Annotated in this window: 46 protein-coding genes and 1 pseudogene (1 of these 47 only partly in view); 8 read left to right on the top strand and 39 right to left on the bottom strand. The window is 41.1% G+C overall.

Features of this window, described 5'->3' with window-relative positions:
- The 15 genes from eutL to AAEO50_RS06690 form a co-directional block, all read right to left on the bottom strand.
- Nucleotides 1–618 carry the 5' portion of an ethanolamine utilization microcompartment protein EutL gene (eutL, locus tag AAEO50_RS06620; RefSeq protein ID WP_341981743.1) on the bottom strand. It extends 36 nt beyond the left edge of the window, so only the first 618 of its 654 coding nucleotides appear in the window; it begins with the start codon at nt 616–618; its stop codon lies off the left edge, out of view.
- 12 nt (nt 619–630) lie between these two features.
- A complete protein-coding gene (gene eutC / locus AAEO50_RS06625) occupies nt 631–1629 on the bottom strand; it encodes an ethanolamine ammonia-lyase subunit EutC (protein ID WP_341981746.1) in 999 nt (332 codons plus the stop codon).
- 12 nt (nt 1630–1641) lie between these two features.
- Complete coding sequence (locus tag AAEO50_RS06630) at nt 1642–3006, bottom strand: ethanolamine ammonia-lyase subunit EutB (RefSeq protein ID WP_341981748.1); 1365 nt, start codon at nt 3004–3006, stop codon at nt 1642–1644.
- Between the two features lie 17 nt (nt 3007–3023).
- Nucleotides 3024–4469: an ethanolamine ammonia-lyase reactivating factor EutA gene (locus tag AAEO50_RS06635; RefSeq protein ID WP_341981750.1), complete on the bottom strand. Its 1446-nt coding sequence runs from the start codon at nt 4467–4469 to the stop codon at nt 3024–3026.
- Between the two features lie 154 nt (nt 4470–4623).
- On the bottom strand, nt 4624–5121 hold the full coding sequence (locus AAEO50_RS06640; protein WP_341981752.1) for a EutP/PduV family microcompartment system protein: 498 nt from the start codon (nt 5119–5121) through the stop codon (nt 4624–4626).
- 12 nt (nt 5122–5133) lie between these two features.
- The gene (locus AAEO50_RS06645) at nt 5134–5472 is read right to left on the bottom strand and encodes a BMC domain-containing protein (RefSeq protein ID WP_341981754.1); all 339 of its coding nucleotides are present in this window, start codon (nt 5470–5472) and stop codon (nt 5134–5136) included.
- A gap of 37 nt (nt 5473–5509) precedes the next feature.
- Nucleotides 5510–6772 (bottom strand): ethanolamine utilization protein EutH, encoded by a 1263-nt coding sequence (gene eutH / locus AAEO50_RS06650; RefSeq protein WP_341981756.1) that lies wholly within the window; start codon nt 6770–6772, stop codon nt 5510–5512.
- 153 nt (nt 6773–6925) lie between these two features.
- Complete coding sequence (locus tag AAEO50_RS06655) at nt 6926–7498, bottom strand: ANTAR domain-containing response regulator (protein ID WP_341981758.1); 573 nt, start codon at nt 7496–7498, stop codon at nt 6926–6928.
- Nucleotides 7495–8925 carry a sensor histidine kinase gene (locus AAEO50_RS06660; protein WP_341981760.1) on the bottom strand — a complete coding sequence of 477 codons (1431 nt, stop codon included), beginning with the start codon at nt 8923–8925 and terminating at the stop codon, nt 7495–7497. The genes AAEO50_RS06655 and AAEO50_RS06660 overlap by 4 nt, the downstream gene beginning before the upstream one ends.
- A 138-nt stretch (nt 8926–9063) precedes the next feature.
- Complete coding sequence (gene eutC / locus AAEO50_RS06665) at nt 9064–9918, bottom strand: ethanolamine ammonia-lyase subunit EutC (RefSeq protein WP_341981762.1); 855 nt, start codon at nt 9916–9918, stop codon at nt 9064–9066.
- A 17-nt stretch (nt 9919–9935) separates the two neighbouring features.
- The gene (locus AAEO50_RS06670) at nt 9936–11294 is read right to left on the bottom strand and encodes an ethanolamine ammonia-lyase subunit EutB (protein ID WP_341981764.1); all 1359 of its coding nucleotides are present in this window, start codon (nt 11292–11294) and stop codon (nt 9936–9938) included.
- A gap of 325 nt (nt 11295–11619) precedes the next feature.
- Nucleotides 11620–12489, bottom strand: a complete 870-nt coding sequence (locus AAEO50_RS06675; RefSeq protein ID WP_341981766.1) for an STAS domain-containing protein — start codon at nt 12487–12489, stop codon at nt 11620–11622.
- A 236-nt stretch (nt 12490–12725) separates the two neighbouring features.
- Nucleotides 12726–12881 (bottom strand): hypothetical protein, encoded by a 156-nt coding sequence (locus tag AAEO50_RS06680; protein WP_341981831.1) that lies wholly within the window; start codon nt 12879–12881, stop codon nt 12726–12728.
- 15 nt (nt 12882–12896) lie between these two features.
- A complete protein-coding gene (gene abc-f / locus AAEO50_RS06685) occupies nt 12897–14381 on the bottom strand; it encodes a ribosomal protection-like ABC-F family protein (protein WP_341981768.1) in 1485 nt (494 codons plus the stop codon).
- Nucleotides 14357–14641 carry an ATP-binding cassette domain-containing protein gene (locus AAEO50_RS06690; RefSeq protein ID WP_341981770.1) on the bottom strand — a complete coding sequence of 95 codons (285 nt, stop codon included), beginning with the start codon at nt 14639–14641 and terminating at the stop codon, nt 14357–14359. The genes abc-f and AAEO50_RS06690 overlap by 25 nt, the downstream gene beginning before the upstream one ends.
- 708 nt (nt 14642–15349) lie before the next feature.
- On the opposite strand from AAEO50_RS06690, the gene AAEO50_RS06695 reads away from it, so the two are divergent.
- On the top strand, nt 15350–16459 hold the full coding sequence (locus tag AAEO50_RS06695) for a YibE/F family protein (protein ID WP_341981833.1): 1110 nt from the start codon (nt 15350–15352) through the stop codon (nt 16457–16459).
- Nucleotides 16456–17211, top strand: coding sequence for a YibE/F family protein (locus tag AAEO50_RS06700; protein WP_341981772.1), 756 nt, complete (start codon nt 16456–16458; stop codon nt 17209–17211). The genes AAEO50_RS06695 and AAEO50_RS06700 overlap by 4 nt, the downstream gene beginning before the upstream one ends.
- Nucleotides 17212–17423: 212 nt before the next feature.
- Here AAEO50_RS06700 and AAEO50_RS06705 read toward each other — a convergent pair whose 3' ends face one another.
- The 8 genes from AAEO50_RS06705 to AAEO50_RS06740 form a co-directional block, all read right to left on the bottom strand.
- Nucleotides 17424–18281, bottom strand: coding sequence for a cupin domain-containing protein (locus AAEO50_RS06705; RefSeq protein ID WP_341981774.1), 858 nt, complete (start codon nt 18279–18281; stop codon nt 17424–17426).
- A gap of 160 nt (nt 18282–18441) precedes the next feature.
- On the bottom strand, nt 18442–19731 hold the full coding sequence (locus tag AAEO50_RS06710) for an ATP-binding protein (RefSeq protein WP_341981778.1): 1290 nt from the start codon (nt 19729–19731) through the stop codon (nt 18442–18444).
- Nucleotides 19732–20430: 699 nt separating this feature from the next.
- A complete protein-coding gene (locus AAEO50_RS06715; protein ID WP_341981780.1) occupies nt 20431–20835 on the bottom strand; it encodes a nuclear transport factor 2 family protein in 405 nt (134 codons plus the stop codon).
- 352 nt (nt 20836–21187) lie between these two features.
- On the bottom strand, nt 21188–21631 hold the full coding sequence (locus AAEO50_RS06720; RefSeq protein ID WP_341981835.1) for a cell wall hydrolase: 444 nt from the start codon (nt 21629–21631) through the stop codon (nt 21188–21190).
- Between the two features lie 126 nt (nt 21632–21757).
- Nucleotides 21758–22171 carry a flavoprotein gene (locus AAEO50_RS06725; protein WP_341981782.1) on the bottom strand — a complete coding sequence of 138 codons (414 nt, stop codon included), beginning with the start codon at nt 22169–22171 and terminating at the stop codon, nt 21758–21760.
- Nucleotides 22172–22386: 215 nt separating this feature from the next.
- Nucleotides 22387–23244 (bottom strand): CvfB family protein, encoded by an 858-nt coding sequence (locus AAEO50_RS06730; RefSeq protein WP_341981784.1) that lies wholly within the window; start codon nt 23242–23244, stop codon nt 22387–22389.
- Between the two features lie 531 nt (nt 23245–23775).
- Nucleotides 23776–24984, bottom strand: a complete 1209-nt coding sequence (locus AAEO50_RS06735) for an MFS transporter (RefSeq protein WP_341981837.1) — start codon at nt 24982–24984, stop codon at nt 23776–23778.
- 155 nt (nt 24985–25139) lie between these two features.
- Nucleotides 25140–25676, bottom strand: a complete 537-nt coding sequence (locus tag AAEO50_RS06740; protein WP_341981786.1) for a YhcN/YlaJ family sporulation lipoprotein — start codon at nt 25674–25676, stop codon at nt 25140–25142.
- Between the two features lie 164 nt (nt 25677–25840).
- Here AAEO50_RS06740 and AAEO50_RS06745 point away from each other — a divergent pair, with 164 nt between their 5' ends.
- The gene (locus AAEO50_RS06745; protein WP_341981787.1) at nt 25841–26566 is read left to right on the top strand and encodes a ZIP family metal transporter; all 726 of its coding nucleotides are present in this window, start codon (nt 25841–25843) and stop codon (nt 26564–26566) included.
- Nucleotides 26567–26645: 79 nt separating this feature from the next.
- Here AAEO50_RS06745 and AAEO50_RS06750 read toward each other — a convergent pair whose 3' ends face one another.
- Nucleotides 26646–27080, bottom strand: a complete 435-nt coding sequence (locus AAEO50_RS06750; protein ID WP_341981790.1) for a DUF4395 domain-containing protein — start codon at nt 27078–27080, stop codon at nt 26646–26648.
- Nucleotides 27081–27262: 182 nt separating this feature from the next.
- On the opposite strand from AAEO50_RS06750, the gene AAEO50_RS06755 reads away from it, so the two are divergent.
- The gene (locus tag AAEO50_RS06755) at nt 27263–28864 is read left to right on the top strand and encodes an ABC-F family ATP-binding cassette domain-containing protein (protein ID WP_341981791.1); all 1602 of its coding nucleotides are present in this window, start codon (nt 27263–27265) and stop codon (nt 28862–28864) included.
- Between the two features lie 79 nt (nt 28865–28943).
- On the opposite strand, the gene recQ is transcribed toward AAEO50_RS06755, so the two are convergent.
- The 5 genes from recQ to AAEO50_RS06780 form a co-directional block, all read right to left on the bottom strand.
- Nucleotides 28944–31085 (bottom strand): DNA helicase RecQ, encoded by a 2142-nt coding sequence (recQ, locus tag AAEO50_RS06760; RefSeq protein WP_341981793.1) that lies wholly within the window; start codon nt 31083–31085, stop codon nt 28944–28946.
- 173 nt (nt 31086–31258) lie between these two features.
- Nucleotides 31259–31408 carry a hypothetical protein gene (locus tag AAEO50_RS06765; protein WP_341981795.1) on the bottom strand — a complete coding sequence of 50 codons (150 nt, stop codon included), beginning with the start codon at nt 31406–31408 and terminating at the stop codon, nt 31259–31261.
- Nucleotides 31409–31576: 168 nt separating this feature from the next.
- On the bottom strand, nt 31577–31936 hold the full coding sequence (locus AAEO50_RS06770) for a cold-shock protein (protein ID WP_341981797.1): 360 nt from the start codon (nt 31934–31936) through the stop codon (nt 31577–31579).
- Nucleotides 31937–32005: 69 nt separating this feature from the next.
- Nucleotides 32006–32137, bottom strand: a complete 132-nt coding sequence (locus tag AAEO50_RS06775) for a YuzL family protein (protein ID WP_341981799.1) — start codon at nt 32135–32137, stop codon at nt 32006–32008.
- A 171-nt stretch (nt 32138–32308) separates the two neighbouring features.
- Complete coding sequence (locus AAEO50_RS06780; protein ID WP_341981801.1) at nt 32309–32668, bottom strand: DUF1033 family protein; 360 nt, start codon at nt 32666–32668, stop codon at nt 32309–32311.
- Nucleotides 32669–32833: 165 nt separating this feature from the next.
- Between AAEO50_RS06780 and AAEO50_RS06785 the strand changes: the two genes are divergently transcribed.
- Nucleotides 32834–33286 carry a cupredoxin domain-containing protein gene (locus AAEO50_RS06785; protein WP_341981803.1) on the top strand — a complete coding sequence of 151 codons (453 nt, stop codon included), beginning with the start codon at nt 32834–32836 and terminating at the stop codon, nt 33284–33286.
- A gap of 56 nt (nt 33287–33342) precedes the next feature.
- On the opposite strand, the gene AAEO50_RS06790 is transcribed toward AAEO50_RS06785, so the two are convergent.
- Nucleotides 33343–34530: a D-alanyl-D-alanine carboxypeptidase family protein gene (locus AAEO50_RS06790; RefSeq protein WP_341981805.1), complete on the bottom strand. Its 1188-nt coding sequence runs from the start codon at nt 34528–34530 to the stop codon at nt 33343–33345.
- Between the two features lie 249 nt (nt 34531–34779).
- Here AAEO50_RS06790 and AAEO50_RS06795 point away from each other — a divergent pair, with 249 nt between their 5' ends.
- Both AAEO50_RS06795 and AAEO50_RS06800 read left to right on the top strand, forming a co-directional pair.
- Nucleotides 34780–35409 carry a 5-bromo-4-chloroindolyl phosphate hydrolysis family protein gene (locus AAEO50_RS06795; RefSeq protein WP_341981806.1) on the top strand — a complete coding sequence of 210 codons (630 nt, stop codon included), beginning with the start codon at nt 34780–34782 and terminating at the stop codon, nt 35407–35409.
- A 17-nt stretch (nt 35410–35426) separates the two neighbouring features.
- The gene (locus AAEO50_RS06800; RefSeq protein WP_425383163.1) at nt 35427–36560 is read left to right on the top strand and encodes a toxic anion resistance protein; all 1134 of its coding nucleotides are present in this window, start codon (nt 35427–35429) and stop codon (nt 36558–36560) included.
- A 138-nt stretch (nt 36561–36698) separates the two neighbouring features.
- Here AAEO50_RS06800 and AAEO50_RS06805 read toward each other — a convergent pair whose 3' ends face one another.
- From AAEO50_RS06805 to AAEO50_RS06830, 6 genes and pseudogenes are all read right to left on the bottom strand, one after another.
- Nucleotides 36699–38273, bottom strand: a complete 1575-nt coding sequence (locus AAEO50_RS06805) for a sodium:proton antiporter (protein ID WP_341981808.1) — start codon at nt 38271–38273, stop codon at nt 36699–36701.
- A 453-nt stretch (nt 38274–38726) separates the two neighbouring features.
- Nucleotides 38727–40649 carry a hypothetical protein gene (locus tag AAEO50_RS06810; RefSeq protein WP_341981810.1) on the bottom strand — a complete coding sequence of 641 codons (1923 nt, stop codon included), beginning with the start codon at nt 40647–40649 and terminating at the stop codon, nt 38727–38729.
- A gap of 10 nt (nt 40650–40659) precedes the next feature.
- Nucleotides 40660–41541 carry an ATP-binding protein gene (locus AAEO50_RS06815; RefSeq protein ID WP_425383164.1) on the bottom strand — a complete coding sequence of 294 codons (882 nt, stop codon included), beginning with the start codon at nt 41539–41541 and terminating at the stop codon, nt 40660–40662.
- A 35-nt stretch (nt 41542–41576) separates the two neighbouring features.
- Nucleotides 41577–41764, bottom strand: a pseudogene (locus AAEO50_RS06820) (hypothetical protein).
- 144 nt (nt 41765–41908) lie between these two features.
- Nucleotides 41909–42820, bottom strand: coding sequence for a GNAT family N-acetyltransferase (locus tag AAEO50_RS06825; RefSeq protein ID WP_341981814.1), 912 nt, complete (start codon nt 42818–42820; stop codon nt 41909–41911).
- Between the two features lie 71 nt (nt 42821–42891).
- Complete coding sequence (locus AAEO50_RS06830) at nt 42892–43098, bottom strand: DUF6501 family protein (RefSeq protein ID WP_341981816.1); 207 nt, start codon at nt 43096–43098, stop codon at nt 42892–42894.
- A gap of 248 nt (nt 43099–43346) precedes the next feature.
- On the opposite strand from AAEO50_RS06830, the gene AAEO50_RS06835 reads away from it, so the two are divergent.
- Nucleotides 43347–43616: a hypothetical protein gene (locus tag AAEO50_RS06835; protein ID WP_341981818.1), complete on the top strand. Its 270-nt coding sequence runs from the start codon at nt 43347–43349 to the stop codon at nt 43614–43616.
- A 44-nt stretch (nt 43617–43660) separates the two neighbouring features.
- Here AAEO50_RS06835 and AAEO50_RS06840 read toward each other — a convergent pair whose 3' ends face one another.
- The 3 genes from AAEO50_RS06840 to AAEO50_RS06850 all read right to left on the bottom strand — a co-directional run bounded on the left by AAEO50_RS06840 (nt 43661) and on the right by AAEO50_RS06850 (nt 47129).
- Nucleotides 43661–44287 carry a DedA family protein gene (locus tag AAEO50_RS06840; RefSeq protein ID WP_341981820.1) on the bottom strand — a complete coding sequence of 209 codons (627 nt, stop codon included), beginning with the start codon at nt 44285–44287 and terminating at the stop codon, nt 43661–43663.
- A 171-nt stretch (nt 44288–44458) separates the two neighbouring features.
- Complete coding sequence (locus tag AAEO50_RS06845) at nt 44459–45343, bottom strand: gamma-glutamylcyclotransferase (protein ID WP_341981822.1); 885 nt, start codon at nt 45341–45343, stop codon at nt 44459–44461.
- A 151-nt stretch (nt 45344–45494) separates the two neighbouring features.
- The gene (locus tag AAEO50_RS06850; RefSeq protein ID WP_341981841.1) at nt 45495–47129 is read right to left on the bottom strand and encodes an AMP-binding protein; all 1635 of its coding nucleotides are present in this window, start codon (nt 47127–47129) and stop codon (nt 45495–45497) included.
- Between the last annotated feature and the right edge of the window lie 354 nt (nt 47130–47483).

Raw genomic sequence — 47483 nt, forward strand, 5'->3', positions numbered from 1 at the left:
GGCTTCACGGAAAGCATCCGCTGCCGCCTGGCAGGCTGATTGGGAACCTGTCAGTAGTCCGCCGCCGAAGTTCGTTTCTGAGGGAGGACCGAAAAATTTAACAAGTTCGACATCAGCGGCCTTCAGGGCAGCGTCCAGGCCATAGACCGCTTCAAGCGGCGGTGCAATCAGATAGGCAAGGGGTTCTCCCTGATTGATTCCTGCTTCTTTCGAAAGATATGTGCCTGTCCTCGACACAACATGCGCATAGATTGCATGGCTCTTTTCAGCGTCCAGGGCTTCAAAGAAAGCACCCGTTTCCGCCGTGTGGAGCACCGCTTCCATCCCGCTTTTCACTTCATCGGGAGAAGGTCCGGCCATCACCCCGATCATCTCCCCTGATAAAGGACCAGAAGCGTGACCGGCGCCTGCGTAGAAAGAACGGGCATACACCACTTCCACTTCTGCCCGTTTTGTTGCTTCATCAAGAGCCGTGTATCCAATGTCATCTACTGTCGAGGTGAAGATCCCCAGACTCCTGTGATGGGGGTTAAGATTGAAATGTTTCGCTAATCCGCTGTCTACATTGGGAATGACCCGAATGGCCAGGATGTCTGCATGAATTCGTTCCAATGCCATTTTCGTCCCCTCCTATTCTTCTTTCTTCACTAGCGATACACCGCTGGCTTCATATTTCAAAACCTTCTGGATGACCGTCCCGAGATACGCCCCCGCTTCAACAGGGGGAATGCCGCCTTTATGGATATTCGAGATTACCATCCGGTCGGCTTCGATCGTTCCCTTTCTTGGTTCGTAGCAAAGGTAGGCACTCAGCGACTCCGCACTGACAAGACCCGGTCGTTCACCGATCAACAAGACCACCACTTTGGGCTTCAAGAGTTCCCCGACATCATCCATCACTGCCACTCTTCCTTTTTCGATATAAAAGGGGGTCCCCATGTCGAGATCCAAACTTGTGAGTGACTGTTTCAATGAGAAAAAGACATCTTCCACGTTTTCTTCAATTGCACTTGAACTCAGGCCGTTTGATACGACAATCTGTACGGTCGGGGATGTTTTGCAGCGCACCGATATGGTCTTCTTCGCTTCTTCTGAAAGCTTCCTTCCGTAATCAGGCCGGCGGATGTAAACCTCTTTATCCTCAACCAGGGTGTTTACTTTAAATAAGTCGAGCCTCGATAATAATGAATCATTTACATCCCCATAAACGGCATCGACAGCGGCAGCATGATCAAAACGGAATTTCAGCCACGTATTCGTTTTTGGCCTCACCCCTGCCCTTCCAACTCCAATCCTTGCCGGAGTCTTATCCTGCAGATCTTTAAGCTCTTCAGAGACAGAAGACGCTTCCCGATGCTGGCTGCTCTCCACTGCGTTTCCTTCTGTTTTCTGCCTGCTTGTTGTGGCAGCGCCCGTGTAGCTTTTGAACTTAATGAGCTTTCCATCTCTTTCAGTTTGAGACTGATCTTGTGTACGCTGGTAATCGCTTTTATTTTCAGAAGCCGATGTATGATCCCAAAATTTAACCGTTGAAGCTTTCTCAGTACCGTGTTCTTCTGTTGACTGTTGCTGGCTTTGGATTTTTTCTATTACCATTTTTGTTACTTGTTCGATAAGCTCTGGGTTCATTCGTTTCAACTCCTATTGTGAAAAAATGGTCGCGTCTCCGGCGAGCTTGCTTAGCTTGCCGTTTTCGTAGATCCCCATTTTCTCAAGCCACTCTTCAAAAACAGGGGATGGACGCTTCTTCATGGTTTGCCTGAGGGCAGCGACATCATGATAGCTGAGAGATTGATAGTTCAGCATACAATCATCCCCCATTGGTGTTGCGATGACGAAATTAACTCCAGAAGCTGTCAAGAGTACCCCGAGGTCTTCAATGTCATTCTGATCGGCTTTGATATGGTTGGTGTAGCAAACATCCACTCCCATCGGGATGCCGTGCATTTTCCCCATAAAATGATCCTCGAGCCCTGCACGGATGACCTGCTTGTTGTTGTATAGGTATTCAGGACCGATGAAACCTACAACCGTGTTCACAATGAACGGATCGTAGCAGGCAGCGAATCCATAGTTTCTTGCTTCAAGCGTCATTTGATCTATGTCAAAATGTGCTTCAGCTGAAAGTTCAGAACCCTGTCCTGTCTCAAAATATAAGCGCTGCGGTCCGGTTCCCGTCCCAAGCGTCCTCGCCAAGTCATTCGCTTCATCCAATAAAGATGCGTTAATGCCAAACGAACGGTTCGCGGCTTCCGTACCTGCTATACTTTGAAAGATCATATCGGCCGGGGCTCCTTGTTCAATCGCCTTCATCTGGGCCGTTACATGGGCAAGCACACAGTTTTGAGTGGGAATCTCCCAGTCCTTGATAAAGCCGTGGGTCGCGTGAAGCAGCCGTTTGACACTTTCGACTGAATCGTCGACAGGGTTGATTCCGATGACTGCGTCTCCCATCCCATAGGCTAATCCTTCCTTTAAAGATGCAATCATCCCATCGACATTATCTGTGGGATGGTTCGGCTGCAGCCTGGAAGCGAGTGTCCCTTGATAACCGATTGTAATATTGCATTTTGATAAAACCTCAATCTTATTTGCTGCGTGAACGAGGTCAAGATTCGACATGAGCTTTGCAGCTGCCGCGATCATTTCGCTGTTCAAGCCTCTGGCCAGCCTCTTTAAATCATCTCCCGAGGTGGTGTCATCCAGGATGTATTCCCGCAGCTCAGCCACTGACCAGTTTTTGATTGATTCATAGACCGGTTTATTCACCTGATTTTCAATCATCCGGGATACTTCATCTTCTTCGGGAGAAAGCAGCGGATGCTCCCTGATATCGGAAAGTGTCAGTTGACTCAACACTTCCTTCGCCGCAATCCGTTCCTGCACGGTTTCCGCTGCAATTCCCGCGAGGCGGTCCCCTGACTTATCTTCATTTGCCTTTGCGAATAATTCTTTTAAAGATGAAAATTGATATACAGTTCCTAAATAAGTTGTTTTAAGGTTCACAACCCGCGCCTCCTTTCTCAATGTTGGAAGGTTAATGTTTTAATGACGACTGGGACCACACTGGTTTGAAGCAAGTTCCCAATGTCGATATAGTCCCCATGCTCTACATTGATCTGGTCGATGCAAATGACCGTCTGAGAGGGATTCAGCGTCTTAAGCGTCTGACCGAGAACCTTTGCATGGTCGCTTTCAAGGACGATGACTAAGGGCTGGTCTGTTTTCGGTTTTGTTTTGACGGCGTCAATCAGGGCTTGTGCCAGCGTCTGAACATCCCGGAATCCGAGATAAGGGATTTCCGTGAGGTAGAGAGCGAAATTGATTCCTTCCCGCTGTGAATCATAGACATCCACGGCTTCTTCTACCGCTTGGGATATCCGAGCAGGGCCCTCTTCCAGTTGATGGCCGAACGGAATTTGATAGACTGGCAGATTCCGCAGGGGGAGATCCCTGCTATCGACATGAATGGTCGCACCACTGATTTCGGTTGTCTGTGTTCCCGCTCCAAGAACGGTAGCCCTGACTGTTTCAACAGGCGTCACCCACTCCCATTTCAATAACGCTTTACATTCTTTCAGAGAGGCTGCCAACATTTGTCCGATGTCGTCATATTGAGTTTGTGAAGCAGCATGCTCTTCATATTCATAGAGGCATTCACTGATTCCGCCCGAAAACATGATGGCGTCGATGTCTTCCAGCCAATTTGGCTTATGCCCCAGAAGAAGGGAGAGGTCGGTTTCGGATAGGCTTCGATTCAGCATCCTTGCGATCATTTCTGCCATGAAATCTGTCATTCTTTTGATTTCTGATTCCTCTCTTTTGTCCCCTTCCCTGAGAGACATGCCCATGTATTCCAAGAGTTTTTGAACGGGAGGGGAGATACTTTGGATGTTACCGCCGTTAAACTCAATCAGCCTTCCGCCAATATGAAGTGTACAGGTCCCGCAAAGCCTGCCGGACTTATAGACCGCCACATTCGCGGTGCCGCCGCCAATGTCGATATTTGCGATGGTTTTCCCCATCTTCTTCGAGTACTCATAAGCACCCGAACCTTTGGCTGCGATGATTCCTTCCAGGTCAGGCCCGGCGGTTGCGACAAGGAAATCACCTGCATGGTCGGATAATTGGTGAACCATTTGCCTTGCGTTCTCTTTCGTAGCAGTTTCGCCTGTGATGATCACCGCCCCCGTCTTAATATCACTTGGGTTGACTCCTGCATGTTTATATTCTTGTTTCACGAGTTTTTCCACTGCTTCGATATCAATTGAAGTTCTGGATTGAAGAGGCGTTCTGAATATGGGACTTCTATAAAGAATCTCTTTATCTATGATTTCAATGCGGGGCATGTGGGTGCCGCCCGCCATGTTCATAAGAGAGAATTTGCTGATGACGACTTTGGTGGTGCTCGTTCCAATATCAATACCTGCGCTCAGAATCTCCTCTTTTTGAGGATCATAACGTTTCAAAGGTTTCACCCCCCTGCTACCGGAGTTAAAAATAGATAAAAAGGCGCCCAATACGAACCGTCATCCTTTTTCATGACGGTTGTACTGAGCGCCTTTGCTCGAATATCTTTTTATAATTTGAATATAGTCTATTTTTTGAATTTTGTAAAGGCTTTCAAGAAAAGAAGATGTTCCCATCCGTTTGGGTTGATACATACTCTTTCATTTCTATAAGGGAATTGCATTTTACAAGATTTCGAATTTCCTGTATTCCTCTTCCCGTAATCGAGGACGTAATCACGATGGGTCCCGAAGGAATCACTCTTTTCAATTGCCTCACTGCTTCCTCTACATCGGCTTTGTCACTATCGCTCTTTGTTACAACCCCGATCGGAAGTTTATTGATTCCAGTACTGAAATTAGGCGGGAAAATCATTTTTTTTCTGGTGGCATCCTGCAAATACATCACATGGGAAACTTCTAGTGAGGTCGCCATGATATTTTTATAATAAAAAGGATTCTCCGTATACTCCCCCGGCGTATCCACAATCCAATCAGAATAATTTAGGGATTGTGTTTTGACCGCTTTTTCATTTCTTTCCAAAAGGGCATTTGTCAGCGTCGATTTCCCTGCACCGATCGAACCGATCAGCATCGCGCGATTTTTCCTCATTCTTCTTCCCCCTTATGATTTTGTGATTTTTGAAGGGGTATACTGCAGTGTCTCTGATAAAAAACGATTGATTTCCTCCATGGCCATTTCTACGGAGGAAACACTTCCGACGATAACCAGACTTCCGGTAAAACGGTCAAGGAATCCTAAATCCACATCGGCAGCCTTTGTGGCTAGATCGCCTGCGATGATGACCGTTTCACTCGGTGTCAACGTTAGAATCCCCAATGCCCCCGCCTGCTGAATCCCCAAGTTTTCAAACATGCCTGGATCCGGATTAGCAATCACATGACTCAGTGTGACTTGTTTTCCAGGTACGAACTCCTGTATAAATCGTTTCTTCTCATCCATGAATATTTCGCACTCCCTTAGTTGCAGCGCAGTCACCTTAAACTGCTTTTGCTTTATCCTCTTCAGTTTTATTTAAATATTCATCTTCACCTATGATCCCGGCTGCACGATCCTTCTTTTCCAGCTCCAGCGCTTTCGGTACAGAGAGCCAATAAGCCAGGCCGATTCCGATCACACCTGCAGAAATCTTCCCTACAATTATCGGAAGAATCAATGTGGGCTGGAAGTTGGCAGTAAAGGACAAGTGATCTCCAAGTAAGAATGCCGCACAAACGGCAAAAGAGATATTGATGACCTTATCTTTAGGAGGCATCGTCCTAACCAGCTTGAACATGGCCAAGATATTAGCGATCGTAGCAACGATTCCTGCACTTCCTTCTTTAGTGAGTCCTACTTTTCTTCCCATTGCTTCAAGCGGGCCGCCGGCATATTTCTGAAGTAAATAAACCATTGGAAAAGCCCCGGCTAGCATGATCCCGATATATCCGGCAGTCTCAAGGGCACGGAATTGATCTGCTTCATCCGCCATGATCGGATGGAATCCCCACCCTCCGAATACCGTTGAAAAGAGACCGGTGAAAATTTCAACGATTGAAAATACGAGAACCAGCTTAATCGCAGCATCAAGTATCCGCCCAAACCACATGAATCCATTAATCATCAGGTCTGGAAGGAAATATAGCCCTACTGCGATGAGTACAACGAAAATCAAAAGCGGGCTCAAGTTCAACAGAATTTGCCCATATCCTAAAGCAAATTGAAACTTGGCTTCTCCTGAAGTTGAAATGAAATCACGTACATTTGAATTCGAGAAGGCTATGATCGTACTTGATATAAGCGCACCAATCGGAATCGTCAATACTCCTGACATCACTCCGAGCGCCATATATTTATGGTCACGCTTATCAAGCATCGCAAGACCCATTGGAATGGAGAATACGATGGTCGCCCCGGCCATAAACCCGACGATCATCGCCATGATCCATCCTTCCTGTGTTTCCTTTAGTACTTCGGCTAGTTGATAGCCTCCCATATCCGTCGCTAAAATGGATGTCGCTGCGATTGCCGGATCTGCCCCAATCGCTGCGAAAAATGGACCGCAGACCTTGTCAATAAACCATGACAGGTAAGGAATCGAAGCCATGATCCCCGCCGCAGGCACAAAAATGTGACCGACAGCATGCAGACCTTCCATAAACTGTTTCCCAAGCCCGTCATCACTATTGCGGATGGCGGCAAACGCCCCCAGTACAGCACACGCCATGATGATGTAAATCACAACATTCCCTATCATTTCCATAACATTTCCCCCTTGTTTAATAGAAATTTATGAATAACCCTTGGTGATGTTTTCATGAATATATCTAAAAAAAAGCAAAAAGGTGCCTTACGGTTTCATGGACCAAAAACCGCATTAGCACCATCGCTTTTTTTTATTCACTTGTTAAAATGCTTAACTCTTATATTTATGGAGGACCTTCTTTGCGACCATTTCCATGGTTACCTGCTTATCCATGCTGATTTTTCGCATCTTGTTGTAGGCTGTATTTTCAGGAACATGGAACTTTTCCATGATCAGCCCTTTTGCCTTTTCAATCATTTTCCTCCCCGACAGCTCTTCTTTCATATCTTCTACCTTCCGCCGGAAGGCATTGGCATTCTCTGCTTGCTGCAAGGCGATTTCAACAGCCGGTATCAGGCTGGATTCTTTCACCGGCTTTACAAGATAGCCCATGATATTCGCCTGCTTTGCTTTATCAATGTATTCCCGCTGGCTGTATGCAGTGAGAAGCAAGATTGGAATACTCGTACGTTTTGAAATGATTTCACTAGCCTTCAAGCCATTTAATTTCGGCATTTTGATATCCATGATAATCAAATCAGGATGTAATGAAAAAGCTTTTTCAATAGCAGTTTCACCATCTCCAACCTGGGCGATGACTTCATAGCCGGCATCCTCAAGCATCATGGAAACGTCAAGCCGAACGATCGACTCATCTTCAACGATCATGATTCGTTTACTCATACAAGAGCCTCCTCCCTTTCTAACGGAAATTTGACTAAGGCCGCTGTTCCGGAAGTCTGGGTTCGTTCAATTTGGAATTGCCCTGACAAGTCATGCTCGATCATCATTTGTACAATATCCAGGCCGAGTGAAGACTTGTAGTCCGGAGAAAGACCTGAACCGTTATCAATGACCTGAACCTCCAAATTCTCCGCTTTTCGCTGGAAGACCACATCAATCTCACCTTCATTCATGATTTTGAAGGCATGCTTCATGCAATTTTGAATCAATTCATTTAATATTAAGGCCACCGACACAGCTTTATTCGATTTAATCAGTAATTGCGGGCCGGAATACGAGATTGAGATCTTCTTTTGCTCCTCTGTTTCTGACACCAGCATATTCCCGATCTTCTCAATCAAACTATAAAGATCAACATCGTCCACACTCGAATTTGCCAAAATAATTTCATATACGGATGCAATGCTTGAAATACGATTCAGGCTTTCGACAAAATGTACTTTACTTTCTTCTGGGAGGCCTCTTCTCATTTGTAATCTCAGCAGGCTTGCGACTGTTTGCAGATTGTTTTTGACACGATGATGAATTTCCCGGATTGCAACTGATTTTACTATCAATTCTCTTTCTTTCTCTCTTAGCTCTGTAATGTTCTTAAAGATGATAAATGTTCCGTTCGGTCGATCAGACTGTCCGAGCTGTATTTTCTTAACCTTAAAGACATTGCTGTAGAATTTAATTTCTTTTACGAGTAATTCTTCAGATGAATGCAGGATTTCCTTTATCTCCGGAAAATATTGAACCAAGTAATCACCTGCGATACATTCCCCCATCCCGAGCTCCTGAATCATATTGGAAGCAGCAGAATTGCTGTACAATATTTTGCTATCCTTCTCAATAAAGAATAGGGATTCTTCAATTACTTCAGGAATGATCGGATGACTCTCACTCGCACTTATGAGAATTTCACTCAATGCTTCCGTAGCCTCTGATAACGCTTCCAATTTTCGCTGACGCTGAAGCTGTTCGCTTATATCCTTTTCCATAATCAGGGTACCAATGACGTTATCATTTATTCCTCTAATCGGGACGACACTTTGTTCAACCGTTTTCCCTTCCTGTGTGATCGCCCGGTTATGAAACACGGGCTGACCCGTTCTTAACGTATATAAGACGGAAGGCTCAAATGGTTCATAGACGAACTTTCCTGCAACGGTATTTTTATAAATCGATCTCGATGTTGTTGGTGCAGCTTCTGCTACTACAATTGCATGCATTCCTTCTTTTGTAAGGCAATCCACAAATACATGTGCTTTATTCAAGTCAGCCATTAACGGAAGGTTTGCTGCTATTTCCTGGATTTTTCTTATATCAACCTTGGATAGATCCGTATGCATACCGCATAAATATTCCAGTGAATTGTTTGCCATGTATAAAACCCCTGTCCATACAGAAAATTCTGAATATAGAACATTATATTTCTCTTTTTTTAGGGTTGTCAATGGAAAGAAATAATAAAATAGGTCAACAGATACTAGATTAGTAACTTTTTTCTATCAATTATTTACTCATTTAAGCTTTGCATATTTCACTCCACTTGCCTCATTTTGCAATACATCTTCCAGCAAATCAGCCAGGTAAGCACCTGCTTCCACAGGGGGGATCCCCCCTTCATGTATATTAGAAATGACCGTCCGATCTGCCTCGACCGTATCTTCACCGGGACGATAAATAAGATATGCACTGATACTCTTCGAGGTAGCAAGACCAGGTCTCTCACCAATCAATGAAATCACCACATCGCAATTGGTGACGGAGGCAATTTCATCCTGTATCCACACACGGCTCATTTTTATAAAGACCGTTTCTCCAAGCGTAATATTTTTCCCTTTCAAACCCTGAACCAGTGCAGGAAGTAAATCCGGGATATTCTCTTCTATCCCCGACGAGCTGAGTCCATCGGAAACGATGATTTGCACTTGCTTATTTTTTGAAAGGTTTTCCTCTGCCCATTTTCTTGAGCTCTCATCAAGCTGGCGTCCGCTGTCCAAATTCATTAAATATTCATCCATCGATTCAGATTTGGACTGAAGGACAGGCAGCTTCATTTCTTTCAGGAATTCTTCCTTAACTCCTTTAAATACCGCATCCTGTGCCGCGGCATGGTCAATGCGGAAGTCTAGGTACTCCTTCGTCTTCATCCTGGTCCCTGTCCGTCCGATCCCAATTCTCGCGGGAGTAATGGCCCGGGCTTTCTCAACCACCTCATGATCTGAAGGATTATCTACCCTTACCAACTTTTGTTTTTCATACATGTAGTCCTTGCCGACTTGTTTATCAACACTCGCTTGAGACGGCGTCTTCTTTTGTTCAGCTTTCTCCAATTCTTCGAGTACCTGTTTTACAATCGTTTGGATATCCATATTCATTCCCCTCCTTTCTATTTAAATATAGATAGATCTCCTGCACGCTCTGTCAATCTGCCATTTTCCATGATACCCATCTTCTCAAGCCAGACTTCGAATTCAGCCAATGGACGAAGACCCAGCATTTCCCGCAGGCTTGCATCATCGTGGTAACTTGTATCCTGATAGCTTAGCATGACATCGTCTCCTCCAGGCACCCCCATGTAAAAGTTAGCCCCGGCAAGTGCTGTCAGCATCCCGCCGATTTCCTGATCGTTTTGATCCATTTGCATATGATTCGTGTAGGTAGGAGCAATCCCCATCGGCAATCCGTGTAATTTACCCATGAAAAGATCCTCAAGGTCAGCGCGAATCACTTGCCTTCCGTCATAAAGTGTTTCAGGCCCGATAAATCCTGATACATTATTCACCATGAATGGCTTCCAGTGCCGGGCATACCCGTAAGTCCGTGCCTCCAGTGTCTGCATGTCGATTCCCGAATGGGCATCAAGAGACACTTCAGACCCTTGCCCCGTTTCGAAATAAAGCTGATTGGGTCCTGTAGAAGTACCGTATTTAGCCATCATCTCAAAGGCTTCGTCCAGAATTTCCTTCGATACTCCGAAATCATCATTTGCTTCTTGAGTACCTGCAAGACTTTGGAACATCAGCGCAATCGGAGCTCCCCTCTCCAGTGACTTCATTTGGGTGGTAATATGGGCAAGTACACAGTTTTGGGTTGGAATCTTCCACTTTTGCATAAAATCATGCGTCATGTGTAAAATCTTCGAAACCGATTCAACTGAATCGTTATTAGGGTTCACACCAATCACTGCATCTCCCGATCCATAGGACAGCCCTTCTTTCATAGAGGCCAGGATTCCCTCTGGATTATCCGTTGGATGATTCGGCTGACAGCGAAATGCCAGGCGGCCTGCTTCTCCGATGGTCGTATTGCAGTGTGCAGCCGGTCTGATCTTCTGCGAGGCCATCACCAAATCGATGCTTGACATCAGTTTCGCCACCGCGGAAATCATCTCACTAGTCAACCCTTTACTTAGCCGGAATAAATCAGGGGTACCTGTATTATGAGCTAGGATGTAATCGCGAAGCTCACCGACGGTCCACGCCGAAATTTCTTTATAAATGAAGTGGTTTATATCATCATAAATGATCCTCGTAATCTCATCTTTTTCATATGGAATTACCGGATTTTCATAAATGTCTTTCAGCTGCATCTCACTCAAGACGACTTTTGCTGCCATCCTTTCCAGATAAGACTCAGCGGCGATTTTTGCCATAGTATCTCCCGACTTCTCCTCACTCGCTTTTGCCAAAACCTCGCTAACAGAACGAAATTGAAATCGTACATTCTTGACTGAACATGTATACATATGTGTTCCTCCCACCTTTCGTTAGTAAGATCCATTTTCAAAACTTCTATAAGAAAGCGTTTACAACAAAGGACTAATGAAAACAAAAAAAGCCCCATAATAAATCAACCAAGCTGGTTCATCTATTATGGCGCCTTCACCAATCATTTTTCACTTGTATGAACATTATAGCAATTAGTTTTCAGAAAAAAAAGATATTTTTAAAAGGAATTTACTGGATTCTACTCTACTTCTGTCCCTCTTGTTTTCGCACACTGAAATTTCTTGTTTTTCTAATTACAATGTTTTAACCAACTATAAATTCATATATTAATCAAACATGCGATTATTTGATGTCATATGAACTTTCAAAAATCCCCTTAATATCTTCAATCGCTCTTTCCAAATTAGAGTAAATGGCAATCTTTGAAAAATCGAGTCCCAGCTGGGTAGCTGTCTGTGCAACTTCCGGTCTCATACCGGTAATGATGCTTTTCACGCCGATTAAATCTAAAGAAGAAACCAGCAAGAAGATTTGATTTGCTACCATGGTATCAACAATCGCCACACCAGAAATATCGATCACCAGGCACTCAATGCCTTTCTTCTGGCATTGTTCCAGACTTGATTCTATCAATGATTTTGCTCTATGAGTATCGATATTGCCGATCAAAGGCAGGACAGCGATCGAATGAGTCAATTTGATGACAGGTGAGCTCAGTTCCATGATCACTTCTTTTTGTGCTGCAACAGTGGCTTGATGGAAATCTGTATAGGTTATGACAAATTCCTCGATCACGGAATCAAAAGCAAAATTGAACTGATTCGACCATTCTAACAGGTGGGCCGGAGATATACCTGAAGGATCCGTTTGAGTGAATCCATTGATTTTATTCCAGTAAATTTGTCTGAACAATTTAAATTGATGGATTATTTCACTTAGAGGAGTATTCGTTAAGACTCGGTCTCTGGCCACCTCATTTGCCCATTGTTTAATCGCTTCATACTTTTTTTCATCATCACGATGATTAAATATTTGTGCGATCGACATGATGAATTTTTTGTTCTGTGCACGAAGCTTCTCTTCAATGGTAATTGGTACACTTTCTGAATAGATACTGCCGATTGAAGCTTTTTTAGATTTAAACCAAGTGTTGGTCAGATCATCCGTGTTTTGCAAGATAAATTCATATAATTCATCGTTTTTAGTATTCATCCGCGATCCTCTCGTTTCATTTAGAATTTTTTGGTTATTTCTATCATAACGTATATAGCTCATGAGTGGTCGCGTTGAATATCACAATTTTGGAAACTTTGTCCTTTTTCCGTACAGTTCTGTTAGTGTGAAAGATGCAGCATTGTCTTTCAACTGCTAAAAGTCCGGTCCCCATATCACTTTTTTCCTCTGTGGACAGGGAAGGACAGAAACGATGTCCCGTCTTCCCTTGACATTCACTCAGCAAACTTCAGCCAAACCTCCATGGTTGACTCAAGTTCTTCACTCAACTCCCGCTTCCTTCTATACAGCTTGTCGAGTTCCTCATGTTCCATCCCACCACCGCCCATTGCTTCTTCCAGTTGAATGATATCATTCTCAAGCGCTTCCACCTTCGCCAAGACTTTTTATTCTTCCTTCTTAGGATCAACAACCTTTTTTTGCGGCTTCATAACCTTTTCAACAGGCTTTTTGATTAACGGCCTATTCTTTGTTTTCTCGACTTCCTCTCGATAATCATCGTAATTTCCAGTGTAGCTTTTAAAGCCATGATTCTCAATCGCTACTACCCTCTCACTCATCTTATTGATAAAATAACGATCGTGGGAGATGAAGAGAATCGTTCCTTTGAATTCCTCGAGTGCTTCTTCCAAAGTTTCAATTGATTCAATATCCAGGTGGTTCGTAGGCTCATCAAGAATCAATAAATTGATATCCTGAAACATAAGCATGGCAAGCTTTAGCCTTATTCGTTCCCCACCTGACAGATGTTTCACTTTTTTAAAGACACTGCCTTTATAAAACATGAATTTCGCCAAGTACTCACGTGCTTTTCCTTCTAAAATCGAGATACCTTCCCTAAAAGCTTCTAGCACGGTCAACTCTTCATTAATAAAATTAAGCTTTTGTGGCAGATAAGCGTGTTTCACATTGGCACCTCTTTCAACGACTCCCTGATCTGCCTGCTCTTCTCCAAGAAGCATCTTCAGGAATGTCGTCTTTCCGCTTCCATTGGATCCGATCATCCCGACTCTTTCACTGAAATGAATCATTAGGTCGGCACCTTCAAAAATCACTTTGTTATGATAACTCTTCGACAATCTTACAGCATTGATCGTTTTATTTCCGGACCGCTCGGCATCGTTAAAATTAAGCCTCATATTCTTTCTCTCAAATACCGGTTTGTCAATCCGTTCCAATTTATCAATCTTCTTCTGAATGCTGGCAGCTCTTCTAAAAAATTTATTATTATCGGCTCGAAGCGCCCAGTCCCTTAGATTGTTGACCTGCTTTTCCATGCTGCCGATCTTTTTTTGCTGCTCGCGGAAGTGCTCGAATTGAATCCGCATATTTTCTTCTTTTTGCCTGACAAAGGAGGAATAGTTCCCTTTGTAGGTCTTTGATTCCATGTCCTCGATTTCGACGATTTTCATGACAACATGATCGAGAAAGTAGCGGTCATGGGAGACTATGAGGACGGTTCCTTTATAACTCTTCAGGTAGCCCTCGAGCCATTCGATCGATTCCATATCGAGGTGATTGGTCGGCTCATCCAGCAGCAAAAGATCCGGACCATGAATCAGGAGCTTCCCGAGCATGACGGTCGTTTTTTCTCCGCCGCTCAAGTAATCGAAATCCCTGTTCAAAAATCCTTCATCAAACTTCAGCCCGGTACAGATCCTGCCTAATTTCTCTTCAATCTCATAGCCACCCTTTACTTCATACAACTGAACTAGATCACTGTATTTTAGGAGTGTCTTTTCAAGAGCATCACCATGGAGCTTTTTCATCATTTCCTCTATTTCACGCATCTGATTCTCTATGTGGTGAACTTCTTCAAAAGCCAGATTCAAGACATCGATGACTTTCAGACCTGGCAGGAACTGGGGCATTTGTTCAAGAAACGAGACCCAGCGTCTTTCGGCACATTCACAAACCCTTCGTCATATCCATAGCTGGAAGTTTGGGGGTAGCCTGGATAATAATTCATTGGCTCGATCCCCGCAATCAATTTCAGGATGGTACTTTTCCCGCTCCCATTGACACCTACGATCCCGACCTTTTCCCCTGTAAATACCTCAAATGTGATATTCTCCAAAACCAATGTGGCATCCATATATTTTTTTACACCATTTAATGATAATTCAACCATACTAATTCCTTCTTTCATCCATATTATGCGTTACGCTTTTATGGACAGCATCAGAAGAACTTCTTACCTATTCAAATTAAATAAAAAAGACCATAAGAAAATCACCCTTCTTACAGTCTTGTATACTCGATTATTGAATCATTGAATAAAAGTAGCAAAAAGAAACTCCGCATTGCGTTCGTCTGATGCAAGGCCGCGTTAATAAAATTGCTTCTTTATCTTATTCATGATCTACCTGAGCAAAGTAAGTAAGTACCTTCTAAATTGCCTGATTCCATAAAGAACATAACAAATAAACCTATCAGCAGTAGGCATTGTCGTTCTAAATAAAATCCAATTAATTTAAAAATAAATTAATAATTAGCAATTAGTTGGTTCCATAAACTTACTTTCCCCCTTTGTCATTTTCTTGATTATCTCACTTTTTCATTAATTTGTAAATTGGGTGTTTGAATTATCTTCCCTCTACTTAATTACGTGAAACCGACCAACTATTATTGATCAGAATCTACTGAACGACTAATCCAAACACTCCCTAACTTTCTTTTGATTCTTCCCCCCTTCTATGGAATAATGAATAAATATTATTCAGCACACCTCTGCTCTAAGTCCCATTTATGATACGGAATGATTTTGTGATTATTAACCACTACATATACAGTACGCTGGAGGTATGTTTTGTTAGCTAAATTAACCGAATTCAAAAAGATGAATTATAAACAATCACTTCTATTTATCCTTCTGGCATTATGTGTTTCAGCTTCATTTTATTTCGTTTTTCACAACCATGGATTCTATGATCGGCCGATTGCAGAAGTGATCAATACGAAGGTTGAGGAGACGACGGACATGGAGGATATGAACGGAAATAAGGATCGGCTGCACTCTCAGCATATCACTGCCAAGCTGAAAAATGGGGAGCAGGAAGGATCCATTATCCGTTTGACTAATGAATATTCTATTTCCGGTGCTTATGATCAGGCATATAAACCAGGGGACGAATTGTTCGTTTCAATTGATAATAAAAATGAAGGAAAAGAAGCGTTGAGCGGCCACATAGAAGACGTCAAACGCGATAAACACCTGATGATCATCGCATGGGTATTTATTCTTCTCTTATTGATTGTCGGTAAAAAGCAAGGATTGTTTTCCCTTATCACCCTTGGGGTCAATGCTGTTATCCTTTCTTATGCACTGGACGTTTATCTGAAATCCGATGAGCTGAGCCTGTTGGTTGTAAGCAGTATCGGCGTTATATTATTTACCGCCATCTCCCTGTTACTTGTCAATGGCTTTAATGAAAAGACGTACGCTGCTGTGGTGGCCACACTCATTGGAACATTCACGACGCTGTTGATCAGCTCGATTGTTGTAGGGGCTACCTCCGGGAATGGTCTTCGATATGAGGAGATGCAATTCCTGACCCGTCCGTATGAAATAGTGTTCATGGCGGGGATCCTGGTAGGATGCCTGGGAGCTGTAATGGATGTAGCTATCACATTATCGTCGTCTATCTTCGGGTTATATGAAAAGGATCCCGCTATTTCCATCAAAGCACTGACAAAATCGGGATTTGATATCGGCAAGGATATTATGGGAACGATGACTAACATTTTATTTTTTGTTTATATCAGCGGTGCCATCCCAATGCTCATTTTATTCTTCAAAAATGCTTCTCCATTGGGATTCACGCTTTCCATGAATCTTTCACTGGAGACGGCCAGGGCCCTGACAGGCGGAATCGGTATTGTACTGACCATCCCGATCGCCATCTATACTTCCATCTTTTTTGTGAACCGAAAGAGGGGTAGACAATGACTGTACAATTATGGCTGGCAGCCGTTCTTTTCATCTTAATGATAGGAATCGGAGGAAAGAAAGGTGCCAGGTCCTTTGCTGCCTTATTTCTTAACTTCGGGGTCCTCCTTTTTGCCATCATCCTCATGAATGACCCGAATATGAATCCGATTATCCTGACGCTGATCGCATGTATCCTTATCAGCTGCATCTCTTTATTTTTTATCAGTGAAATTAACATCAAGACGGTAACAGCTTTCATCTCGACGATTATAACAACCGGCTGCCTGCTCTTCTTCATCTTGATGTTAACCGACAAGGCTATGATACAGGGGTTCAGCGAAGAAGAAATTGAGGAAATCGGAGCATTCTCCCTTTTTGTAGGAGTGGATTTTGTGAAAATAGGGGCCTCTATGATTATCATGAGCACAATCGGAGCCATCATTGATTTATCGATTTCGATTTCCTCCCCCATGCGTGAAATCGCATATCACAATCCATCGATCAGCCGAAAATCTCTTTTCGCCTCTGGATTAAGCATAGGGCGGGATATCCTCGGAACCAGTACCAATACGCTGTTCTTTGCCTTCTTCGGAGGTTATATGGCCCTTCTTATCTGGTTTAAGGACCTGTCTTATTCCATCGGGGAAATCGTCAATTCAAAAGTATTCAGTTCTGAAATGATCTTCATTGGTTCTGCCGGAATCGGGGTGGCCCTGGCAATCCCGGTCACTTCGTGGATCACTGCTTATTACTTGGTGAAAAAACGATAAGAAACGACGTACAGAGCGGCCGGCTTTGTAACTCTGAGAGTGCAAAATCACTTCCGAAAGAATGTCATTCTACTCATATTCTTGAAGAATTTTCACCTCAAAGGCAAAGGGTATAATTAATGCCCAAAAAGAGAAGGTTCTCTTGCTTGATATCAGCAGAAAACCTTCTCTTTTTATATCTTTTATCACCAACAAACGCTTGAATGCCTCGACTATTTTTCCGCTTCCTCAGCAGCCATCGCATCCGCCTTCGTCTCATGGACGGTGCCCTTCGGGTGCTGCGGCGGCGCATAGATGGAGTAAAGCCTCAGCGGCTCACTGCCCGTATTGGTCAGGTTATGCCACGTACCGGCAGGGATCAGGATCGCAAAGTCTTCCTTCACGTTTCGCTGGAAAGTCAAGTTATTCGGGTCATTCCCCATCTGTACAACACCCTGCCCCTGCTCGATGCGGAGGAATTGATCAAGATCAGGATGGTTTTCCAGTCCGATATCCTCCCCGACATCGATGCTCATCAACGTAACCTGCAGATGTTCCCCTGTCCAGACGGCGGTGCGGAATGTATTATTGTTGACTGTCGCCTCGTCTATATTAAAAGTGAACGGCTGCGGGCCATAATCCATACGCTCAGCGCCTTCGTTACCAAGAAAACTCAAACGGTTCGCATGCTCCCATTCCCCCTTGCAGGCATTCAAGAACACTTCATATATTGAAGGATCCTGCGTAATCAAAGTCCCTATCCTGTAGTGTTCATAACTCTCCAATTCTGCTTCATACCCTTTTATCAGACCTTCCTGATAGCTATAAAATGGAATCTGTTCGATTTGGTACATCGGCTGAACGCCAGTCAACGAGGTATACAGATTAGTCAACTGCGCCCACTGTGCTCTTTCTTCTTCGGTAATTTGAACAAGATGGCTTTTGTGCTCTTCATCTGGTGCTGCATTCGCCAGCCGGCTGTAGAAATCAACCGCCGAAGCTTTTCCTGCGATCCCATTCAGTAAAACATCCAATTCCTGCTGGTGGTTTTCTTGTTCTCTCGTCATAACATCCGGGTGATGTGGATTCATATAATTAAGATTATGAAATGGATAATACACCTTCACTCATTCCCTTCAAATTTTCACCACGATATCTTATGCCTGAAAGGAGCAAATGTGCATCTACCCATAAACAAGGCCCGTCCCTCGATGCGTTAATACATTAATGCATCGAGGGACGGGCCTCTAATTAGATAACTCCTATCTCCCTGTCATAATCTTCGACCGATACAGGAAAGGACAATATGATGGAGGTTCCTTTATTTTTCTTGCTAAAGACTTTCACGGTCCCATTCATGCCAGAGACCAATTGAAAGACTGTCATCATCCCCAGCCCGGTGCCATTCTTTCCTTTCAATGAAAAATATGGTTCGCCGAGGCGCGTGACTTGTTCTTTAGTCATACCGATTCCAGTGTCTTTGATTACAATGAAGAGCTGGCCGCCTTTTTCATAACTGTAAATATCCAAGACTCCCCCAGATTCCATCGCTTCAATGCCGTTTTTCATCAAATTGATCAGCACTTGCTGCAGTTTATTGGGGTCACCTTTGATCAAGTGGTTATGTAATAGCTCTGTCTCCATCATGATTCCTTTTTTGGTCGCAAGGGGCATGATGATTTCCTTGGAACGTTTGATTTCACCGGTAACATTCACATCGATATCCATTTCAGGATGAGGTTTGGCAAAGTTCAGATATTGATTGATGACCTCTGTTGCCCGGTCGATTTCACTGACGGCTATTTTTGAAAGTTCTGAATTGACCCGAATATCTGATGGATTCTCATTTATCAATTGTAGAAATCCCTTTACAGTCGTCAACGGGTTTCTTACCTCGTGACTCATGCTCGCAGCCAGATGACTGACCACTTGCATCTTTTCATATTTAATAGATTCTAATTGTAGAATATAGGTGGTCCGGATCATTTCACACAAGTAAAAGACAAAGAATGTCGAGCCTGTCAATGTAAGTGAATAAATGATAAACGAAGAGTAATCACTGAAACCAAAAATCAAATAGGGCAGCAAGAAAGCAAGAATAGAGTAACAGAATGAGAAGCAAGTGAACCAACACACTCTCGTCACCCATGGTTTTTCAGATAGTTTAGGATTCAGATAGAAGATGGCGATGCTTGAAAGGATGGTCAGTACAGCTGCCAATACGATCCCCTGTCCCATGAAAGTGAAACGGATCGCGATCATAGTCACTGCTAACCAGGGCAGCACCTTTCTACCTCCGTAAACCCCTCCCAATAAAAAAGGGATGAATCGCAAATCATATATTAATCCCTCTTTTAGCGGGACGGATAACATCACACTAAGAAATATTAAAATTGTGCTGATGATAAATACCGAAAAAGATTTGAGGTGAATCTTATACACTTTTTGTTTCGATAGATAATAGAAGTTTACCAATAGGATAATAATCAGAATGACAAGGAGGTTAATTAGCAAACCGTTGAATAACTCAGAATGGTCCATTGGGAATGCCTCCGTTATGTTAAGTCGAAATAATTAACAGAAAATAGATACTATTTACTAATATTATACCGAAAATTAATTAGATTAGTAGAATTAGTTTCATTATATTTCTCCCTGGCTTTAACTATTATCAATGCGTTCTTCTCTCTTCAATGCCTATAAGGGTAATGAGGAGAATTGAGCAGCGTAGAATATCGGAGGTGCAGGACTTAAAGAATATACTTGATGTATCACATTTTCGAAGTTTTAAAAAAAGTAATGCAGGGAATATGGAGGCTATCCATACTATTTAAGAATAACTGGGAGGAATATTAATGCTTGGAACAACAGGATTTTCTTTATATCTCATTCTTCCTCTGATCATTATTTTAATCCTGATTGGAGTAACCATAAAGTTTTTTAGGAATAAATCGAAAAAGGATCAAGATTTTTAAGGGAATTTATTACGATAACAAGGTCAATCACACATTATTAAGCTTGGAGTGTAATCTCTAAGCTTTTTTTGTTAATGATCATTTATTATCTTTCTAATGGTCCCTTTTCTTTTACTTATTTGGACGAGAAATCAGAAGGTCCCTTAGCAATTAATCACATTTAAAGAACGATCCCCCTACATGCCACATGCAAGCAAAAGAACCGTCCTTATACAATTCAGCGAGAGTCTTGCACCTGAATTCCATTCATATGCCAAAAAAACCCTTAAAAAACACCATTCTCATTAGGGGAATCTACCGGAATGAGCTGACCTACATCCCACGCTTCCACAATCCGGTCCTCCTGGAATCGAAAGATATGCACAACAACTGCTCCTAGATCTCCTTGATGTTGTTTCACATGAGAGTGAACAGAAACAATATCTCCCTCTTCAATTGCATGTTTGACCTCGAAAATCTTGTCCGGATTCTCTGCAGCATTCTCTTCCATCGCTTCCATTAGTGATGCTGCATCCCCTCTGAAATAGGGATTGTGGTGGTAAAAGTCTGGACTTGCGTGAATCTTGAATGCTTCCCGGACGTCGCCTGAGGCTACCTGTTGAAGAAATGACACTGCTCTCTCTTTTCTTGATATTCCATTAGTGGTATGTAGTTCTTTCATTTCCATCATCCTTCCTTATATATGAATGATACAATATATTTTAATTGTTAAAAAGTTTTATTCAGTGTTTTCATAAAGCAGGGTATAAAATATCTCATCTCCACTATAAAGAAAAAATGCCCATTCCCACCGAGTGGGTTCGGTATTTTCACATTGGGTGGCATATGTGCATCGGCTTCATTATCGGGTCCGTCCACTTCATATCTCCAACCTACTGTTTTGATTTGATGGACAGTTTCTGTTCAAAGAAGGCAAAGCCACTTCATTTCATGAAAAAATTCACAAAATAAAAAGGAGAACACCAGGATGCTCCCCTTTTTATTTTGTGAGTCAAAACTTGTGAGTGAAATAATGAGTAAGCTTAGCCTCCGATATAAACACTGTCACAAGATCCAGCTGCCGGTTCATAATAACAATGATTTTTAAATTGACCAGAAAAAGGTTGATTGTACCATGTAGGAGGACATGGGGCATATGGATTAAAATACCAAAGTGCATATTTCGCCGGATGTTGACTCCAATAATCCAAATTCTTTTTTGCTAGTCTTTTTTCAACAGACCTTGCCCGGTTATAAAATAAATTCCCTTTTTGAACAGCTTCAAAAGAATAATTTCCTCCTTGAACATGAAAAATGACTTGTCTTATGGTTCTTACATCTCTAAAGTCAAGACAATCCGCTTTAGCACGATTAACGATGACATTTCCAACGTATAACATCCCTTGTTTTCCTTCGCCTTCAGCTTCCGCTCGCATCATCCTTGCCATTAAGGCAACATCTGCATCTGTGTATTTGACTCTGGGCATTTTTTTCACCTCAAAAATAGTGTATGAAAAAAGCCTGCAATGATGTCATCTTATATAAATTAAGAGTTCTTCGTTTTAAAGTTTTTAATTAATAAACCAGATAATAATGTCACACTCCCTATATCCTTAGCTATATTTTTTCACATTCTCCACCGGAACGCCCGCTTCTATGTAGCTCCTCATCAACATCCAATCACTCCCATTCAGTTTTTTATAAGTATTAAAAAAAAGATTCACTGTGTCCATTGTTTTTCCTTCCACGATAATGGTAGCTGATAAGGTGGCGAGGATTTCATTCTCCCTTAGAGGGATGATTGAGATTTCGTTTACTTCCCATTGTGCTCGGTTATCCTTTACGAAGGCAAATCCTTGTCTCCAGCCATTTATGGATTCTTCATAGCCAAAGTCAACAATTTCTCCATCTGTGATTTCCCTGGCCTGATAGTCTTTAGATATCAACTTTTCCAGCTCTCTTATGGATGAGTGTTTCCAAGCATCTAAAAAATCTTCAAGAAACGTTCTAAATGTATGGTCCGTCATTACAGCTTCCCCCTGATTTCCGTATATACCCCTATCTCCACCCGTTCGATAAACAATAATCTTTAAAATAGTTATTCTTTAAAACTTAACTCTAACAACTACCTTGATCATTATCCTTATTTTACCACAACCAACTTTATGGTCTAGTTCAAGTGCTCTAAGATCTGTAATCAAAAAAAAAGGAGGCAGAATAATTCCGCACTCCCCAACACTTTCTATTTTTTCAAATACGTCCAGCCTTCTTCTTGGTAAACTTGATTTTCTTTCATAAGCTTTCCTAGAGCACGTTTAAATGAAGCTTTACTCATATTGAAACGCTCTTTTATTTCCTCTGGCTGACTCTTGTCCCAAAACGGAATCGCTCCATTTCGTTGCTGAAGATACTCCAGTATCACTCCTGCGTCATCATGCATTTTATCCTGTTTCAGCGGAAGGAAGGAGCAATTAAGATTTCCATCATCTTTTACATCAATGACTCTTCCTTCTACAAGTTCTCCCAGACGGGGCTCTTGTTTACGCTCGTTCTCATGAACAAAGCATCGGTAACCCTGTTCAGATAAAAAGAACGTACCTACACGCAGCAACCGATAGACTCTACCTTGAACCTTTGCATTCAACATCTCCTTAGATGCCCTTCTTGCCACTTGCTCAATAATATTTTCAGTAGCAAGCCTTCCATATAATCGATCCTGCTTGTCCCGGTTCAATGTTAAGAATAATTGATCACCGGGCTCAGGCCACAATGATAGGAATTTTGGAAGATCATCAGAAGAAACGAGAATATCCTTTGGCAAACCGATATTAACAAACACTCCCAAATCTTCACGCTTATCCACTACTTCGGCCCATCCGTAAACCCCCACTTGTATCTTCGGTATACGCATAGTTGCTGTAAGCCTAACCTCTTTATCGTGATAGAGAAATACTTTAACGGAATCCCCCTCTTGTATTTCATCTGTAATTTCAGAATGATGAAGCAGCACGCGATCAACATCATTTGTTAAAAAGAAGCCATATGGGACTTCCTGATCAACGAATAATTCTTCTACCGTTCCGGGTTTCAACGAAGACATTAACAAATTCCTCCAGTTCAATGGTAATAGCTTTTTTCCACTCATTACTCATAGTGTATATTGAATTAATATATCTTTTTTTATTCTATATGTATAGTGCCTATTTTTCACTGAAAATAGTCATTCAATTTCGAATATAATAAATTCAATTCACAATCTTTTATAAGATGCATTTATTCTCATTTAATTATAACAAACAGCTTTTACAAATGTGAATGGAGGCTGAGACGAAAGTAAAAAATAAGCACATAAAAACGAACAATTTCAGGTTAGTCTCTTAATACCGCTAATGATTTCCGTGCAAGACTTCGCTTTCCGCAGGAGTCTTCGTCTTGCACTCCAATCAACCGCTAGAGAGAGCTAAATCTAAATATCGATTTGAACAAATTAAAACCCGAACTAATTTGCCTCATAGAATGCTAATTAGATCGGGATTTACTTAGACTAAAACACTTTTGTCCCAGCCTCTTATTAATAAATAAAGTGCCTGATCCTGATGAATTCATTCATCAGAACCAAGCACTCTTTGTATTAAACCTTATTATATTTTCTCACTGCTTCATCTGTGGGAAGTAAGAATGTCAGCATTCCCAATAGCGGTAGAAAACTGCATAATATCATGACAAAACGAATCGAATATAAATCCGCCAATCCTCCGAATAGAACGGCGCCGACTGCTCCCATTCCAAATGCAAGGCCGACAGTCAGCCCTGAAACCATCCCTATCTTCTTCGGTAATAGTTCTTGCGCGTATACAACGATTACACTAAAGCTTGAAGAAATGATAAATCCGATACAGAAAATGACCGGGAACACATAAAATAAAGGAAGGTACGGCAATGCCAAGGTCAATGGCGCTGCTCCAAGCATTGATAAGAAAATAATATTCCTTTTTCCAAATCGATCTGCCAGAGGTCCGCCAAAAAAAGTACCCAGAACCCCGGCAAACATAAAAGCAAAAATATAAGCCTGTGCCTTCTGGATTGAAAGCCCATAATCTTCTATTAAATAGAATTGATAGTAATTCGATAATCCTGCCCCATACCAGGATCTGGCGAATACCAGGAATACGACCAAAACCACCGCCCATTTAATTTTATTATGGATAGGTGGAGTCTTCCCTTTTATTCTGGATCTTGAATTTATATTTTCTTTCGTCTGTAATTGGTTTGAATACCATTTGGATACGTTTAACAAAACCAAGATTCCCGCAATGGCAACTACTGAAAACCAAAGCGCTCCCTTTTGGCCGAATGGAACGAAGACAAAGGCAGTGATCAATGGTGCTAATGATTGCCCGGTATTCCCCCCCACTTGATAGATGGATTGAGCCAAGCCCCTTCGCTGCCCCGCTGCCATATATGCGACCCTCGAGCCTTCGGGGTGGAAAATGGCTGATCCGAAACCGATGAATAAAACCGATATAATCACCCAAAAAAAATGGCCTGATAAAGCAAAACCGATAAGGCCCATCAAACTTGACAGCATTCCCAGCGGAAGTAAATATGGCTTTGATTTTATATCTGCATAGTATCCGAACACGGGCTGTAATAAAGATGATGTCATGTTCAATGCAAATGCAATCCAGCCAATTTGTGTATAACTTAATTGAAGAGATCTTTCTATAATAGGAAACATTGCAGGAACCACAGACTGCAATGTATCATTGATAAAATGCCCTGAACTGATTGCAAAAAGGATGCCGTAAATCGTGGCATTTTGTTTATGTACGGATTTCACCGCGGCTTGAGCCAAAAGACTACCCCCTTTTATTTATTTCGATATGCTAAATATTATACTTAAACTCGATCTATTTTTGAATCGTTTTGGAAAATTGAACTCAAAAAAAGCCGTTGAGCATATAAACGCTCAACGGCTTATTCATTGATTCTACCCTATCTTCTATCGGGAAACACTCTTTGCAGGGCATCGGTTAACTCTTCGCCAAACCCTTCAACCGGCTTCCCGCCCTCTGCTTTGTCGGCATAATTTCTCATGCGATCGACAAAATCAGGATTTGTCGTTACGTAAACATCTTTAATTCCTGCATCAACTTTTCTTATCTGTTTTGCAATTTTATCTTTCATTTCATTACTTACTTGCCCATTCTCACCATTTTCAAAGACTGCTGCAACGTACGCACTTCTTTCAGTTGTTAAGACGTATGCGCTACTCACTTCATTCAGATCTGCAACTCTATCAGCAGCTTCATTGGAAATGGAGTAATTTTCCCTCACCGTATCACGTGTACCCGGATCGTTTATGTCCATGGTATCCCTCGGTTTCTCCTGGTCATACCCTACCCGTTCCAGGTCGTTATCGATGCCTGTATTCATTCCTTGTTCATTCATGTCATCATTGTTCATGCCACAACCTGCAGCCATCCCTGAAAAAAGAAGACCGATTATGGAAATCAAGATAAATTTTTTCATGTTTTACCCTCCTGTTAATGTATTATTCGATTTTACTATCTCCGTAAAGTTGGAAATCTATTCAAAAGAATGAGTGATACTAAAAAATCCATATATCGAGGAATGATTCTCATGAATGGTGACTTCAGTTAGTTCCATACTAATAACATAAAGGAGGGAGTTCCTTGTATCAGGCAGCACTTTGGGGTGGAATTGCAAGTTTATCTTTGTTTCTAGGCGCTTTAGCTGGCATTTTATTTACCATACCAAAAAGAATTACAGCTTTTATCATGGCATTTGGAACTGGACTCATCACTGGTTCTGCCACCTTTGATTTACTTAGCGAAGCCAAGGGGAATGCAGACCTTTTGTCGATTACTTTTATGTTTTTGGCAGGCGCTGCCATTTTTACTGTATTTGAATTATGGATATCCCGCAAAGGTGGCAGTCAGCGGAAGCGCTCAAATAAGAATCCAAATAACCACTCCGGTTTGGCCATTTATATCGGAACCCTTATGGATGCCATACCGGAATCTATCATCATCGGGATTAGTTTTCTGGGCGGCCAGTCCATTCAGTGGGTTTTCATTATCGCGATTTTCATTAGCAATTTTCCAGAAGCTTTATCAAGCAGTATTGGTCTGAAGCTTGATCAATATAGCACTAGAAAAATTTTGATCCTATGGGGAAGTGTCGTGGTCGTATCGTCCCTGAGTTCTCTCTTAGGTTACACATTTTTACAAAACGCCCCCGAAAGTACAGAGTATTTAATAGGAGCTTTCGGTGCAGGAGGACTGCTGGCCATGGTTTCATCTACCATGCTTCCGGAAGCATTTGAAGAAGGTGGCCCTGTTGTGGGCTTTATTTCTTCTTTGGGAATTATTCTTTCTTACATTTTCACTAATCTATAAAGGAAAAAGTTAAACATAGAAAAGGACGTGCCTCGGATTTAATGAGGTACGTCCTTTTTGATAGGCGGCTACAGTGGGCTCAATCTTTAATGAATTTATATTTATATTTATATTGCAGCCTGTGCCACTGAAAGCGGATAAAACACCCAATACAGAACCCTGCGAGTGCTATCGATGCGGCCAGGAAGACCATACCCGAAAAGAAAAAATATCCTGCAGTCCATTGGAAAAATCCGCTGATCAAGGAAGCCCCGAGGCAAAAGGCAGCGATACCTGAGTTAAATCTCTGCTGGCCCGCATCTTCCGGCTGATAAGCAGAAGCTTCTTTCCCTAAAAATTTCTTACCCAGTTTCATTATGGGGTTATAGTTGAACAAGAAGCCAGAAAGAATCGCAAGAAATGGTATATATAGCAGCCATTGAAGCTGCAGTATCCAAGATAGGATGACACTACTCACAATGAACCACTGATTTAAGTCTACTAAAGGTTTTGGTATCGAATGTTGAAACGCCATTTAAATTCATACCTTTCTTATAGGAATTAACGTAATTATAGTGTACTCCAATTAACAGCATTAATCAAAATAAAAAAACGAAAGCCACATATTCACTTCGAAGCTTGATTCTTCTAAACGCTATCTTTTTAACCCTTTCACATGTTATAATCTTTTAGATTGAGTATTGGGAGGTATTATTTATGATTCAAGTATCAGATGTAAGCTTACGTTTCGGTGACCGAAAGTTATTCGAAGACGTGAATATAAAATTTACTCCTGGAAATTGTTACGGTCTAATTGGAGCGAACGGAGCAGGAAAATCTACATTTCTTAAAATCCTTTCAGGTGATATTGAAGCACAAACTGGAAATGTTTCCATGTCCCCAGGTGAGCGCCTTGCTGTGTTGAAGCAGGATCACTTCGAATATGAAGAGTTTGAAGTATTGAAAGTCGTCATCATGGGACATACCCGCTTATACGAAGTAATGCAGGAAAAGGATGCCATATATATGAAGGAAGACTTCTCTGATGAAGATGGCATGAAAGCGGCTGAACTAGAAGGTGAGTTTGCTGAGTTAAATGGCTGGGAAGCCGAATCTGAAGCGGCTATTCTATTAAAAGGTCTTGGAGTAAGTGAAGACCTTCATTCCAAGCAAATGTCGGAGCTTACTGGTGGCGAAAAGGTAAAAGTCCTTCTTGCTCAGGCACTTTTCGGAAAGCCCGATGTTCTATTACTGGATGAGCCTACCAACCACCTGGATATCCAGGCAATTCAATGGCTTGAGGAATTTCTTATTAACTTTGAAAATACGGTTATTGTGGTATCCCATGACCGTCATTTCTTAAATAAAGTATGTACCCACATTGCCGACCTTGATTTTGGAAAGATTCAAGTCTATGTAGGTAACTACGATTTCTGGTACGAGTCCAGTCAGCTGGCACTCAAAATGGCTCAGGATCAGAATAAAAAGAAAGAAGAAAAAATCAAGGAGCTTCAGGCTTTCGTTGCAAGATTTTCTGCTAACGCATCAAAGTCAAAGCAAGCGACGTCACGTAAAAAACTATTGGAGAAAATCTCGCTGGACGATATTAAGCCAAGCTCCCGCCGTTACCCTTATGTTCAGTTCAAGCCTGAACGTGAAATCGGGAACGATGTATTAAGAGTCGAAGGCCTGACGAAAACTATCGATGGAGTAAAGGTGCTGGACAACGTCAACTTTATCATGAATAAAGAAGATAAAATCGCTCTTGTCGGGGCGGATGAAATTGCTAAAACGACTTTATTCAAAATCCTGGCAGGTGAAATGGAGCCGGACAGCGGTTCTTATAAGTGGGGAGTCACTACTTCTCAAGCTTATTTCCCTAAAGATAACTCTGAGTACTTTGAGGGCTCGGAGCCGACACTTGTCGACTGGCTGCGTCAATATTCCCCAGAAGACGAGAGTGAAACATTCCTTCGCGGCTTCTTAGGACGCATGCTGTTCTCAGGTGAAGAAGTGCTGAAGAAACCAAGTGTACTTTCAGGGGGAGAAAAAGTCCGCTGTATGTTATCCAAGATGATGTTAAGCGGCTCAAATGTACTTTTATTGGATGAGCCCACAAACCACTTGGATCTTGAGTCCATCACGGCATTGAATAATGGATTGATCGCATATAAAGGAGCAATGATTTTCGCTTCCCATGACCATCAGTTCATTCAAACAGTTGCAAACCGTATCATCGAAATCACAGATGGAGGAATCATCGATAAGGAGACTTCTTATGATGAATTCCTTGAAATGAAAGGTACTCAGAAGGCATAAGTACTGAATCGCTACATGTCTTTAAATGGAGCAGCACATCAAAAAACCAATCAGTGTAACAACTGATTGGTTTTTCTTTTTAAATCGACATTCTTCTTTTGGCTAAATACCCTTTGATTTGAAAATATGAAATTTCTTCAGGAAGTTCCTCTTTGATCGGCTTCAATGGTTTTTCGCCAACCTTGCGAACAGCCTCTTCAATCATGGCTTCCTCTTCATCCGTAAAGAAAACCTTCCAATCTTTGCCCATTCCTTCTTCATAGGAACGGATAATATGATTTTCTATGGTAGTGGTACTCATTTCTCTTTCTGCTGCAATGTCTTTTATACTTTTATTCTCTCGAAACAACTGATACGTAAACTTATGAGACGGCTCATCGGTTTTTGCTCTTGTATGCGTCGAGGATGGGGTTGATTCTTTCTGTTCAACCTTACGAGTATAGTCCTCATTTTTCTTTAAGAAAGCGTTCATTTCATTAATAAATAGACTTCCATATCGTTCTAGTTTACTTTCACCGACTCCGCTCACATTCAGAAACTCCGTATCATTTGCCGGCTGTTTTAAGCACATATCATGTAATGTTTTATCTGAGAAAATAACAAATGGCGGTACACCCTCTTCGTCCGCAATGGACTTTCGCAGCTTCCGGAGTACATGAAATAATTCATCGTCATCAGATAGTACCGGAGCAGGATTTACCTGTTTCTTTCTTGAAACCTTCCTCTCCCCAAGTAAGACTTCTTTTCCTTTACTGGAAACCTTCAATATTGGAAAGCTGCCGCCTTCTACATCAATTATTCCTTCAGCAATCAAGTAATCAATGAATAATCCGACTTCCTTCTGTGATTCACCTTTCAACAATCCATATGTCGTCAATTTATCAAAGCCGAAATCGACTATTTTCTTCCCTTTCGAACCAGTCAGAACTCCGCTTATAAGGGAAGTGCCGAAACGCTCATTCATCCGGATCATGCATGACAGTACCATTTGGGCTTTAACGGTTACATCTTCTGTCTCCCTGTCGTCGAGACAATTGCTGCAGTGACCGCATTCAGCATCTGCCTCTTCCCCAAAATAAGACAGAATGTAATTTTGGAGGCACGACTCTGTATGGACAAAATCCACCATGTCCCGCAATTTTTGCAATTCATTGCGATGTAAATCAGGGTTCATCACGTTCTGTTCGATGATATAGCGTTGAGTCTGGATATCCTGTGGTGAAAAGAGCAAGATGCATTCACTTTCCATCCCGTCCCTCCCGGCTCTTCCTGCTTCTTGGTAGTAAGCTTCCATATTTTTAGGGATCTGATAATGGAGGACATAGCGCACATTTGATTTATTAATCCCCATCCCGAAAGCATTCGTAGCAACCATCACCATGACCGAATCACTCAAGAAAGCTTCCTGCTGTTGGAGTCTTAATGAATCAGAGAGGCCGCCATGATATTTTCCGGCAGACATTCCTTTTTTCACTAAATAACCATGGACATTTTCTACTTCTTTCCGGGTTGCACAATAAATGATTCCTGATTGCTGGCTGTTTCTCTGAACATACTGACCGACCCAATGTTTTCTGTCCTCACCTTTTAAGACATTAAAGAATAGATTAGTTCTTTGAAAACCAGTCAATACTTTGTTTTCCGCAGGAATATGTAAGTGATTGAGGATATCAATTTGAACTTGTGGAGTTGCTGTAGCAGTCAAAGCTAAAATAACTGGGTAAGAGGAAAGTTGATTCACTGCATCATTAATTCTTAAATAGCTCGGCCTGAAATCATGTCCCCATTGGGATAAACAATGTGCTTCGTCTACAGCGACCAACGGTATGTTCAATGAGTCTAGGAATTTGATAAAATACGAAGATTCAAGCCGTTCAGGAGCTATGTAAAGCAGTTTGTATTCTCCCAGTGCCAGTTCTTCCATTCGTTCTTCCACCTCGGATGCACTAAGGGTACTGTTTATGTATGTGGCCGGTATCCCTTGAAAGATCAGTGAATCGACTTGATCCTTCATGAGTGAAATTAATGGAGAAATGACAAGAGTGACTCCATCTAATAGCATTGCAGGAACCTGGTAACAGATTGATTTCCCTCCGCCTGTCGGCATGATGCCGGCTGTATTCCTGCCGGATAGAACGTTGGAGATGATCTCACCCTGTCCATCTCTGAATTCATCGTATCCGAAATATTGCTTTAGTACATCTTGAGCGTCTTTAAACAAATTATAACCTCCCAGCACTTTTCTTTTCTTTATTGTAATCTACATTCATGCAAGTGCCAACTCAAAAGAAAATACAATAAAAAAACATTCATATAAGGTTCCCATTCCAATTGAAAAGTTTCAATTAAAGCAAAAACTGCAGAGAGCATATTTCCCTCTGCAGTTCTAAAAGATCAGAACCATTTGAAAGTAGTTTCTTCTTTCTTCGTTTCTGTCACTTCAGGTCTCGTAAGTTTCCAAAAGCTGTCCCAAATTGTATTTTCATTCTTTTCGGGTATTGTCGGAACTTCTTTTTCTTTATCTTTTTTGGTTTTGTTGGACATGGTGCTCCCTCCTTTTACGCCTGCATACACTACATACTATTCAGGAATGAAAAAAGCGTTTAAGGATTTATGAACAAATTTATTTTCATTGGGAGTTGGAGACTGTTTCATACTGGTATTGTGTTAAATAAAAAAGAACCAATCAGAGGATTGATTCTTTCACTATATTCAGGACGATTTCATTGTTGGATGAGGATTATCCACTACTTGCAGTACTTTCGTTGATTTTTGCATGTCAGTGTTGCAAAGCGGGCATTTAGGAGTTTCTTCGCTCTTGAAGTTATCCCTCATCCACCCTTTACAATCATCAGAAGAACAAGCCCAAATTTCTGTTTCCTCAGTTTTTATTTCTTCTTCTACTTGATTTCGACGACCAAAAGCCATTGAATGTCCTCCTTTAAGATAAGCAGGATTTCCATGCCAGGCACGAAAAAACTGATTGTGGTAATGTTGCTCAGCAGATATATAAGTGGTTATATAATGAAAAACTGGGTGTAGTGTAGGTGATTTTTCTGCGATTAATACCATTATACCATACTTGCTTCCATAATTATATACACAGCCGCCCTGTTAATAATCAATGAGCGGATTCTGAGATTACTTTTTCTTCTTTGATCTTGAAGAATCAGCTTTTGTACCTCGGGATAATTCATGATTTGTCGTCCCTTGTCCTTCTACCTGGGAAGAACCTAACATCGCCTTAGAAGGATCCTCTTTCTTTTTGCTCATTTCTCATCACCTCCACTGTTATCGTAACCAATTCACACCAAATTTATGTGCTTATCCTTCTGCTGATAAACGTCCCCAATTATGAGTAAGAATCTCAAGCTGGGAAAGCTGGAGTTACCGATTAGTGCTTATACAAAAAGGAATGTGAGCAGCAGCCACATTCCTTTTTCATTAATTTCTTTTGTTGATTAATGTTTGTATTTCTTCCTTAAGTTTTTCTTGTCGATCATCCATCTCCATTGGTTCTTCATTTTCGAATAGTATAATGCCATGATATACCTGAAGGTCATCATCGCATCCCTCACAAAAAACCAGTTCATTTTCGTTCCAAAATGCGATGGAATTGTATTTCTTCGTCTTCATTCTTGGGTAAATCATACTTAACCTTTTACTTTCGTCCAGGTACTTATTAATTGCTTCGTTTTTATCAGTATACTTCCATTCATTCACTATGTCCCGATTCCAATCGTCAAAAAACCACCATGGTTCGGCATCGCTTTTAGTCAGGATCACTCTCCACGTGTTTTCCAATGCTCCACCCTCCTTGCTCTCTCTCTCTCAAATTTTACATAATTACGGTTCGAAATCAAATTGATTTGATTATGTACACCTCATTTAGTAGACAAGTTCCTACTCTGCTTTGCATAACAATGAAATAAGTTCAGTGCAATCATTTCTTTAAGAGGAGGAGAACACTTGAGATTTCTTGTTCTGAAAAAATCATCGCTTATTGCCATCTTTTTTACGATTCTGATTATCAGTATCGGATCTTTATGGGCTTATAAAACCCAACATTCGTACCCCACTGTTTCCTTAGGAAACTCACCTAATGTACAGGTAATTGAATTGGTGACGGGCGAATTCAAGACACAAAGCAGTGATGGAAAAGAGATTGAAGTGTATCGCTGGGACCCCGGCACCATCATAGTCGAAAAAGATAATGAGGTACAGCTTCGAATACATGGAGTGAATGGAGATGCACATCCATTCTATATCGAAGGCACAAGCATAAAAGGAACTGTAAAGAAAGGAAAAGAAACCATCGTTAATGTAACCTTTTCCAAAGAAGGGACGTACCGCTTAATATGTGAGACCCATAAAACAATGGAAAACAACGGTCCCATGATTGGATACATCATCGTGGATTAATTTCAAACAGGCTGCTCCTCCATCTAGAAGGACCAGCCTGTGAATTTCCTCATTCATTACAACCGCTTTTCAAGAGAATCATTTTGCTCCCTCTTTCTTATCATCCTGATTCCAATCATTACAAGAATGATCAAATAAAGAAATACAGGGTAAAAAAGTTCAGAATCAGTTCGTTCACTTTCTTTTTCACTGCTGGCAGCTAAAACTTCTTGCTCGCTTTGTTCAGCACTCCGGACGCTATGAAGTTTCGTTGAAGCGATCTTTTGGTTATCCTCATTGTAAATCGTCAGCATACCCTTTTCATCTACAACCTCATTTACTGCTTCGTTGATAGGCTTTGTGTAGTGAAAATCCGCTTTTAGTTCATAGAAGCTGTGATCTGTCTGAAATCCACTATCCTTGGCTATATAACTGTGTGTGAATTGATTCAATCCATAGTCGAGTAAAGAAATGGTATCGGCATAAATCGCTCGTTTGCTTTGAGCGTTTAAGGTTACGGCGACAACTGATAATCCCTCATTTTCAGCCGAAGTAACAAGCGTATGATTGGCTTCTGATATAAAACCGTTCTTTCCGCCCGTGACTTCTGGATACGGCAGTTCACCCTTCACTAATTTATGATGGTTGTAAAGAGTCGTATCCCAGCCTTCAGAGCTCCAGTCAAACGAATCGATTCCAAATAGCATTTGAAAATCATTGTTTTTCAAAGCATAGCTTGTGATTTTGGCCATATCATAAGCTGTCGTATAATGATTTTCTCCGTAAAGACCATGCGGGTTTTCAAAGTGGGTGTTCTTTACACCCACTTCATCTTCAAGAAATCCATTCAGCTTTTTCATGAAAGAATGAACTGATCCTTCCGTGTGCTCTGCAATTGCCACCGCTGCATCATTACCCGAATTCACCATCATACCACGCATCAACTGCTCTAAAGAAATTTTTTCCCCTGGAAGCAAATATACTGTCGATCCTTCGATATTTGCTGCGTTATCACTTACAGTAGCGATATCTTCCAAATTGCCATGCTCAAGAGCATAAATGGCTGTAGCAATTTTCGTAATGCTCGCCGGGTTCATTTTCTTATGGGCGTTCTTCGAATAAAGAACACTCCCTGTTCCGGAATCTATTATGACAGCCGACTTACTGAAAAGAGTATCCGGCTTTTTTATCACCTGTTCATTTGCTGATGCCATGGATGAAGTTAATCCAAACAGAAGCATCATGAGTATGATCGTTTTTTTCATCTGTCCACACACCTGTCTCGTCATTCTACTAAATCATTCTATCAAAAAAGATTATTCTTTAATCATGAATTGGTTAAATGTTATAAAATTGAAAGAATGCAGTTAATTCCTTACAGAAACAGGACGGTTTTAGCTCCTGGAAAAGTATAATCAAACCCTATATTCTGTTACAATAAGAATAACTATCTTGAAACTTTTTCACGTTTTTGAACGTATTAAAGGAAAGCATTCTTTTAAGGGGTAGATGAGATGAATACGTTTATGCATTTTATGATAAGAAGTGTGCTAGCCGTTTCAATCGGTACTGCCAGCTTCATTGTTTATTTACTGTCATTAGATTTTGGATTTCCCCTAACCTTGTTATTCAGTACTGCCACTGGGATAGTATCCTTTCTTTCAATAAAAGGAATACAGAGAAACCTGTGGCTGAATAAAAAAGGCCTTACTAGAAAGGAATATCGGTATATCAGCAAGAATTTGAAAGAAGCGAAAGAAAAAATCAAAAGGCTGCAGAAACAACAATTAAAAGTCCGATCATTAGGTGCGTTTAAACAGATCCTTGAAATAAACCGCTTATCAAGAAGGATCTTTCAATTAGTAAATAAAGAGCCTAAACGGTATTACTCAGCTGAATCTTTCTTCTACTATCATCTGGATTCTGTAGTTGAACTTACGGAGAAATATACCTTCTTGGCATCGCAGCCAGGCAAAAGCCAAGAAACGTTCTTATCCCTCCAGCAGACCCGGTCCACTCTGGATGAATTAATCGATTCATTAGAAAAGGATCTGCAAGTGGTATTAACTGATGATATGGAGAACTTGAAAATAGAATTGAACTTCGCAAACCAGCACCTTTCACATAAAAAAGACTTAAAATAGATGATGGAGGTTTTATCATGGAACAACGTCAGGAGATTAATGAGTTAGATCAACTGCTATCCAACCCTTTTTCCAATGAGATGGAGGGTAATGGAAATTCCCCTTCCGTTTTATTGGATCGGCTGCCAAAAGAACAGCAGGCAAAAGCGAAACAGCTGGCAGAGCAAATTGATTATAAAGACTATGAAGCTATCCTAAAATACGGGACTGCTGCACAAAACCAGTTATCGAGCTTCTCCCACTCAATGCTTGAGCATGTCCAGAAAAGAGATATCGGCCCGATCGGGGACGTTTTAAGCGACCTAATGAAAAAGCTGGAACAAATGAATCCTGAAGAATTGAATTCAAAGCAGCAGGGCATTTTCAAAAAACTGTTCAGAAAAGTATCTTCTTCCTTACAGGAGGTCCTGTCCAAATATCAAAAGATAGGTTCTCAGATCGATCGTATTTCCGTAAGGCTGGAACATTCCCAGAAAACATTGTTGGATGACAATAGACTATTAGAAACACTGTATGAAAAAAATAAGGACTACTTCCAAGCTCTGAATATTTACATTGTTGCAGCCGAACTGAAACGGGATGAAATTCAGCACACTCTCCTTCCATCTATAAGAAGAAAAGCAGAAGAATCAGGTGACGAACTTCTTTTTCAAGAGGTCAATGATACAATGCAGTTCCTGGACCGGCTCGAAAAGCGGATTCACGATCTTAAATTGAGCAGACAAATGACCATACAATCTGCTCCGCAAATTCGCTTGATTCAAAATACCAACCAGGCGCTGGCGGAAAAAATACAAGCATCCATCCTTACTGCAATACCGCTGTGGAAAAACCAGATTGCAATAGCCCTTACCCTTCTAAATCAGCAAAAAGCAGTTACAGCACAAAAACAGGTTTCCCGCACCACGAATGAACTTCTCTTGAAAAACTCAGAAATGCTAAAAACAAACAGCATTGAGACTGCCAAAGAAAACGAGCGGGGGATCATTGACGTTGAAACCCTCAAGAAAACACAAGAAAATTTGATTGCTACCATCGAAGAAACCTTGACCATCCAAGCCGAGGGGCGTCAAAAACGTCAGCAGGCCGAACAAGAAATGACAGTCATGGAACAGGAATTAAAACAAAAATTGATCGAAATGAAAAAATAATTGGCTGGGATGAAAGTGTTTTTCAAAAGTAAAACCCGGACTGATTTGCGTTCTAGCTGGCAAATCAGTCCGGGTTTTTAGTTTAAATTGCAATTTAGGTGTTATTCTTTCATAGCAGTGATTAAATACTTCAGCCTCTTATTTTTCCTCATTATTCACTATCGCATCAGTGATTGCATCATACTGCTTTTCTGCAAGGGTACTTGAAATGATTTCTTCCTTTTCGAGTTTCATAATGGCGTCGTACTCAGCGTATAAAGCATGTTTCTTTAACGTTGTAAGCTGATTATTCTTTAACTCAGGATATTTTTCATAAAGCTCATTCAATTGTGCCTTTATCATATCAATTCGTTTCTTATACATATCCATTATCTCTTCAGACACAGTATCGGTAATGTATAGCTTCTGCTTGACTCGATGGATTTCAGAAATTGCGGTTTCATAGCGGTGTACCTGAGAAAGCAGTTCCTGAAATTCCTGATGCTCCCCTTCTTTGGCCTTTACCCCAAATAAAGAAATTAACGGTTTAATCGTTAACCCTTGAACTACCAAGCTGAAGAGTACAACACTGAATCCCAGAATCAATATATCCTCTCTCGCTGGAAAATCCCTCGGAAGGCTTAACACCAGAGCCACAGAAAGTGAACCCTTTAAACCTCCCCAATTCAAAATATGCTTCCATTTATGAGGAAAATTACTGATCAAAGACAGACTCGTGTAAACTGCAATACTTCTGGCGATCAGTACGATAGGAATGGCAGCAAAGATCAACGGCCATTTTTCCATCAAATCGATCCTTGTTATTTCAAGCCCGACCATTAAGAACACAAGTGAATTAGCAAGTAAAGCTGCTACGTCCCAAAAGCTGTTGATGTTCAGCTTTGTCGTAGGACTCATACCGATCTTCCCGCCAAAATTCCCGAATATGAGAGCTGCAATAACTACTGCGATAACCCCGGATGCATGGACACTTTCAGCAAGCAGGAACGATCCATAGAATAATATTATACTAAAAATGATTTCCAACGGATAATCATCAAAGTACTTTGTGAGAAGGGAAAAGACATATCCAAGTGAGCCTCCTATAATGACCCCTAATGATACAACACGTATGAACTCCCACAGCCCGCTCCCCAGGCCAGCCCATCCAGCGTCTATGTATGATAATAAATAGAATGCAGAAATATTGAATAATACAACCGCCAAACCATCGTTGAATAAACTCTCCCCTTCGATCACGACAGCAAGTCTCTTCTTTACTCCTACGCTTTTGAAAATGGATAGGACACTCACAGGGTCTGTTGCACTCATTAACGCCCCAAACACAAATGCTGCAGGAATTGGAAAGTCAAAGAAATAAAAAGCAGAGAACCCAATGATTATAAAGGATAGGAACGTTCCCCCGAAAGCCAGGGCCAATACAGGTTCTTTGTTTGAATTTAACTGGGAAAAAGGGAGTTTTAAAGCTGCCTCTCCCAACAGTGCAGGCAGGAACAGAGTAATGATGACGAAATTGAAGACCTCTCCCTCGGTAATAAACTCCTTAAGAGGTTCTAGAATGGGAATGTTAAATAACCCAATCAATGCTCCTACTATGACTAGTGCAATCGGATAAGGCTGCTTTAATTTTTTCGCAATTGCAGTGATCCCCGCTGCAATCATCACTAATATAAGTCCGAGCTCAAAAATATGATGGAAATCTATTTCTTCCACAATACAACCTCCCTTATCGAACAACCTTCAGCTTATGATTACATTAATAACCCATCTCATGTCCCCTAAACCTTAAACTTACCAACTAATACAATATTATGAAAAGAATCATTTTCCATACAAAAAATGAGGCTGGGACAAACCTATAAAACAACTATCTAAAGACGAACATTCTAGAGTAGTCTCTAAACACCGCTAATGATTTCCGTGCAAGACTTCGCTTTCCGCGGGTAGCCCGTGAGCCTCCTCGGTCGTACCTCCCTGCGGGGTCTCACATTGGCCACTTCTCCCGCAGGAGTCTTCGTCTTGCACTCCAATCAACCGCTGGAAAGAGCAAATATCTAAATGTACATTTAAACTAAAAACCCGAACTAATTTGCCAGTTAGATGGCGAATTAGTTCGGGTTTTACTTGAGCTAAACACTTTTGTCCAGTCCCCTCAGTCTATTCATTTTAAATGCTTTTATAGAGAAGTTTACGAAGCAATGGAAATAATACTTCAGGAAGTTCTTCTATATCAGAAACTAAGATGCTGTAATTCCCATATATATTTTGAATCGTATTTCGTTGACCTTCATCAATTTGTCCATTGGAAAGGAACACATTGATCACTTCAATTCCTTGTTTTCTTGCATCAAGTACAGCTTCATGAGTATCGACGATTCCGTTTTGATCATAATCCATCGCTGCTGGTTCACCGTCTGAAAAAACAAGCAGAAACTTTTGCTTTTCATTTCTTCTTAAAATTCTCTGAGTCATTAATCGTATGGCAAATCCATCTCTGTTATCTTCTTCAGGTTCTAATTGTAGAATCTCTGCTCCTGAAGTTGGCTTCAAAGAGACGGAAAAATCTAACACTGGCTTTAGATAATTGGGCTGGCTGGTCTTGCTTGCCTGATTGGTATCTTCCCAGAATCCCACAACCTCGTGAGGTACCCGAACGGATTTTAATGACTCATGAAACAAGGTAATCCCAAGTTTTGTTTGATCCATTTTATCAAACATAGAACCTGAACAATCAACCAAGAGTGAAAAAACAGCATCAATTTCAGAAGATGGATTTTGTTTTTTATAAAAAAGTCTCGGATTATCATCTGTGATAAAACGAAGCAGCTTGTTGTTTAAGCGTCCAAAATGCAGGTCTGAACGTGGCTGAATTCTTTTATGCTCCAGAGTTTTCTCAATCATTTTTTGAAGTTTCTTTTGAAAAGGGGCGATTTCCGCTTTATAAGTGTAATAGAGCTGCTGATCTTCAGAACTCGGATTGGAAGGTGAAAGAAAATAAGGAACTGCATATCGATTATCTTTTCCGTATTTACTTTCCCCGCCTCCTTTTAGTTCTTCATGTTCTTTCTCAGCTGCTTTCACATTCTCATAATGTTCCTTGTCAGTTTCCTGAGCGGATCCTTGGACCATTGCGAGGGCCTGATCTCCATCGTCCCCTTCCCGGACGCCTTCCCCCATTAAATCAGATTGCGACCCCTGATCCAGGTCGAATTGTAAAAATGATTCTCCTTTATCCTCTGTTTCTCTATGCCATGTACGGAATTCTTCCTCCATCACTTCTTCATCGCCGGTGCTTTCTTCCTCCAGGACGTCCTGATTAGCCAGGGGATCCTTTCTTTTTAGGTCTTCAAAGGTTTCTCCAGCAAGCTCAGTCTGTTCGTATGCGTCTTCCGGTAAATGAAAGTACTCATTGAGCATATCTTTATTTACAATCTCATCGACAACATCAATGATTTCCAAGCAAATTTTCACTACCTCTGCAGTTGATATCGTATCATAGAAGCGGGTAATCTGAGTTTGTAAGAAGGGCATGGCTAAGTCGAGCTCTTCGTTGATGGAAGGAGGCTCTTCCAGTGGCGACTGGGCATTCAACATAATAAATAAAGCGTTGAACAATGAATCGGTGAACACGCTTTTCGTTAAATTCACTTTCAATTGAGCCTTAAAATACTGACGGTACAACTCTCTTCTTGTCGCAAATGCCTGCTTCGTCCCTGGTCTCTTTACCTTGCATATCTCCTCAAGCCGCAAGTCTTCGCCCATCATAAATAACTGTTTAGAAAATCTGGGGATGGACGTCTTTTTGACTTTCTTAATATAGTCTTTTACTTCTTCCTTATTCGTTTCTGAAAGGTTTCCGACCGTTCGGAGGTAAATATCGCTTTTTAATCCATTTACCTCATCCGTTCTATTCCTGTGATCCCAAAAATGGCTGACATACACCGTTTGTTCTTTATAATCTATATAAGAATAAGGACCATATTTCAATTCCATCTCACCATTCCTGGCGAGTGTTTTTGCTAAATCCGCCATCTCCATAAATAAAAATGAATCAATGGTTTCATCGTTAAATTGTATAAACCTTTCCATAATCAATCCCTCATTCAAATAAGGTTTCTGCAATATTTTTTATGGCCGCTTTCTCCCGCTCATCTTCCAGCTTATCAATGATTCCTCGCTGTATGGCCCGCTTGGCCGGTAAGTATACGGCAAGGTCGCAGGCATCCAAGAGTGCCCGGATCGAAGCAGCTTCCTCTGAAACCTGACCGTTTTTCACCTGGACCAATAAATCTGAAGACAGATCCACAAACTTTTTAATTAGTTTCTCATCGTTCAACTGGCTCTGGCTTTTAATGACAGAGTTCAAAACTTCTCCTTCGATATATGGGACATCCACAACCACGAATCTGTTTTTCAGCGCTTCATTTAAAGGCACAGTCCCTACGTACCCTTCATTGATGGCCGCGATCACACCAAATGTCGGGGAAGCTTTGATCACTTCACCTGTAAAGGGGTTTGTTATGCTTCTCCGGTAATCGAGTACACCGTTTAGAATCGGCAATGTTTCAGGCTTGGCCATGTTGATTTCATCGATATATAAAAGGTGTCCTTTTTTCATCGCCTGGATAACAGGACCTTCAATGAATTCAATCGAGTTTTTGCCGTCTTTATCAGTAATCGTCTTATATCCCAGCAAAGCTTCTGCATCAAGGTCGACAGAACAGTTAATACTGTGCATCGGCTGCGTGAAGATGGAAGACAAGGTTTCGGATAATTTCGTTTTACCTGAACCGGTCGGCCCTTTCAGAAGTAGGTTTTTCCCCATTGATAAGGATATGATACTATCTTCAATTATGTTTTGATCACTCGAGGAGTATCCTCCCTCCCCCACTAAATAACCATAATGTGATTTACTGAAAAGATCTTTTCTTTGGTTAATGATATGGGTAACCGTTTCCGGTAAAGCAGTTTCGTAATTCATCCATGACATCCTTTCCAATTCGTCTACTAGAAACATCATACATGTAAGAGCGCTTTCACTGCAAAAAAAGAGCTTTTGATTGGGCACTTATACACCGCTATTGATTTCCGTGCAAGACTTCGCTTTCCGCGGGCGGTCGGTGAGCCTCCTCGTCGCTCTGCTCCTGCGGGGTCTCACCTGTCTCGCTTTTCCCGCAGGAGTCTTCGTCTTGCACTCCAATCAACCGCTGGAACCGGTTATTAAGAAAATATCCTTTAAACAGACATCCAAAATAAATGACATTCAACAAAAGAATACACAATGATTACAGTTTTTTAACCAAGAGTCTTTCATTAAAAAAACATCCTTAACGGATGTTTTACAAGCTTCATACAGTTAGATCGTAGCGGGTGAAGTTTCTATTTACGTGCATTCCTGCTTTCTGATATACGACCGGTGCGTCGGTAAGGGAATCACTATCTACTGAAAGAGCGGCAGATGTCATTCCTTTTTGTTTCAGGATAGAGAATGCATGGTGCAGCATTAAACCGCCAAAACCTTTTTTCCTCCAATTTCTCTGCACACCTAAATGAGTGATTTCACCGATTTTCGTCTCTTCACTGATACTGCACAAAATAAAGCCAATTACATCATTTTCTTTCCTTAGCAAGAACCACAGTTCAGGGTCGAACGACTCCTTCTCGAACTTCTTTTTAAACTCTTCAAGACTTGAAGGATGGTAATCAAAATGATCGGAGAAGACTTCTTCAAATAATTCATACAATACTTCAGTGTCTCGCATATTGAAGGACGATAGAGTGACCTGAGAACCTTTCTGGGGAATATCTGCCCTATAATTGTTCAGGTCTAATTTCATTTGAAACCAATGACGGACGGGATTGAATCCATAGGCTGCAAGAGTATCTCTTTCAATATCAAGATTTGCGGATAAAACAATAATCTTTTCTTCCTTGTTATCCTTCTTCTTTCTCACAGCTGATTTAGCCAGCTCATCCAGCAATCTGTCCATATATAGATTCATAGTTTTATCAGGAGAAGTTAATAAAAGAGAAGGAAGACGATGATCTTTCACTGTCAGAATAGAGAAACCCTTCAATTCACCATTTTCCCAAAGTCCTTTACGGTCATGTTCTTCAATCGATATTATAATTTCACGAATTTCATTTTCGCTCGTTTGAGTTTCTCCATATACTTTTGTTTCATATTCTTTAAATAATTGAGAAATGAAAGACAAGTCTTCAAGTTTCGCTGTCCTGACAGTATATGAATGATGCTGCAATTGCATCTCCCCCTTTTTGCTCTAAAAAAGCTGATTTCAACTCAAAAGAAGAAACCAGCTGTCTGATACCATTATTTTATTTCTTCAAAGTATTCTTTATAAAAACCGCCCATTTTTCCGCTTTCATCAATAACAAAGTAATAGTCTTCAGATTCATTCTTCACTTCGTATTCTTTGCCGATTTCAAGCACGTTTTCCACTGTGTATTTTTTGGCATCGGTATGTACACATTTAACTAACTTTACTGCTTTGTTTTCTGTCCAAGTATGATGTATCATCTTAATCCTCCTAATACAATTGTATGTAATCAGTATATTCTTCCCAGGTCATTTGTTCAACTGTCAACTTCATTGATTTATTTTATAGGATGATTGCTTCTTGAGTAATATTTTCTTCTACAAACAACCCTGTCATTCTTTCAAATGATATGGTATATTATAGGAGAATATAATCCGAAGGGCGTTACTCAATGAAAAAAATCACCTTACAGATTCTTTTTATCTCACTAATTTTTCTAACGTATTATATGACTACTCACAGACCGTCAGAAGAACAGTTTTATACATGGCTTGAGGAAGAATACCAGATTGACTGCAAAGAGAAGGTCTCCTGCACAAAAAAAGCTGAAGAAAACTCTGTATATACCGTTATTGAGACAGGTTCAAATATTAAGAGTGAATATTTGTTATTTAATACTGTGGGAAAAATATACGAGAACCAAAACGGCGATCGTACTATCATTAAAGCAATTGGCGTATTCGGCAGTTATTTCACGATTATCAATGATGAAACTTAACCGCAAAGTTAAACCGATTTAACGATTCCCGTTAAATCGGTTATTTATTTTCGGTACCTTACCCTTTTCCTGATTAGTGAAGGATACTTCCTTTTCAAAAATTGAAAGAAGAAGTACATTAGTATTGCCGAAGCGATTAAACCAGCTGTCAAACCTGCTTTTAAACTGATTTCTTCCACCATTGATTGAAAACTCAATGGAAAGTATCTTCCTATTTGAAAGTAAACCATGGCCCAAATGCCCGCAGAAGGCGCGGCATACAACATAAATTTTAACAATGTAATGCCCTTTCCAGTGCCCGCAATATAAGGCATCACAAGACGGACCCCAGGTATAAAATAGCTGATTGAAATAGCGAATAATCCATATTTATCAATCCAAGTCTCACTTTTCCTGATGAGTCCTTGTGTCTTACTGCTTTTAAACAAACGAAGCAGCAGTCTCGTTCCAAATCGATTCCCGATCAGGAATCCGAAAATGCCATAGCTTAATAATCCGCTATACATGAATAGAAACGAGGTGTATGGATTGAAATGCCTCCATTCAGAAAGATATCCTGCGAATGCAGCTGCCAGCTCATTAGGGACAGGCAATCCTAAAAATACGATCCAGCTAAAAAGAAACATAGCAATATAGCCATATTGGTCTACCAGTTCAAGCAAGGTCTCCATGAAGCACCCCGTTTCCATAAAAAGACTCGTTCCAAACAATGCTCATATTAAGGTTCTTTACCCTGTAACAACTTGCGGGAAACTAGAATATTAGTCTGAAAAAGGAGATGATTGATACCAACATGCCTGTCATGTTGTTTTACCTAATTGTTTAATGAGTAACCATCTATATTATGAAGACTCCCGCTCTTTTAGTAGGCTTTTCACTTGTTCTTCGACCATCCCGAGATCGATAAGCTGCTGCTGTAATTTGGAATGATAAGCTGCGCTTACATGAGGCAGGCTTCCCCTTAAAATTTCCTGTGCATAATGCTCTGGGGGGAGTACTTCGTCGAACTTGGTTTTAACTATAAAAGTAAGCACATCTTGATAAACATCCCCTCCGATCGTAACATCAACAAAAGCTGCCCTGTACCAGCCAGGCGCCACTCCTTCTCTTGTAAACAGATATTCTACGGCTGCCTGGGGAACATCATAGACCACACCTTCCATATTACCGCCATCTTCTATGATATCCCCTCTTCCTCCGTCATCCACTTTAAACAGGTATCGCATAGAATATCCATTCAACGTTCCGGCACCCATACATGCTTTAAAGTGATGCTCTACTTTAGCCAATTTGAAACGTGCATCGTCCATACAGGAACCATAAGCAAAATATAATATCCGCTGAGGCTTTTCATGAATGAATCGATGCACTTTCCAATCCCCCGATGATATTTCAGACTGAAACATTTTTTCCTCAAGTCCATAGTAAACAAATGCTTCAATCGGACCCTGATCTGTATTAACTTTTTGAAATTGACGATTATAAAGATTTCCTTCCCTTCCTTCAATATAATCCTCGATTTCATCGAGTTTAACGAGAAGCTCCTCATTTATTTTATATACTTCGCCATATACTGTACCTTCACCTTCTTTAAGTGCTGGGTAACCCTTGTTTGTATCATAAAGTTTTCCTTCTATCCACGCTTGTTCATACTGCAGTTGAGCGTCCTTTAGAAGGGAGTGATTTTCTTCATGTCTCCTTAATGTGCCATAAACAAAAACGTTCACACTATCTCTCCTCTTCAGCGATTTTGATGATTAGGTCTATTTTATCAAAGTCATTTTGATTTTTCAGTTAAATACTATTAATGAGCATAAAAAATAGACAGTCCCTCTACCGCTGGACTGCCTCTGCACAAGAATGCGCTTACACAATGATTTAACTTCCAGGAACGATCGCTTTTTGCGCTTGTTCTTTCAGTCTGAATTTTTGTATTTTACCGGATGCTGTCATAGGATAAGAATCTGTGAATTCAATGTATCTCGGAATTTTATGACGTGATATTTTCCCTTTGCAATATTCTCTGATTTCATCCCCGGTCGCCGACTGGCCTTCTTTAAGAATAACCCAAGCCATCACTTCTTCACCGAATGTTTCATCAGGAATTCCAATCACCTGAACATCGAGTATTTTAGGGTGCGAATACAAAAACTCTTCTATTTCACGTGGGTAAATATTTTCACCGCCCCTAATAATCATGTCTTTTAACCTTCCTGTGATTCTGCAATATCCATGTTCATCCATTACAGCTAAGTCACCTGTGTGCAGCCACTTTTCATCATCTATTGCCGCTTGGGTGGCTTCTTCATTCTTATAATACCCCTTCATGACATGGTATCCCCGTGTGCAGAGTTCTCCCTGTGTCCCATTCGGCACTTCCTGGTCGGTCCCTGGCTCTACAATTTTCACTTCTACATGAGGAAGTGCCCTGCCGACAGTCTCCACCTTTAATTCAATTGGGTCATGGGTGCGTGTTTGCGTTATAACAGGCGAAGATTCCGTTTGTCCGTAGGCAATGGTTATTTCTTCAGCCCCCATTTTATTCATTACGTCTTTCATTACTTCTATCGGGCAGTTACTGCCTGCCATTATTCCAGTCCTAAGACTGCTCAGATCGTAGTCACCGAAACTTGGAAGATTTAATTCGCCAATGAACATGGTTGGCACACCATGCAATGCTGTACATTTTTCATCCTGTACAATTTTCAGGACTTGCTCGGGATTGAATTCTTGAACAGGAACCATTGCGGCACCAACAGTCACGCAGGCAAGAGTCCCCATCACACAACCGAAGCAATGAAAGAACGGAACCGGTATGCAAAGTCGATCTTCATTGGTCAGCCTCATACAACCCGCGACATTAAAAGCGTTATTAACAATATTTGAGTGAGTAAGCATCACTCCTTTTGGAAATCCGGTCGTTCCGGAGGTATATTGCATATTGATGACTTCATCCGATGACAGACTCCTCAGCCGTGCATCTAAACGTTCATCCTCCACTCCATCGCCAAATTCCATGATCTCTTCCCAGTTGAATGTCCCTGGATATTTTTTATCTCCCATTACAATGACATTTTTTAATTTCGGCAGCTTGGTACTATGTAACTTACCTGGTTTTGAATCCTTCAATTCCGGGCAGATTTCATAAAGCATATCAATATATGAGGCCCCGCGGAATTCTTCCATTAAGATGATGGTTGTACTATCTGATTGCCTTAATAAATATTCCAGTTCGGCTGTACGATAATTCGTATTAACCGTTACTAATACGGCTCCCATTTTCCCTGTTGAGAATTGACTTACTATCCATTCAGGGGTATTTGATGCCCAAATGGCGATATGTTCTCCTTTTTCAATACCGAGTTTCATGAAACCCTTGGCTGCTTGTCTGCATTTTTGATTCAACTCTTCATAAGACCATCTCAGACCCCTGTCAGCATAAACCACTGCCTCTTTGTTTGGTTGAAGACGAGCTTTCTCCTCCAGCAAATCCCCAATCGTAGTTTGTAAAATGTCGGCCAAACGAATATCCCCCTTTGTCATAATCTCGCATACTTCAAATTAAATGTTATTCTATGCGTGTATATTATCACAAAAATTGAAATTTTCAAACTAATATAAGTTAATTTTCTACCATATTTTCCTTTTTTGGTCTCTGTTAATATCATATTATTTTATTATACTGGTTCCAGCTGTTGATTGGAGTGCAAGACGAAGACTCCTGCGGGAGAAGTGACCAATTAGAAAAGCGGAAGGGCTTTGAAGAGAGGCTGGTGGCATAAGACGAATCGGCCTGGAAGGCGCTCTTTGCCTTCTTGGTCGGTTTGGCTTATGACATGTGCCTCTAAGCCCTGCAGCTAGACAAGT

Origin of the sequence: Rossellomorea oryzaecorticis, from assembly GCF_038405515.1 — a bacterium.
Lineage (GTDB): Bacteria > Bacillota > Bacilli > Bacillales > Bacillaceae_B > Rossellomorea > Rossellomorea oryzaecorticis_A.

Coding starts and splice junctions, on each gene's coding strand:
- eutC (WP_341981746.1), bottom strand. CDS start 1,629: ATGAACCCAGAGCTTATCGAACAAGTAACAAAAATGGTAATAGAAAAA.
- AAEO50_RS06640 (WP_341981752.1), bottom strand. CDS start 5,121: ATGAGGAAAAATCGCGCGATGCTGATCGGTTCGATCGGTGCAGGGAAA.
- AAEO50_RS06645 (WP_341981754.1), bottom strand. CDS start 5,472: ATGGATGAGAAGAAACGATTTATACAGGAGTTCGTACCTGGAAAACAA.
- eutH (WP_341981756.1), bottom strand. CDS start 6,772: ATGGAAATGATAGGGAATGTTGTGATTTACATCATCATGGCGTGTGCT.
- AAEO50_RS06655 (WP_341981758.1), bottom strand. CDS start 7,498: ATGAGTAAACGAATCATGATCGTTGAAGATGAGTCGATCGTTCGGCTT.
- AAEO50_RS06660 (WP_341981760.1), bottom strand. CDS start 8,925: ATGGCAAACAATTCACTGGAATATTTATGCGGTATGCATACGGATCTA.
- eutC (WP_341981762.1), bottom strand. CDS start 9,918: ATGGATATCCAAACGATTGTAAAACAGGTACTCGAAGAATTGGAGAAA.
- AAEO50_RS06670 (WP_341981764.1), bottom strand. CDS start 11,294: ATGTATACATGTTCAGTCAAGAATGTACGATTTCAATTTCGTTCTGTT.
- AAEO50_RS06675 (WP_341981766.1), bottom strand. CDS start 12,489: ATGAATACTAAAAACGATGAATTATATGAATTTATCTTGCAAAACACG.
- abc-f (WP_341981768.1), bottom strand. CDS start 14,381: ATGCCCCAGTTCCTGCCAGGTCTGAAAGTCATCGATGTCTTGAATCTG.
- AAEO50_RS06690 (WP_341981770.1), bottom strand. CDS start 14,641: ATGGTTGAATTATCATTAAATGGTGTAAAAAAATATATGGATGCCACA.
- AAEO50_RS06695 (WP_341981833.1), top strand. CDS start 15,350: ATGAATTATAAACAATCACTTCTATTTATCCTTCTGGCATTATGTGTT.
- AAEO50_RS06700 (WP_341981772.1), top strand. CDS start 16,456: ATGACTGTACAATTATGGCTGGCAGCCGTTCTTTTCATCTTAATGATA.
- AAEO50_RS06705 (WP_341981774.1), bottom strand. CDS start 18,281: ATGAATCCACATCACCCGGATGTTATGACGAGAGAACAAGAAAACCAC.
- AAEO50_RS06710 (WP_341981778.1), bottom strand. CDS start 19,731: ATGGACCATTCTGAGTTATTCAACGGTTTGCTAATTAACCTCCTTGTC.
- AAEO50_RS06715 (WP_341981780.1), bottom strand. CDS start 20,835: ATGATGGAAATGAAAGAACTACATACCACTAATGGAATATCAAGAAAA.
- AAEO50_RS06720 (WP_341981835.1), bottom strand. CDS start 21,631: ATGCCCAGAGTCAAATACACAGATGCAGATGTTGCCTTAATGGCAAGG.
- AAEO50_RS06725 (WP_341981782.1), bottom strand. CDS start 22,171: ATGACGGACCATACATTTAGAACGTTTCTTGAAGATTTTTTAGATGCT.
- AAEO50_RS06730 (WP_341981784.1), bottom strand. CDS start 23,244: ATGTCTTCGTTGAAACCCGGAACGGTAGAAGAATTATTCGTTGATCAG.
- AAEO50_RS06740 (WP_341981786.1), bottom strand. CDS start 25,676: ATGAAAAAATTTATCTTGATTTCCATAATCGGTCTTCTTTTTTCAGGG.
- AAEO50_RS06750 (WP_341981790.1), bottom strand. CDS start 27,080: ATGGCGTTTCAACATTCGATACCAAAACCTTTAGTAGACTTAAATCAG.
- AAEO50_RS06755 (WP_341981791.1), top strand. CDS start 27,263: ATGATTCAAGTATCAGATGTAAGCTTACGTTTCGGTGACCGAAAGTTA.
- AAEO50_RS06765 (WP_341981795.1), bottom strand. CDS start 31,408: ATGTCCAACAAAACCAAAAAAGATAAAGAAAAAGAAGTTCCGACAATA.
- AAEO50_RS06770 (WP_341981797.1), bottom strand. CDS start 31,936: ATGGTATTAATCGCAGAAAAATCACCTACACTACACCCAGTTTTTCAT.
- AAEO50_RS06775 (WP_341981799.1), bottom strand. CDS start 32,137: ATGAGCAAAAAGAAAGAGGATCCTTCTAAGGCGATGTTAGGTTCTTCC.
- AAEO50_RS06790 (WP_341981805.1), bottom strand. CDS start 34,530: ATGAAAAAAACGATCATACTCATGATGCTTCTGTTTGGATTAACTTCA.
- AAEO50_RS06795 (WP_341981806.1), top strand. CDS start 34,780: ATGAATACGTTTATGCATTTTATGATAAGAAGTGTGCTAGCCGTTTCA.
- AAEO50_RS06800 (WP_425383163.1), top strand. CDS start 35,427: ATGGAACAACGTCAGGAGATTAATGAGTTAGATCAACTGCTATCCAAC.
- AAEO50_RS06810 (WP_341981810.1), bottom strand. CDS start 40,649: ATGGAAAGGTTTATACAATTTAACGATGAAACCATTGATTCATTTTTA.
- AAEO50_RS06815 (WP_425383164.1), bottom strand. CDS start 41,541: ATGAATTACGAAACTGCTTTACCGGAAACGGTTACCCATATCATTAAC.
- AAEO50_RS06830 (WP_341981816.1), bottom strand. CDS start 43,098: ATGATACATCATACTTGGACAGAAAACAAAGCAGTAAAGTTAGTTAAA.
- AAEO50_RS06835 (WP_341981818.1), top strand. CDS start 43,347: ATGACTACTCACAGACCGTCAGAAGAACAGTTTTATACATGGCTTGAG.
- AAEO50_RS06840 (WP_341981820.1), bottom strand. CDS start 44,287: ATGGAGACCTTGCTTGAACTGGTAGACCAATATGGCTATATTGCTATG.